At 72.9% G+C, this 55,864-nt stretch carries 58 protein-coding genes and 1 tRNA gene (1 of these 59 cut by a window edge); 45 read left to right on the top strand and 14 right to left on the bottom strand.

The genetic code is table 11. The features are described 5' to 3' along the window. The 3 genes from GCU60_RS08045 to GCU60_RS08055 all read left to right on the top strand — a co-directional run. Positions 1–982: methyl-accepting chemotaxis protein (locus GCU60_RS08045; protein ID WP_163204018.1), on the top strand; the 982-nt coding region annotated here is incomplete at its 5' end. 493 nt (positions 983–1,475) lie between these two features. Beyond that, entirely contained in the window at positions 1,476–2,378 is a 903-nt protein-coding gene (locus GCU60_RS08050) for an NAD(P)-dependent oxidoreductase (RefSeq protein ID WP_345770475.1), read from the top strand. A 509-nt stretch (positions 2,379–2,887) separates the two neighbouring features. Continuing rightward, positions 2,888–4,084, top strand: a complete 1,197-nt coding sequence (locus tag GCU60_RS08055) for a tyrosine-type recombinase/integrase (RefSeq protein WP_163204023.1) — start codon at positions 2,888–2,890, stop codon at positions 4,082–4,084. A gap of 114 nt (positions 4,085–4,198) precedes the next feature. Here the strand turns inward: GCU60_RS08055 and GCU60_RS08060 are convergent. After that, positions 4,199–4,283 (bottom strand) — tRNA-Leu (locus tag GCU60_RS08060). Between the two features lie 87 nt (positions 4,284–4,370). On the opposite strand from GCU60_RS08060, the gene GCU60_RS08065 reads away from it, so the two are divergent. From GCU60_RS08065 to GCU60_RS08075, 3 genes are all read left to right on the top strand, one after another. Further along, positions 4,371–5,699 (top strand): M20/M25/M40 family metallo-hydrolase, encoded by a 1,329-nt coding sequence (locus GCU60_RS08065; RefSeq protein ID WP_163204025.1) that lies wholly within the window; start codon positions 4,371–4,373, stop codon positions 5,697–5,699. Between the two features lie 12 nt (positions 5,700–5,711). Further along, positions 5,712–6,521: an SDR family NAD(P)-dependent oxidoreductase gene (locus tag GCU60_RS08070; protein WP_163204027.1), complete on the top strand. Its 810-nt coding sequence runs from the start codon at positions 5,712–5,714 to the stop codon at positions 6,519–6,521. Positions 6,522–6,634: 113 nt separating this feature from the next. After that, complete coding sequence (locus GCU60_RS08075; protein ID WP_163204029.1) at positions 6,635–6,865, top strand: hypothetical protein; 231 nt, start codon at positions 6,635–6,637, stop codon at positions 6,863–6,865. Between the two features lie 13 nt (positions 6,866–6,878). Here GCU60_RS08075 and GCU60_RS08080 read toward each other — a convergent pair whose 3' ends face one another. Continuing rightward, entirely contained in the window at positions 6,879–7,451 is a 573-nt protein-coding gene (locus GCU60_RS08080; RefSeq protein ID WP_163204031.1) for a class I SAM-dependent methyltransferase, read from the bottom strand. A 135-nt stretch (positions 7,452–7,586) separates the two neighbouring features. Here GCU60_RS08080 and GCU60_RS08085 point away from each other — a divergent pair, with 135 nt between their 5' ends. Next, positions 7,587–8,543, top strand: coding sequence for an NADPH:quinone oxidoreductase family protein (locus GCU60_RS08085; RefSeq protein WP_163204033.1), 957 nt, complete (start codon positions 7,587–7,589; stop codon positions 8,541–8,543). A gap of 39 nt (positions 8,544–8,582) precedes the next feature. Next, complete coding sequence (locus GCU60_RS08090; protein ID WP_163204035.1) at positions 8,583–9,404, top strand: pentapeptide repeat-containing protein; 822 nt, start codon at positions 8,583–8,585, stop codon at positions 9,402–9,404. 18 nt (positions 9,405–9,422) lie between these two features. Here the strand turns inward: GCU60_RS08090 and GCU60_RS08095 are convergent, their stop codons facing one another. Continuing rightward, positions 9,423–9,626, bottom strand: a complete 204-nt coding sequence (locus GCU60_RS08095) for a DUF5703 family protein (protein WP_163204037.1) — start codon at positions 9,624–9,626, stop codon at positions 9,423–9,425. Between the two features lie 132 nt (positions 9,627–9,758). Here GCU60_RS08095 and GCU60_RS08100 point away from each other — a divergent pair, with 132 nt between their 5' ends. From GCU60_RS08100 to GCU60_RS08110, 3 genes are all read left to right on the top strand, one after another. Continuing rightward, complete coding sequence (locus GCU60_RS08100) at positions 9,759–10,031, top strand: hypothetical protein (RefSeq protein ID WP_163204039.1); 273 nt, start codon at positions 9,759–9,761, stop codon at positions 10,029–10,031. An 85-nt stretch (positions 10,032–10,116) separates the two neighbouring features. After that, positions 10,117–10,416 (top strand): hypothetical protein, encoded by a 300-nt coding sequence (locus tag GCU60_RS08105; protein ID WP_163204041.1) that lies wholly within the window; start codon positions 10,117–10,119, stop codon positions 10,414–10,416. 70 nt (positions 10,417–10,486) lie between these two features. Continuing rightward, positions 10,487–11,284: a DUF2470 domain-containing protein gene (locus GCU60_RS08110; protein WP_163204043.1), complete on the top strand. Its 798-nt coding sequence runs from the start codon at positions 10,487–10,489 to the stop codon at positions 11,282–11,284. Between the two features lie 7 nt (positions 11,285–11,291). On the opposite strand, the gene GCU60_RS08115 is transcribed toward GCU60_RS08110, so the two are convergent. After that, positions 11,292–13,250 carry an AAA family ATPase gene (locus tag GCU60_RS08115; protein ID WP_163204045.1) on the bottom strand — a complete coding sequence of 653 codons (1,959 nt, stop codon included), beginning with the start codon at positions 13,248–13,250 and terminating at the stop codon, positions 11,292–11,294. Next, positions 13,247–14,227, bottom strand: coding sequence for an aldo/keto reductase (locus GCU60_RS08120; RefSeq protein ID WP_163204047.1), 981 nt, complete (start codon positions 14,225–14,227; stop codon positions 13,247–13,249). The genes GCU60_RS08115 and GCU60_RS08120 overlap by 4 nt, the downstream gene beginning before the upstream one ends. A 160-nt stretch (positions 14,228–14,387) precedes the next feature. Here GCU60_RS08120 and GCU60_RS08125 point away from each other — a divergent pair, with 160 nt between their 5' ends. The 6 genes from GCU60_RS08125 (at position 14,388) to GCU60_RS08150 (ending at position 18,235) form a co-directional block, all read left to right on the top strand. Continuing rightward, the gene (locus GCU60_RS08125; protein WP_163204049.1) at positions 14,388–15,230 is read left to right on the top strand and encodes an undecaprenyl-diphosphate phosphatase; all 843 of its coding nucleotides are present in this window, start codon (positions 14,388–14,390) and stop codon (positions 15,228–15,230) included. A 123-nt stretch (positions 15,231–15,353) separates the two neighbouring features. Continuing rightward, positions 15,354–16,052 (top strand): histidine phosphatase family protein, encoded by a 699-nt coding sequence (locus tag GCU60_RS08130; protein WP_163204051.1) that lies wholly within the window; start codon positions 15,354–15,356, stop codon positions 16,050–16,052. A 63-nt stretch (positions 16,053–16,115) separates the two neighbouring features. Then, positions 16,116–16,667, top strand: coding sequence for a DUF3090 family protein (locus GCU60_RS08135; RefSeq protein WP_163204053.1), 552 nt, complete (start codon positions 16,116–16,118; stop codon positions 16,665–16,667). A 13-nt stretch (positions 16,668–16,680) separates the two neighbouring features. Continuing rightward, positions 16,681–17,433, top strand: coding sequence for an SCO1664 family protein (locus GCU60_RS08140; RefSeq protein WP_163204055.1), 753 nt, complete (start codon positions 16,681–16,683; stop codon positions 17,431–17,433). Positions 17,434–17,607: 174 nt separating this feature from the next. Continuing rightward, complete coding sequence (locus GCU60_RS08145) at positions 17,608–17,994, top strand: VOC family protein (RefSeq protein ID WP_163204057.1); 387 nt, start codon at positions 17,608–17,610, stop codon at positions 17,992–17,994. A 43-nt stretch (positions 17,995–18,037) separates the two neighbouring features. Further along, the gene (locus GCU60_RS08150) at positions 18,038–18,235 is read left to right on the top strand and encodes a hypothetical protein (RefSeq protein ID WP_163204059.1); all 198 of its coding nucleotides are present in this window, start codon (positions 18,038–18,040) and stop codon (positions 18,233–18,235) included. On the opposite strand, the gene GCU60_RS08155 is transcribed toward GCU60_RS08150, so the two are convergent. Further along, positions 18,236–18,952, bottom strand: coding sequence for a maleylpyruvate isomerase family mycothiol-dependent enzyme (locus tag GCU60_RS08155; protein WP_163204061.1), 717 nt, complete (start codon positions 18,950–18,952; stop codon positions 18,236–18,238). It lies immediately after the preceding gene. A 61-nt stretch (positions 18,953–19,013) separates the two neighbouring features. Here GCU60_RS08155 and mshC point away from each other — a divergent pair, with 61 nt between their 5' ends. The 3 genes from mshC to GCU60_RS08170 are packed head-to-tail and all read left to right on the top strand — an operon-like array spanning position 19,014 to position 21,651. After that, entirely contained in the window at positions 19,014–20,270 is a 1,257-nt protein-coding gene (gene mshC / locus GCU60_RS08160) for a cysteine--1-D-myo-inosityl 2-amino-2-deoxy-alpha-D-glucopyranoside ligase (RefSeq protein WP_163204064.1), read from the top strand. Continuing rightward, on the top strand, positions 20,267–21,319 hold the full coding sequence (locus GCU60_RS08165) for an HD domain-containing protein (protein WP_163204066.1): 1,053 nt from the start codon (positions 20,267–20,269) through the stop codon (positions 21,317–21,319). Before mshC ends, GCU60_RS08165 begins: the two co-directional genes overlap by 4 nt. A 2-nt stretch (positions 21,320–21,321) precedes the next feature. Next, on the top strand, positions 21,322–21,651 hold the full coding sequence (locus tag GCU60_RS08170; protein ID WP_204261675.1) for an SRPBCC family protein: 330 nt from the start codon (positions 21,322–21,324) through the stop codon (positions 21,649–21,651). On the opposite strand, the gene GCU60_RS08175 is transcribed toward GCU60_RS08170, so the two are convergent. Both GCU60_RS08175 and GCU60_RS08180 read right to left on the bottom strand, forming a co-directional pair. Then, entirely contained in the window at positions 21,635–21,949 is a 315-nt protein-coding gene (locus GCU60_RS08175; RefSeq protein WP_163204068.1) for an SHOCT domain-containing protein, read from the bottom strand. The genes GCU60_RS08170 and GCU60_RS08175 overlap by 17 nt on opposite strands. A 58-nt stretch (positions 21,950–22,007) precedes the next feature. Next, positions 22,008–22,880, bottom strand: a complete 873-nt coding sequence (locus GCU60_RS08180; protein ID WP_345770476.1) for a PAC2 family protein — start codon at positions 22,878–22,880, stop codon at positions 22,008–22,010. Between the two features lie 190 nt (positions 22,881–23,070). Here GCU60_RS08180 and metH point away from each other — a divergent pair, with 190 nt between their 5' ends. Next, the gene (gene metH, locus GCU60_RS08185) at positions 23,071–26,871 is read left to right on the top strand and encodes a methionine synthase (protein WP_163204070.1); all 3,801 of its coding nucleotides are present in this window, start codon (positions 23,071–23,073) and stop codon (positions 26,869–26,871) included. Positions 26,872–26,940: 69 nt separating this feature from the next. Here the strand turns inward: metH and GCU60_RS21545 are convergent, their stop codons facing one another. Further along, a complete protein-coding gene (locus tag GCU60_RS21545; RefSeq protein ID WP_163204072.1) occupies positions 26,941–28,338 on the bottom strand; it encodes a CopD family protein in 1,398 nt (465 codons plus the stop codon). Continuing rightward, entirely contained in the window at positions 28,335–28,955 is a 621-nt protein-coding gene (locus GCU60_RS20985; RefSeq protein ID WP_163204074.1) for a copper resistance CopC family protein, read from the bottom strand. The genes GCU60_RS21545 and GCU60_RS20985 overlap by 4 nt, the downstream gene beginning before the upstream one ends. A 186-nt stretch (positions 28,956–29,141) precedes the next feature. On the opposite strand from GCU60_RS20985, the gene GCU60_RS08200 reads away from it, so the two are divergent. Both GCU60_RS08200 and GCU60_RS08205 read left to right on the top strand, forming a co-directional pair. After that, positions 29,142–29,918: a hypothetical protein gene (locus GCU60_RS08200; RefSeq protein ID WP_163204077.1), complete on the top strand. Its 777-nt coding sequence runs from the start codon at positions 29,142–29,144 to the stop codon at positions 29,916–29,918. A 78-nt stretch (positions 29,919–29,996) separates the two neighbouring features. Next, entirely contained in the window at positions 29,997–30,686 is a 690-nt protein-coding gene (locus GCU60_RS08205; protein ID WP_345770477.1) for a class F sortase, read from the top strand. Positions 30,687–30,713: 27 nt separating this feature from the next. On the opposite strand, the gene GCU60_RS08210 is transcribed toward GCU60_RS08205, so the two are convergent. Then, a complete protein-coding gene (locus GCU60_RS08210; RefSeq protein ID WP_163204079.1) occupies positions 30,714–31,703 on the bottom strand; it encodes a diguanylate cyclase domain-containing protein in 990 nt (329 codons plus the stop codon). A gap of 185 nt (positions 31,704–31,888) precedes the next feature. On the opposite strand from GCU60_RS08210, the gene GCU60_RS08215 reads away from it, so the two are divergent. From GCU60_RS08215 to GCU60_RS08225, 3 genes are all read left to right on the top strand, one after another. Beyond that, positions 31,889–32,593 (top strand): HAD family hydrolase, encoded by a 705-nt coding sequence (locus GCU60_RS08215; RefSeq protein ID WP_163204081.1) that lies wholly within the window; start codon positions 31,889–31,891, stop codon positions 32,591–32,593. Between the two features lie 80 nt (positions 32,594–32,673). Then, entirely contained in the window at positions 32,674–32,898 is a 225-nt protein-coding gene (locus GCU60_RS08220) for a DUF4287 domain-containing protein (RefSeq protein ID WP_163204083.1), read from the top strand. Between the two features lie 45 nt (positions 32,899–32,943). Further along, the gene (locus tag GCU60_RS08225) at positions 32,944–33,420 is read left to right on the top strand and encodes a DUF664 domain-containing protein (protein WP_163204085.1); all 477 of its coding nucleotides are present in this window, start codon (positions 32,944–32,946) and stop codon (positions 33,418–33,420) included. Here GCU60_RS08225 and GCU60_RS08230 read toward each other — a convergent pair. Continuing rightward, the gene (locus tag GCU60_RS08230; protein ID WP_163204087.1) at positions 33,417–33,953 is read right to left on the bottom strand and encodes a hypothetical protein; all 537 of its coding nucleotides are present in this window, start codon (positions 33,951–33,953) and stop codon (positions 33,417–33,419) included. The genes GCU60_RS08225 and GCU60_RS08230 overlap by 4 nt on opposite strands. 55 nt (positions 33,954–34,008) lie before the next feature. Then, positions 34,009–34,959, bottom strand: a complete 951-nt coding sequence (locus tag GCU60_RS08235; RefSeq protein ID WP_163204089.1) for a RecB family exonuclease — start codon at positions 34,957–34,959, stop codon at positions 34,009–34,011. A 95-nt stretch (positions 34,960–35,054) separates the two neighbouring features. On the opposite strand from GCU60_RS08235, the gene GCU60_RS08240 reads away from it, so the two are divergent. From GCU60_RS08240 to pafA, 9 genes are all read left to right on the top strand, one after another. Beyond that, positions 35,055–36,002 (top strand): tRNA (adenine-N1)-methyltransferase, encoded by a 948-nt coding sequence (locus GCU60_RS08240; protein WP_430537411.1) that lies wholly within the window; start codon positions 35,055–35,057, stop codon positions 36,000–36,002. Between the two features lie 107 nt (positions 36,003–36,109). Further along, complete coding sequence (arc, locus tag GCU60_RS08245; RefSeq protein ID WP_163204091.1) at positions 36,110–37,879, top strand: proteasome ATPase; 1,770 nt, start codon at positions 36,110–36,112, stop codon at positions 37,877–37,879. A gap of 125 nt (positions 37,880–38,004) precedes the next feature. Further along, positions 38,005–39,510 (top strand): depupylase/deamidase Dop, encoded by a 1,506-nt coding sequence (gene dop / locus GCU60_RS08250; RefSeq protein WP_163204094.1) that lies wholly within the window; start codon positions 38,005–38,007, stop codon positions 39,508–39,510. Between the two features lie 117 nt (positions 39,511–39,627). Further along, a complete protein-coding gene (locus tag GCU60_RS08255) occupies positions 39,628–39,837 on the top strand; it encodes a ubiquitin-like protein Pup (protein WP_163204096.1) in 210 nt (69 codons plus the stop codon). 20 nt (positions 39,838–39,857) lie between these two features. Next, positions 39,858–40,487 (top strand): endonuclease domain-containing protein, encoded by a 630-nt coding sequence (locus GCU60_RS22060; protein WP_430537412.1) that lies wholly within the window; start codon positions 39,858–39,860, stop codon positions 40,485–40,487. A gap of 97 nt (positions 40,488–40,584) precedes the next feature. After that, positions 40,585–41,442, top strand: coding sequence for a proteasome subunit beta (gene prcB, locus GCU60_RS08265; protein ID WP_345770478.1), 858 nt, complete (start codon positions 40,585–40,587; stop codon positions 41,440–41,442). 5 nt (positions 41,443–41,447) lie between these two features. Then, entirely contained in the window at positions 41,448–42,311 is an 864-nt protein-coding gene (prcA, locus tag GCU60_RS08270) for a proteasome subunit alpha (protein WP_163204100.1), read from the top strand. 41 nt (positions 42,312–42,352) lie between these two features. Further along, positions 42,353–42,700, top strand: a complete 348-nt coding sequence (locus GCU60_RS08275; RefSeq protein ID WP_163204102.1) for a hypothetical protein — start codon at positions 42,353–42,355, stop codon at positions 42,698–42,700. A 55-nt stretch (positions 42,701–42,755) separates the two neighbouring features. Continuing rightward, a complete protein-coding gene (gene pafA / locus GCU60_RS08280) occupies positions 42,756–44,114 on the top strand; it encodes a Pup--protein ligase (protein WP_163204104.1) in 1,359 nt (452 codons plus the stop codon). A 49-nt stretch (positions 44,115–44,163) separates the two neighbouring features. Here pafA and GCU60_RS08285 read toward each other — a convergent pair whose 3' ends face one another. Next, on the bottom strand, positions 44,164–45,327 hold the full coding sequence (locus GCU60_RS08285; protein ID WP_163204106.1) for a DUF3866 family protein: 1,164 nt from the start codon (positions 45,325–45,327) through the stop codon (positions 44,164–44,166). A 76-nt stretch (positions 45,328–45,403) separates the two neighbouring features. Here GCU60_RS08285 and GCU60_RS08290 point away from each other — a divergent pair, with 76 nt between their 5' ends. The 10 genes from GCU60_RS08290 to GCU60_RS08335 all read left to right on the top strand — a co-directional run. After that, positions 45,404–46,384: a helix-turn-helix transcriptional regulator gene (locus GCU60_RS08290; RefSeq protein ID WP_163204109.1), complete on the top strand. Its 981-nt coding sequence runs from the start codon at positions 45,404–45,406 to the stop codon at positions 46,382–46,384. Further along, positions 46,381–47,364, top strand: coding sequence for a helix-turn-helix transcriptional regulator (locus GCU60_RS08295; RefSeq protein ID WP_345770479.1), 984 nt, complete (start codon positions 46,381–46,383; stop codon positions 47,362–47,364). Before GCU60_RS08290 ends, GCU60_RS08295 begins: the two co-directional genes overlap by 4 nt. A gap of 9 nt (positions 47,365–47,373) precedes the next feature. After that, positions 47,374–47,577: a hypothetical protein gene (locus tag GCU60_RS08300; protein WP_163204111.1), complete on the top strand. Its 204-nt coding sequence runs from the start codon at positions 47,374–47,376 to the stop codon at positions 47,575–47,577. An 88-nt stretch (positions 47,578–47,665) separates the two neighbouring features. Then, positions 47,666–47,998: a Sec-independent protein translocase subunit TatA gene (tatA, locus tag GCU60_RS08305; RefSeq protein ID WP_163204113.1), complete on the top strand. Its 333-nt coding sequence runs from the start codon at positions 47,666–47,668 to the stop codon at positions 47,996–47,998. Between the two features lie 25 nt (positions 47,999–48,023). Next, positions 48,024–48,941 (top strand): twin-arginine translocase subunit TatC, encoded by a 918-nt coding sequence (gene tatC, locus GCU60_RS08310; protein ID WP_345770480.1) that lies wholly within the window; start codon positions 48,024–48,026, stop codon positions 48,939–48,941. Positions 48,942–48,945: 4 nt separating this feature from the next. Continuing rightward, positions 48,946–49,833: a diacylglycerol kinase family protein gene (locus GCU60_RS08315; RefSeq protein WP_163204115.1), complete on the top strand. Its 888-nt coding sequence runs from the start codon at positions 48,946–48,948 to the stop codon at positions 49,831–49,833. A 54-nt stretch (positions 49,834–49,887) separates the two neighbouring features. Further along, on the top strand, positions 49,888–52,722 hold the full coding sequence (locus GCU60_RS08320) for a DEAD/DEAH box helicase (RefSeq protein ID WP_163204117.1): 2,835 nt from the start codon (positions 49,888–49,890) through the stop codon (positions 52,720–52,722). A 94-nt stretch (positions 52,723–52,816) separates the two neighbouring features. Continuing rightward, positions 52,817–53,473: a DUF4333 domain-containing protein gene (locus GCU60_RS08325; protein ID WP_163204119.1), complete on the top strand. Its 657-nt coding sequence runs from the start codon at positions 52,817–52,819 to the stop codon at positions 53,471–53,473. An 89-nt stretch (positions 53,474–53,562) separates the two neighbouring features. Then, positions 53,563–55,029 (top strand): type I restriction-modification system subunit M, encoded by a 1,467-nt coding sequence (locus tag GCU60_RS08330; RefSeq protein ID WP_345770481.1) that lies wholly within the window; start codon positions 53,563–53,565, stop codon positions 55,027–55,029. A 2-nt stretch (positions 55,030–55,031) separates the two neighbouring features. After that, positions 55,032–55,864, top strand: partial view of a restriction endonuclease subunit S gene (locus GCU60_RS08335; protein WP_239520746.1) — the 5' portion only. 340 nt of this gene lie beyond the right edge of the window; only the first 833 of its 1,173 coding nucleotides appear in the window; the start codon lies at positions 55,032–55,034; the stop codon falls past the right edge of the window.

Raw genomic sequence — 55,864 nt, forward strand, 5'->3', positions numbered from 1 at the left:
CCCGCCCAGCCTCGACCACGCAGGCCCCGAGATTGGGAGACACGCCCTAGCCGTCGTCTCGGTGGCGGAAGCCATGGCCGACTGCGACTTGACGCAGTCCACCGGGATCACTAGAGGTGACGAGGTAGGGCGGGTGGCGGTGGCCATCGACGCCGCCCAGGCGAGTCTGCGGCGAGTGATGGCCTCAGTGATCTCGTCCGCCGATGCGGTGGCGGCATCGGCAGAGGAGCTGTCCGCCTCGTCCGCTCAGATTGCCGCCTCGGCTGAAGCGACGTCTGCACAGTCCGACGTGGCGGCAGACGCCACTCGCGAGATCAGCCAGAGCGTCGCGACCGTGGCATCCGGCGCGGAGGAGATGGGGGCGAGCATCCGCGAAATCGCCAGCAATGCAGCGGAAGCCAGTGCTGTGGCCGGACAGGCAGTGAACTCCGTCGAGTTGACCAGTTCGACGATCGGTCGGCTGGGGCAGAGCTCTGCCGAGATCGAGACCGTCGTGAAGGCCATCACCGCCATCGCCGAGCAGACGAACCTGCTGGCGCTGAACGCAACCATCGAGGCTGCACGTGCCGGAGAGGCAGGGAAGGGGTTCGGTGTGGTGGCCAGCGAGGTCAAGGAATTGGCAGAGGAGACCTCCAGGGCGACGGAAGACATCGTCCGGCAGGTCCAGGCCATCCAGAGCGACACTGGGGCGGCCGTCACGGCCATAACGGAGATCAGCGACATCGTCGGTCAGATATCGGACCGACAGACCACGATCGCCAGTGCGGTCGAGGAGCAGACCGCAACCACGAACGAGATGGCGAGATCGGCAGCCCAGGCGGCCAGCGGGACCGAGAGGATCACCGAGAACATCGCCAGCGTCTCTGCAGGGGCGTCCGCAACGACCGGGGCACTCATGCAAACCCGTACCGCGGTGGACGAGCTGGCGCATATGGCAGCCGAGCTGCGTTCCTCCGTCGCTCGGTTCACATTCGAACGGTGACCGTCGTCCTGTCCCGGCCGCCGATCGCGAGCGGCCGGGACGGGACGATTCTTCTCGGTCGGACCCGTCACGGATGCTGTGGTTCGGCCGTCACGTACGCGTCCTCGCTGGTGGGGTGAACCGGCTCTTCGCATCCCAGGGTGTACCCGCGGTCTGAAGCCGCCGGTCCCGAGCAGGCCCATGACCAGGTGGTTGATGAGGTTGCGAAACCGGAGACGCGAATGACCAGCGCGCCCACATCCTCCGCGATTATTCACACCGTCCTGACCGCGCCGGCGCACATCCGCCGATGCGCCCCCTTTCCGCACCGGCAGGGCCGATGTTCCGCCTGAACGCCGCGTGAGTACGTGTAGATCTTGTACACCTGTCGGCCAGCCTTTACGGATTTCGCAGAGGCCGGGCGAGAAGCGCTCATGGACGCTGACGTCCAACGGATGTCTCCCCGTCAACGGCTTGGAGCCATCCACCTCCACACCGACAAGGAGCAGCCGTCGTGACAACGCGAACGCACAGATCTCGGGTGACCGTGCTCGGCTTGGGTCAGATGGGGACAGCCGTGGCTCGCGTGCTCAGCGAGGCGGGGCACGACGTTACCGTTTGGAACCGCACCTCTTCCAAGAGTGAGGCGTTCCGGGGCTCCGCCACGGTTGCGGACTCCGCTGCATCGGCCTGCCAGGCTTCGGATGTCGTCCTCTCGGTGCTGAGCAGCTATGCGGTCACTGACGAGATCCTGCGGGCCCCCGACGCGACGGATGCCCTGCGTGGCAGGACGCTGATCCAGATGAGTACGGGCACTCCAGACGATGTCCGCGCTACCGCCTCATGGGCCGCGCGATCGGGCGTCCAGTACCTCGATGCCAAGATCATTGCGTACCCCAACTCCATCGGAACGGAGTTGTCAACGATCTTGTACTCCGGCGCTCCGGCAACGTTCGAACGGTGGCAGGACACGCTTGCGCCGCTCGCGGGCGAGAACGAATTCGTCGGCCAGGGCGTGACCGATGCGGCGACGTTCGACCTCGCGTGGCTTGGCTTCTGGTACGGCGCATCGGCCTCGTTCCTCCAATCGTTGGCACTGTGCCGCGCGGAGCAGCTGCCCGTCGAGAAATTGCTGTCGCGCCTGCGGTGGATGGTCGACTTCATCGAATACAGCGCGCGCGATGCGGCGGCCAGGGTGGAACGAGACGATTTCAGCGGCGCCGACTGCGCGCTCGAGGTGCACCGGCATGCGCTCGAGGACGTGACCCGAGCGAGCAAGAACAGGGGGCTCGACGACAGGCTGCCAGCTGCCGTGATCGAGCTGTTCGACCGGGCCATCTCGCTCGGATACGGCAACGACGAGTTGCCGGCGCTCTATCAAGCTGTGGTTGAAGCGCAGTCCCCTGCGCCGAATTGACTCACGTGCGCCGAATAAGCTGAGCTCGATATCACCGGTTGATCATGGCGGTGATCGCGTGATCGCGTGATCGCGCGATCCGGGTCGCGGAACAGTGAGCGGTCAACGGTGTGCTGGTGCCCGGACCTCGTTATCCAGGTCGTCCACATTGGTCCGTGCTCGCGCAGCGGTGGCTGCCGAGTGCTCTGCCCGCCACGGCCGCCACGGCCCTGTCCGGACCAACCGGGCATCGTTGCGCTGGCGTGGCAGCGAGATCAAGCAGGACGAGCTCTGGCACCGGGTTGTCCGCTGACCAACGGCTCGGCTGGGGATGGCTCCTGACCTTGTCCGGTAGATCTCCAGCTATGCGCTGCGCGGCTTCTTCGTTTTTCGATTGCTCGTCCACAGCGCGACTCACTGTCCACAGATGTGGCTGCCCCTGTCCCTCAGCCCCATCAGTCGGGGTCAATGGCCATGGGCCCGGGGTCACCGTCGCTGGGCTCCTGACGGTGCGAGCAGCGGAGGCAGGGATGACCAAGCGGCGTCACAAGGGCGAAGGCGGGATCAGTGAGTATCGAACGAGATCTGGGCCGCGGTTCCTGATCAAGTATCCGGTCTCGCTTGAGGACGGCACCACTCGCGTCGTTCTCAAGCGCGGCTTCCTAACGAAGAAGGACGCGGCCGCCGCTCTCCGATCGGAGATCCGAAAGGCCGAGATCGGGCAGTGGGTGCCTCCCTCGAATCAGCGGCTTGACGCCTATCTCGAGGACTGGATCCAGGGGCAGCGACTGAGTCCCTCGACGGTGGCCTCGTATCGTAAGAACATCCGGTTGCACATCGATCCACATCTGGGCAGTGGGCAGGTCGCACGGCTGACCGGACCGATGGTCGACATCTGGATGCGGAAGCTGGAGTCCTCCGGCAGAGCCGACGGCACGGGCGGTCTGTCCGCGCGGACGGTCCGCTACGTCTTCACCATCCTGCGCTCGGCTCTGAGCGACGCCGTCAAGCACGGACGCCTCCCGGCTAACCCCACTGACCGATCCACCCCGCCGAGCCCCTCGGAGGCCCGCCCGCCGGAGATGCAGGCCTGGACCGCGGTCGAGCTCGGCCGCTTCCTCCGCTGGGCCGCCGCCTACGACAGAGACGCGGCCATGGGCTGGCGCCTGCTCGCGGCCACCGGCATGCGCCGCGGTGAGGCATTGGCCCTGCGGTGGCGCGACATCGATCTGGACGCCGGCCGGCTCGCGGTGCGCCGCAGCCTCGGCGTGATCAAGACCAAGGGCGCCGGCCAGCAGCTGGTCGAGGGCCCCACCAAGACGGGCCAGTCCCGAGTCGTCGACTTGGACGCCGGCACCGTGGCGGCGCTGCGCGCCTACCGCACCGCCCGGAACGAGGTTGCTGGAGATCTCATCCGGGACGGCGCGCTGCTCTTCAGCAACCTGGACGGCTCGCCGCGTCATCCGGAGCGGTTCTCCCGTCAGTTCGTCGCGCACCTTTCCCGAGCGCGCCAAGCGCTGGGCTGTGAACAGCTCCCGGCGATCCGTCTGCACGACCTCCGCCACACCCACGCCAGCCTGCTCCTCGCCGACGGTGTCCCGGTGAAGGTGGTCTCCGAGCGCCTGGGGCATGCCAACGCCACCATCACGCTCACCGTGTACCAGCACGTCCACCCCGGCATGGGCCGCGAGGCCGCGGACCGCTTCGCCGCCCTCCTGGAAGGCTGACGAGGCAAGGCTGACGAGGCGCCATAAGTATCAAATAGGTATCGCGAGGCCCTATTGACCTTGAGGCGAAACCGCCCCGGCTCTCTGACCTGCTGAGACGCCGGGGCGATGCTGTGTCCGAGGGGGGACTTGAACCCCCACGCCCGATAAAGGGCACTAGCACCTCAAGCTAGCGCGTCTGCCATTCCGCCACCCGGACAAGGTGCGGCGCCCCGGAGGGCGTCGGGGAGAAGCATAACGGAGCCGTCCCCGGCGTTCACGCACCCCCGGTGGCACGATCACCGGCATGTCAGAGCCGACCGCACAGCCCCTCGTTCGAGCCCAGGCCGAGGTCGCCGAGCTGCTCTCCGACCTCATCCGCATCGACACCACGAACACCGGCGACACCGCCACCGGCGCGGGCGAGCGCAAGGCCGCCGAGTGGGTCGCGGGCAAGCTCGACGAGGTCGGGATCGGCTCGCAGATCGTCGAGTCGGAGCGGGGGAGGGCCAGCCTGGTCGCCCGCATCCCCGGCGCCGACCGCAGCCGGCCGGCGCTGCTGGTGCACGGCCACCTCGACGTCGTCCCCGCGGACCCGGCCGAGTGGAGCGTGCACCCGTTCTCCGGCGAGGAGCGCGACGGCTACATCTGGGGCCGGGGCGCGGTCGACATGAAGGACATGGATTCGATGGTCCTGGCGCTCGTCCGCGACTGGGCCCGCACCGGCGTGCAGCCCGAGCGCGACATCGTGCTGGCCTTCCTCGCCGACGAGGAGGCCGGCGGCGCGCTAGGTGCGCACTTCATGGTCGACGAGCACCCCGACCTGTTCGAGGGCTGCACCGAGGCGATCAGCGAGGTCGGCGGCTTCAGCATCACCGTCCGCGACGACCTGCGCCTCTACCTCGTGCAGACCGCGGAGAAGGGCATGGGCTGGATGCGGCTCACCGTCGGCGGCAAGCCCGGCCACGGCTCGTTCGTGCACGACGACAACGCCGTCACCCGGCTGGCCGAGGCCGTGGCCCGCCTCGGCAACCACCGCTTCCCGCTCACCCTCACCCCGCCGATGCGCGAGTTCATCGCCGCCGTCGAGGACGCCTACGGCATCGAGATCGACGCCGCCGAGCCCGAGGTGGCCCTGGCCCGCCTGGGCAGCCTCAGCCGGATGATCGGCGCGGCCCTGCGCAACACCGCCAACCCCACGATGCTCCAGGCCGGCTACAAGGCCAACGTCGTGCCCGGCACCGCGAGCGCCACCGTCGACGGCCGCTTCCTCTACGGGCAGGAGGAGGAGTTCGAGCGGCAGCTCGACGCCCTCCTCGGCGAGGGCGTGACGCGCGAGTGGCTGGTGCACAACCCGGCGGTCGAGACGACGTTCGACGGCCCGCTGGTCGACCAGATGGTCGCCGCCCTCAGGGCCGAGGACGACGGCGCGCGACCGGTTCCCTTCACCATGAGCGGCGGCACCGACGCCAAGAGCTTCCAGCGCTTGGGCATGCGCTGCTTCGGGTTCTCCCCGCTGCGGCTGCCGCCGGACCTCGACTTCGCGGCGCTGTTCCACGGCATCGACGAGCGGGTGCCGGTGGAGTCCCTGAAGTTCGGCGTCCGGGTGCTGGACCGGTTCCTGCGCGGCGCGTGATGTGATGCCGGGGTGACCTCCACCACTCCCGCACCCCGCCCCGGATCCGTCGCCCTCATCACCGGAGGGACCGGTGGCTTCGGCCGCGCCCTCGCCCGCACGCTGCGCGCCCGCGAGGTCACCGTCGTCCTCGCCGACCTCGACAGCGACCGCAACCGCGCCGTCGCCGACGAGCTGGGCTGCGAGTTCGCCGTCCTCGACGTGACCGACCGGCGGGCGAACGAGGAGCTCGTCTCCCGCATCGAGGGCCGGCACGGCCGGCTGGACGCCGCCTACCTCAACGCCGGCATCTCCGCGGCCAAGAGCGAGGACGTCCTCGACCTCGACGAGTTCATGCGTGTGGTCGACATCGACCTGTTCGGCGTCGTGTACGGCGTGGCCGCAGCCCGCCCGGCGATCAAGCGCGCCGGGGGAGGGGCGATCGTGGTGACGGCGTCCCTGGCCGGCCTGTCGCCCATGGCCACGGACCCGGGCTACAGCGTCGCCAAGGGCGGCGCGATCGCCTTCGTGCGGTCGATGGCGCCCCGCCTCGCCGCCGAGGGGACGACGATCTCCGCGATCTGCCCGGGCTTCGCCGACACCGCGATCATCGACCGCATCCGCGACCAGTTCACCGCCGCGGGCTTCCCGGTGCTCACCGCCCAGGAGGTCGCCGACGCCATGGTGATGGCCTGGGAGTCCGCGGAGCCGGGTGCGGCCTACGTCATCCAGCCCGGCGTCGGCACGGTGCCCTACAAGTTCAAGGGCGTGCCCGCCGCCCGGACGGAGACCGGCGAGACCGCCGTCGTCCCGGAGGCGCTGCGCCCGCCGTCGATGCGCTGACCGTCCTCCGGCGTGCGCCGGAGCGCCGGACCGGCCAAGATCACCACCGGTGGGAGGGGGAGAGCGGAACCCGCCTGGACAGTTCGTGCCCAGGAACGGAAGGAACCCCCTCGATGCGCACGATGCGGTACAAGCCGAGCAAGCCGGCCGCCGTCCTCGGGATCGTCTTCGGCATCGGCATGCTGGTCTTCGGGATCAGCATGTTCGGCGACGCGGGGGAAGGCCGCGGGTTCCTCGTGTTCTGGTGCCTGGCCGTCGTGGCCATCACGGGCCTGAACACCTGGGCGGCGTTCTCGAAGAAGGGCTCGCTGGCCACCTTCGTCGCCTCGGACGAGGAGAAGTAGGGCGTCCGCGGTCTCAGTCCACGATGGGAGCGCGGCAGGCGAAGAGGAACGCCGGCGGCACGTTCCAGGGGGTGACCCGCCAGGTCACGCTCGAGAACCGCTTGCGGAACTCCGCCAGCATCAGCGGCGAGTACTGGATGACCACCGCGGTGCCGCCGGGGGCCAGGGCGCCGGGCAGCACGTCGAGGATGCGCTGCCGGATCCCCTGCTCCAGCGAGGTGTAGGGCAACGCGGAGACCATGACGTCGGCCTTCGCGCCGCCCAGGTGCGCGGCCACGTTCTCCGCGGAGTCGCAGACCACGTGCACGCGCGGGTCGTCGAACCGCTCGTCGAGCAGCTTGGCCAGCCGGGCGTCGATCTCCAGCGTCACCAGCCGGGCGCCGGGCTTCATCCGGGCGAGGATCTCCTGGGTCTGCGCGCCGGTGCCGGCGCCCAGCTCGACCACCAGGTCGGCCGCCGGGACATCGGTCAGGTCGAGCATGTCCCGCACCGCCGTCCGGGACGTCGGGAGCACGGCGCCGACCTGCCGTGGGTTGGTCAGGAAGGCGCCCAGGAAGCGCAACCGGTCGGTGAGGTGCTGGAGCATCGAGTCCCTTCCCGGGCCGCTCCGGGCTGGACGGCCGTCGTGGGGCACCCTGACACGCCCCGGCGGGGCTTGCGACACCGAGGGCTCGGCGGACCCGGTGACGGCGGTCACGGACGGTCTGGCAAGGTCGGGGGCATGCGCGCATGGCGGGTCCACGAGCTCGGCGACCCCTCCCAGGTCATGTCCTTCGACGAGGTCGACCGTCCCACCCCCGGCGAGGGGCAGGTACTGGTCAAGGTGCGGGCGGCCGCACTGAACTTCCCCGACGTGCTCATGGCCATGGGCATGTACCAGGAGAAGCCGCCGCTGCCCTACACGCCCGGCGTCGAGCTGTGCGGCGAGATCGTCGAGACCGGCCAGCGGGTCATCGGCGCGCCGTCCGGCGGTCCCGGCGCCTTCGCCGAGTACGCGCTCATGGACGCCGCGTCGGTCTTCCCGGTGCCCGACAGCATGTCCGACGAGAAGGCCGCGTCCCTCTACCTGACCTACCAGACCGGCTACGTCGGCCTGCACCGCCGGGCGCACCTGCAGGCGGGGGAGACCCTCCTGGTGCACGCCGGCGCCGGGGGCGTCGGCACGGCGGCCATCCAGCTGGGCAAGGCCGCGGGCGCCACCGTCATCGCCACCGCCGGCGGGTCCCGCAAGACCGAGGTGTGCACCCAGCTCGGGGCCGACCACGTCATCGACTACACGTCGGAGGACTTCGTCCCGATCGTCAAGGAGCTCACCGGCGGTCGCGGCGCCGACGTCATCTACGACCCGGTGGGCGGCGACGTCTTCGACAAGTCGCGCAAGTGCATCGCGTTCGAAGGGCGCATCGTCGTCGTCGGCTTCACCAGCGGGCGGATCGCCGACGCGCCGACCAACCACCTCCTGGTGAAGAACTACAGCGTGGTCGGGCTGCACTGGGGCCTGTACCGAAAGCACGACACGTCGGTGTTCACCGAGACCCACGAGCAGCTGGTCCGGCTGGTCGAGGAGGGCACGGTCGACCCCCTGGTCGGCGAGGTGCTGCCGCTGGACCAGGCGCCGCAGGCCCTGCTGAAGCTCGCCTCCCGCGACACCGTCGGCAAGGTCGTGCTCGTCCCCTGAGCCGGCCGGGCGGGGGCCGCACCTACCGTGGTCCCCGCCATGCCTGAACAGCTGCCGCTCGCCGACGACCGCTCAGCCCTCCGCGCCGACTGCTCCCGGTGCGCGGGGCTGTGCTGCGTGGCGCCCGCCTTCGCCGCGTCCGCCGACTTCGCGATCGACAAGCCGGCCGGCACGCCGTGCGTGTACCTGGCCGGGGACTTCCGCTGCGGGATCCACGCCTCCCTGCGCGAGCGCGGCTTCCCCGGCTGCACGGTGTTCGACTGCTTCGGCGCCGGGCAGCGCATCACCCAGGAGACGTTCGGCGGGCACAGCTGGCGGGAGACGCCGGAGCTCGCCCGTGCCCAGTTCGCCGTCCTGCCGGTGATGCGGCAGCTGCACGAGATGCTCTGGTACCTGGCCGAGGCGCTCGCGCTGCCGGCCGCGGCCCCGCTGCACGGCGAGCTGCGGACCCGCCAGGGCGAGCTCCGGGAGGTCGCCCGCCGCTCCGCCGACGAGCTCGCCACCCTGGACATCGGCCCCCACCGGGGCCCGGTGGGCGAGCTGCTGGGCCGGGTCAGCGACCTGGTCCGGGGCAGTGGGCGCGGTCCCGACCGCCGCGGGGCGGACCTGATGGGCCGGGACCTGCGGCGGGTGGACCTGCGCGGCGCCGGGCTGCGCGGGGCCTACCTGATCGGAGCGGACCTCCGGGGCGCCGACCTGGGGACGGCGGACCTGCTCGGGGCCGACCTGCGGGCCGCCGACGTCCGCGGTGCCGACCTGAGCCGCTGCCTGTTCCTCACCCAGCCGCAGGTGACCGCGGCCCGGGGGGACGAGGCCACCCGGCTGCCGGCGATCCTCGACCGGCCCCCGGCCTGGGCGTGAGCCGCCGCCGGGCCGCGGTCAGATGACCGGCTTGGGCAGGTAGGAGAGGCGGGCACGCCGGCGCAGGATCACCTTCCGCGTGCCGTCCGCGTGCAGCTGCAACCGGGCGAGCTCCCAGCCGCCGACGTCGGCCTGGAGGCTCAGCATCGTCGCCGCCGCGGACCGGGACGTGCCCGGCGGGATCCGCAGCGGCGCGAACTCGTAGTCCGCGCGCGTGTCCATCGCTGCGATTGTGCCTGGATCTCGCGGTCCGGTCACGACTTCGTCGTCACCCTCACACCCGCTCGTCCTGCCAGGTCCCCGTTCCGGCGGCACGATGAGGAGGACCCGCACCGCAGGACGAGGGAGGACGACGTGACCGAGCCCGGTCTCTCGAGCGACGCGACCGACGCCGACCGCGCGGAGCAGGAGGCGCTCCTCGACCCGCCCGCCGTGGCCCGCGCCGCGGAGGCGCAGAACCCGGCCGGCGACGTGCCCGAGGCCGACGCCGTGGAGCAGCAGCTGGCCGCCCGGCCGGGCGAGGCCGGCACCCCGCGCGGCCCGATCCGGGACCGCGAGGCGAACGAGGCCGACGTCCTGGAGCAGGACGCGGACGTCCCCGTGGACGAGGACGACCTCCGCGGCTGATCCCGGGCGCACGGGCGGGTGAAAGTCCCGCTCCGCGCTGCCGCCGCGGCCGGCACCCGCCATGGTGGACGGCAGGAGGTGGGCCATGACGACGACGGGGACCCGCGGAGCCGACGCCGGCACCGCCGAGTCGGCCGCCGTGGCGCGCTGGGCGGCCGCCGCCGGTGTGCCGGAGTCGGTGGCGCAGGGGTACGAGTCGCGCACCTCGACCACCACGCGCTTCCTGCGCGGCGTGCTCCTGGGTGGGGTGGTCGCCGTGCCGGTGCTCCTGCTCGGTGCCATCGACGGTCCCGGCGGAGGTCTGTGGCCGGTCGTCGTCCTGGTGCTGGCCGTGATCGGGCTGCGGATCGCGCAGCAGCGGCGGCATCGGCGCCGCCGCCGCTGACCCGCGTCGCCCGGTCTGGCCCTGCACCGAGCGATTTGGTTAGGCTGCCCTAACTCATCGAGGAGGGGTCATGCAGAGCCGACCGATCCACCCGGCGCCCGAGCGCCGTCCCGACTCCGACGGCCTGCGCCCCGGGGCCGCCGAGCGGGCCCGCACCGTCGCCACCCGCACCGCCGCCACGGTCTGCGCCCGCGGCGTGGAAGGCAGCCGGGTGCTCGCGCACACCGTCACCGCCGCTGGGCAGGTGCTGCTGGTCGTCCGGTGGGAGGGCGAGCTCGCCGCCGCCGTGCGGGCGGCCCCGGATGAGGACCTGCCCGCCCTGGTCATGGTGAGCGACCACGCCCCGGTGCCGCTGCGCCGCCCCGTGCGGGCACAGCTCTGGCTCTCGGGGTGGGCGACGCCGGTGCCGCCCGCGGACCAGCGGGCGGCGCTGCTCGCCTTCGCCGAGGCCCGCCCCCACGGCGCGCTGCTCGACGTCGGGCGCAGCGCGCAGCTGCTCCGGCTCGACCTGGCCGAGGTGGTGCTGGGGGAGGGGGGCGACGGCGTCGACATCGGCCCGCAGGAGTTCCTGGCCGCGCGGCCCGACCCGCTGGCCGGGATCGAGGGCGACCACCTGCGGCACCTGGCCACCGACCACCCCGACGTGGTGCGGCTGCTGGCCGGCCGGCTCCCGGTGGGCATGGTGGGTCCGGACGACGTCGTCCTGCCGCTGGGCCTGGACCGGTTCGGCTTCCGGCTGCGCATCGAGCGGCCGACGGGGCACACCGACGTCCGGGTGCCGTTCCCCCGGCCGCTGACCTGCCCCGGTCAGCTCGGTGCCGCCGTCGGCCAGGTGCTCTGCGCCGCGCGCGCCGCCCGGCGCGCCTAGCAGGCCGTCAGCCCTGCCCGACGATCTCCTGCAGCAGCTGGGCCAGCCGGGTGCGCCGCGGCCGGACGTCGACGTCCCGGACGGCCCGGGCCAGCGCCGCACCGCTGGCGTGCACGATGGACAGGTGCCGCTGGGCCCGCGTCAGGGCGGTGTAGACCAGCGGCCGCGACAGCATCCCGCCGGCCTCCGGGGGCAGCACGACCACCACACCCGGCCACTCCGACCCCTGCGCGCGGTGCACGGTGATCGCCCAGCCGTGCCGCAGGTCGAACAGCGCCTGCCCGTTGCAGGTGACCGGCCCCGAGCTGAAGTCGACGGTGATCGAGCCGTCGCCGGTGCCGGTCACCACGCCGACCTCGCCGTTGGCGAACCCGGTGGGCTCCAGGTCCATGTGGTTGGCGGTCGCCACCACGCGGTCGCCCGGATCGAAGCCGAACACCGCGCCCTCGCCGGGGTTGAGCTTGGCCTTCAGCGCCTTGTTCAGCTCGATCGTGCCGGCCGGACCGCGGTGCACCGGGGTGACGACCTGGACCACGCCGGGATCGATGCCCAGCGCCCGGGGGATGGAGTCGGTGACCAGCTGGACCACCCGCCGGGCCGCCTCCGTGCTGCCCTGCGCCGGGACGACGACCACCTCGCGATCGGGTGAGTCCACCGGCGGCAGCTCGCCGCCGCGCACCGCCGAGGCCAGCCGGGCGATCGCGCCGCCCTCGGCCTGGCGGTACAGCGTGGTGAGCTCGGTGACCGGGACGACGCCGGAGTCGATCAGGTCGCCCAGCACGTGCCCGGGACCGATCGAGGGCAGCTGCGCCGGGTCGCCGACCAGCAGCAGGTGCGTTCCGTCGGGGCAGGCCTCCAGCAGCGCGGCGGTGAGCTCCACGTCGAGCATCGAGGCCTCGTCGACGACGACCACGTCGGCGTCCAGCGGCCACTCCTCGTTGCGGGCGAACCCGCCCGAGGCGCCCTGCGCGCCGAGCAGCCGGTGCACGGTCACGGCCGGGTGGTCGGTCAGCTCCTCCAGTCGCTTGGCCGCCCGCCCGGTGGGCGCGGCCAGGGCGATGTCGGTGCCCTTGGCCCGCAGCAGCTTCACGATCGAGGCCACGGTGCGGCTCTTGCCGGTGCCCGGACCGCCGGTGAGCAGGCTGACGCCGGCGCCCAGCACCTGGGCCACGGCCTGCTTCTGCGCCTCGTCGAGGCCCTTGGCCACCGTGCGCACCGACGCGGGGTCGGCGATCCGCTCCGCCGCGGCGGCCAGCCGGGCGATGTTCTCCGCCACCGCCTCCTCGGCCATCCCGAACCGGGCCAGCGACAGGGTGCGTAGCGCCGGGTCCGGCTCGGCCGGCTCGTCCGCGTCCTCGTCGAACTCCGGTTCCGGCGGCTCGTGCTCGAGCACCTCGCCAGAATCGACGGCAGCCACCACAGCGGCCACCGGGTCGGCGATGCCCTCCGCCTGCAGCGCGGAGACGACCAGGTCCAGGGGCAGCACCGTGTGCCCGTCGCGGGTCGCCGTGCGCAGCGTCAGGCCGACGATCGCCCGGCCGCGGCGGGTGTCCTGCCGGTCGGCGCCGTTGAGCACGGTGATCGCCAGCCGGTCGGCGTCGCCGAGCGACACCCCCGGCAGGGCCAGCAGCGCCCACGGGTCGTCGCGCAGCCGCCGCGCCGCGTCCTGGCCCAGCCCGTCGGCGACGCCGGCGGCGAGCTTCGCGGGCAGGCCGGCGACCACCAGCAGCTCCACGACCTCGTAGGTCGGTGCAGCCGACAGGAAGCTGGAGAACAGCCGCTCGGCCCGCTGGCGGCCCACCCGTGGCAGCTTGACCAGCCGGTCTGCGGTCACGTCGTCGGGGACGGTGATGCCCGCCGCCGGCAGCTCGGCGGCCGTGCGCTTGCCCAGCCCCGGCCACAGCCCGGCGGTGCAGAAGGCGGCGGAGACCAGGTCCGGTCCGGGGGTCGGCGAGGCGGCCGTCACCGGTCGGTCCGGCGTTCGGGGTAGCTGAACGGCGGGGCGGAGACGTCCTCCAGGGCCGTGCGGATGGCCGCGGGCAGCCGGACGCCGTCGGCGTCCAGCGAGGCCTGCAACTGCTGCGCGGTTCGGGCACCGACCACCGGGGCGACGACGCCGGGCCGGTCGCGCACCCAGGCCAGCGCGACGGCCAGCGGCGTGGTGCCCAGGCCGTCGGCGGCGGTGATGACGGCCTCGACGATCCGGTCGGACTTCGCCGAGCGCAGGCCGTCGATGAAGCCCTGCCACTGCGGGGAGGCCCCCCGGGACTCCGACGGCGTGCTGTGCCGGTACTTGCCGGTGAGGATGCCGCGGCCCAGCGGGGACCAGGCCAGGACGCCCAGCCCCAGGGCCTCGGCGGCCGGGACCGCCTCGCGCTCCACCCCCCGCTGCAGCAGCGAGTACTCGACCTGGGTGCTGACCAGCGGGGTGCGACCGGGCCACGCCTTCTGCCAGGTGGCGGCCTGCGCGGTCTGCCAGCCGGTGAAGTTGCTGATCCCGATGTAGCGCGCGCGGCCGGAGGAGACGGCGAGGTCGCAGGCGGCCAGCGTCTCCTCCAGCGGCGTCGCCTCGTCCCAGGCGTGCAGCTGCCACAGGTCGACGTGGTCCAGCCCCAGCCGCTCCAGGGAGGCGTCCAGCGCCGAGATCAGGTGGCCCCGCGACGAGCCGCGGCCCATCGGCCCGGGTGCGGTGCGCCCCGCGGCCTTGGTCGCCACGAGCACGTCGGAGCGCGGGACGACGTCGGTGAGCAGGTGGCCCAGCACCCGCTCGCTCTCGCCGTCGCAGTAGACGTCCGCGGTGTCGACCAGCGTGCCCCCGGCATCGACGAAGGCCGTGAGCTGCATGGCGGCCTCGTCCTCGTCGGTGTCGCCGCCCCACGTCATCGTGCCCAGCGCGAGCCGGGAGACGACCAGTCCGCTGCGACCCAGCGCCCGTTGCTCCACGACCGGCCAACCTACCGGCGTCGCCGGATCCGCACCGGGGACCACCGGTCGCTCGGGGCGCCGCGGCGCGGTCGGCCGACGGGCCGCCTAAGGTTCCCGGTCGTGCCTGAACGCTCCCCGTCCCGCCCGGTCGCCGTCCCTCGCCGCGGAGCGCGCTGACATGGGGTGGATCGAGGCGATCGTCCTGGGGCTCGTGCAGGGGCTCACCGAGTTCCTGCCGATCTCCTCCAGCGCCCACCTGCGGGTGGTCGGGGAGGCCATCGGCTGGGACGACCCGGGCGCGGCGTTCACCGCGATCATCCAGATCGGCACCGAGGCCGCCGTCCTGCTCTACTTCCGGCACGACATCTGGCGGATCATCACCGCCTGGCTGGCGTCGCTCGGCGGCCGCCGGAAGGGTGACCCGGACGCCCGCATGGGGTGGCTGATCATCATCGGCAGCGTGCCGATCGTCGTCCTCGGCCTGCTGTTCCAGGACGACATCGAGACGACGTTCCGCGACCTGCGGATCGTGGCCACCGCGCTGATCCTCTTCTCGCTGATCCTCTTCTGGGCCGACCGAGTGGGCGCCAAGCGGCGACAGCTCGACCAGCTCACCGTCCCGCACGGCATCGGCTACGGGTTCGCCCAGGCCATGGCGCTCATCCCGGGCGTCTCCCGCTCGGGCGGCACGATCACCGCCGGGCTGTTCCTCGGCTACTCGCGGGCGGCCGCGGCGCGCTACTCGTTCCTGCTGGCCATCCCCGCCGTCCTGGGCTCGGGGCTCTTCCAGGCCTACGAGGCGCTCACCGGCGACGTCGCGGGCCAGGGCGTGTCCTGGGGGCCGACCATCCTGGCCACGGTCATCGGCTTCGGTGTCGGGCTGACCGTCATCGCCTGGCTGCTGCGCTACCTGGACCGGGGCAGCTTCACGCCGTTCGTCGTCTACCGCATCGTGCTCGGCCTGCTGATCCTCGGTCTGGTGTTCGCCGGCGTCCTGGACCCGGCGTCCGGCGCGAGCTGACGCGACCGGCGGCCGGACCCGGGCGCATAGGCTCCGGAGCGTGCACAAGGACCCCCGAGCCCCCCACCGCTCGCACGCTCGCGTCGGGCCCCTGCTCGCCGGCCGGTCGAGGAGGCGAGCCCGTTGACGACGGTCATCCTCCTGCGGCACGGCCGCACCACCGCCAACGCCGGCGGCGTGCTCGCCGGCTGGATGCCGGGGGTGCACCTGGACGAGACCGGCTCGGCGCAGGTGCGGGCGGTGGGGGAGCGGCTGGCCAAGGTGCCGCTCGCCGCTGTCGTCAGCAGCCCCCTGGAGCGCTGCCGGCAGACCGCCGGCGCGGTGCTCGCCGGGCGGGAGCTGGAGCTCCAGGCCGACGACCGGCTGGGTGAGGCGCGCTACGGCGACTGGACCGGCCGCACCATCAAGGAGCTGGCCAAGGAGCCGCTCTGGAAGGTCGTCCAGCAGCACCCCTCCGCCGCGGTGTTCCCCGGGCCGGAGGGGGAGGGGCTGGCCCAGACCCAGGCGCGGGCGGTGGCCGCGGTCCGCGACTGGAACGCCCGGCTCGGGCCCGACGCCGTCTGGCTGGCCTGCAGCCACGGCGACGTCATCAAGGCGATCCTCGCCGACGCGCTCGGTCTGCACCTGGACTCCTTCCAGCGGATCGTCGTCGACCCGGCGTCGATCTCCGTCGTCACCTACACCGACACCCGGCCGTTCGTGTCCCGGATCAACGACAACGGCGGCGACGTCTCGGCGCTGATCCGCACCCCGCGGAAGGGCCGCCGGCGCAAGGCCTCCTCCGACGCCGTCGTGGGCGGCGGCGCGGGCGCGCCTGCCTGACGTCGGCTTTTCCCACCGGCTCGTCCCCGGCGGGTGGTCGCCGCGCCCGCGTAACCTGGGCGCGTGCCCCGTCAGGTCCATCTCTTCGACCGCCCCAGCCGCTTCGTCGCCGGAACGGTGGGTCAGCCAGGGGACCGGACGTTCTACCTCCAGGCCAGCGACGACAGCGGCCGCACGGTGAGCGTCGCGCTGGAGAAGACCCAGGTCCAGGTGCTCGCCGACCGGATGAACGACCTCCTCGACGAGGTGAGCAACCGGGCCAGCGGCGTCATCCCGCCCGAGGCCGACGTCGACGACCTGGAGCCGCTGACCGCCCCGGTCGACGAGGAGTTCCGCGTCGCCGCCATGGGCCTGGCCTGGGACGGCACCGCCGAGGCCGTCGTCGTCGAGGCCGTGGCCGCCGGTGAGGAGCCGATCGAGGAGGACGCGATCCTCTCCGACAGCGACGAGGGCCCCGATGCGCTGCGGGTGACCATCACCCCGCAGGCGGCCAGGGCCTTCATCGCGCGGGCCCGCCGCGTGGTCGCCGCCGGCCGCCCGTCCTGCCCGCTGTGCTCGCTCCCGCTGGACCCGGTCGGCCACGTGTGCCCCCGGCAGAACGGCTACCGCCGCTGAACGGCGGCCGGCGATGAGCGAGCTGCCCGCCGAGGCCTCCGACCTGCGCCCGCCCACCGACGACGCCGAAGCCCACGAGCTGCTCACCCACGGCGTCATCGACCTCGAGGGGCGGATGCTCGACGCGTCCAACGTGACGCTGGTCGGCGCCATCCGGCACGGGGAGCTCGCCGCCGAGTGCGTCTACAAGCCGGTGGCGGGGGAGCGACCACTCTGGGACTTCCCGGACGGCACGCTCGCCGGCCGGGAGATCTCCGCTTTCCTGGTCTCGGACGCCACCGGCTGGCGGGTGGTTCCGCCCACCGTGCTCCGGGAGGGCCCGTTCGGCCCGGGCATGGTGCAGCTGTGGATGGACTGCGATCCCGAGATCGACCTGGCCGCCTTCGTCCGCCGGGACGACCCGGCCCTGCGCCGCATGGCCGTGTTCGACGCGGTGGTGAACAACGCCGACCGCAAGGGCGGCCACATCATCCCGATGCCCGACGGCCACGTGTACGGCGTCGACCACGGCATCTGCTTCTCCGTCGACCCGAAGCTGCGCACCCTGCTGTGGCGCTGGGCGGGCAGCCGGCTGCCCGCCGAGGCGCTGGAGGTGCTGGAGCGGCTGGGTGACGACCTGCGGGGCGATCTCGGGGAGCAGCTGCACGAGCACCTCACCCGCGCCGAGGTGCGCTGCACCCAGCGGCGGGTGGCCGAGCTGCTGCGCTCCGGGCGGCACCCCGAGCCCAGCGGCGACTGGCCCGCCCTGCCCTGGCCGCCGTTCTAGCGCTCCGCCGAGCGGGGGCCGGAGGCTCCCCGAGGCGGGGCGCGGAGCCGCCCTGCGGGGTCGTCGCGTCGAGTGGGGGCCGGAGGCTCCCCGAGGCGCGGCGAGGAAGGGCTCCACGCAGGTGGGGACGGGCGTTGATCGCGGTCGGAGCCCGGAGGGCGACAAGAGGAACGCATGCCGCATCGGAGCCGTCTGTCGATCCTGCTGCTCGACCTGCCGCCGGAGCACCATGCCGCCGGCCGGGACTTCTGGGCAGGTGCCACCGGCCGCTCCGCCACGCCCGATCCCGACGACGACACGTGGGCGTCCCTCGGCTCCTTCGCCGACGGCTGGCACGTGGAGGTCCAGCGGACCGGCGAGGGGACGGCGCCACGCTGGCACGTGGACGTCGAGACCGACGACATCCCCGCCGAGGTCGCCCGCCTGGAGGCACTCGGAGCACGACGGCACCGGGACATGGGCTCGTTCTGGCAGCTGCTCGACCCGGCCGGGCTGGTGTTCTGCGTCGTCGGCATCCAGACGGGTGAGGAGTTCGAGCGCCACGCCGTCACCTGGCCCTGAACCCGTAACGTGCCGCCCCGCAACGAGCACCAGAGGAGGTGGCATGCCCCGCGTCAGGACGTGGAAGGTGCCGGTCGGCCTGTGGCTGGCCGGGCTCGTCGCAAAAGTCCTGCTGAGCCTGCTCGTCGGGGAGACCGCCGGGGACTGGGTCGGCGGGACGCTGGGGTTCCTGGCCATGGTCAGCGCGTTGCTGCTGGCCCGCGAGGTGTCGCGCGAGAACTCCAGGCGCAGGGAGCAGTAGCTACTCGAGGTCCACCAGGGCGATCATCGCGGCGGCCTGGAGGCCGTCGCCGTCCACGGTGAGCACCTCCAGCGGCACCCGGCGCCAGGCGGCGAGCAGCAGGTCACCGGCGGTGCCGGTCAGGCTTGCGATGGGGAACGGCCGCGAGCCGGCGAAGAGCGTGCGCTCGACGTCGGCGTCCACGGCGTGGAAGACCACCGGGTGTGCGCCCTCCGGCGGCCCCTGCGGCAGCGCACCGGGCACCATCAGCTCCAGCCACTCGTCCAGGCCGTCCAGGCCCACGTCGGGCGGGATCGGCCGGACGTCGCCCAGCACCTGCTCGACGTCGACCGTGTGCACCGTCGCCTCCTGCAGCTGACGGCGCAGCACGAAGGCCACGTCCTTCCGCGGCGCCCAGGTCCACACCCGCTCGGCGGGGTCGGCGCCGGCCAGCGCCGTCTCCAGCTCGGCGCCCTGCGCGCCGATGTAGCCGAGCAGCTCGTCGTCCGGCCTCCGGGAGGGCTGGACGTAGGTCGAGAGGTCCACGGCGCGCGTGCGCACCACCCAGGCCCAGAAGTGCTGCACCTCGGCGAGGTGCCAGACCAGGTCGGCCAGCGTCCAGCCGGGGCAGCCGGGCACCGGGGCGGCCCAGCCACGGGCCAGGACCGCCTCGGCCGCGGCGTCGGCGAACCGCGCGTTCCTCCGCCGCAGGGCCGGCAGGTACTCGTCGAGCTCCATCGCTCCTCCTCCTGCGCCCGCCGGGCCCGAGCCCGTCGGACCAGCGCTCTAGGCTCCTACCGTGCTCTCCTGGCCCGCTCCGCTGCTGCCGACCCTGCCCGGAACCGGCCCCGTGCTCAAGGTCTACGACACCGCCCGGGGCGAGATCGTCGCGACGACGCCCGACCGCACGGCGCGCATGTACGTCTGCGGCATCACCCCGTACGACGCGACGCACCTCGGGCACGCGGCCACCTACCTGGCCTTCGACCTGATCAACCGCATGTGGCGCGACGCCGGCCACGCCGTCCACTACGTCCAGAACGTCACCGACATCGACGACCCCCTCCTCGAGCGGGCCGACCGCGACAACGAGGACTGGGTCGTGCTCGGCATGCGGGAGACGGCGCTGTTCCGCGAGGACATGACGGCGCTGCGGGTGCTGCCGCCGGAGGACTACGTGGGCGCCGTGGAGGCGATCCCGATGATCGTGGCGCAGATCGAGCAGCTGCTCGACGCGGGCCTGGCCTACGTGCTCGACGACGGCACCGGCGACGTCTACCACGACGTCGCCCAGGCGCCCGGCTTCGGCAGCGAGTCCCGCTACGACGAGGAGACGATGCTGCGGTTCTTCGCCGAGCGCGGGGGAGACCCCGACCGCGCCGGCAAGCGCAACCGGCTCGACCCGCTGCTGTGGCGCGGCCGGCGCGAGGGCGAGCCGACGTGGCCCGGGCCGCGCGGCGCCGAGGGACGACCCGGCTGGCACATCGAGTGCGCCACCATCGCGCTGGACACCATCGGCATGGGCTTCGACGTCCAGGGCGGCGGCAGCGACCTGGTGTTCCCGCACCACGAGTTCTCCGCCGTCCACGCCGAGGCGCTCACCGCCACCAAGCCGTTCGCCAAGGCGTACGTGCACGCGGCGATGATCGGTCTCGACGGCGAGAAGATGAGCAAGAGCCGGGGCAACCTGGTGTTCGTCTCCAAGCTGCGCGGCGAGGGCGTGGACCCGATGGCGATCCGGCTGGCACTGCTGTCCGGGCACTACCGCACCGACCGGGCCTGGACCGCCGACCTGCTGCGCGCCGCCGAGCGGCGGCTGGGCACCTGGCGGCGTGCCGTCGCCCGCGACGCGGGCGCTCCGGCCGGCGCGGTGCTGCACGGTCTGCGGGAGCGGTTGTCCGACGACCTCGACAGCCCCGGTGCGATCGCGCTGGTCGACGACTGGGCGGCGCGGACGCTGGCCGGGGGGAGCGACGACCTCGAGGAGCAGGCCCCGCGGATCATCTGCGACGCCGTCGACGCGCTCCTCGGCGTCGACCTCGGCGACTGCGGATGAGCGGGACGCCGGCAGGCCCGTTCCGGCTGACCGACCGCGCCGCACGCGAGGGGGCCGAGGAGCAGCTGGCCCCGTCCGCTGCGCGCGCGGCCGCCTCCCGCGGCCGGGCCCGCCCCGAGCCGGAGGACGCGCTGCGCACGGCGTTCGAGCGGGACCGGGACCGGATCCTGCACGCCAAGGCCTTCCGCCGGCTCAAGCACAAGACGCAGGTCTTCCTCAACCCCGACGGTGACCACTTCGTCACCCGGCTCACCCACACGCTGCAGGTCACCCAGGTGGCCCGCTCGCTGGCCCGCGCGCTGGGGCTCAACGAGTCACTGGCCGAGGCGATCGCTCTCGGCCACGACGTCGGCCACTCGCCGTTCGGGCACATCGGCGAGGAGGCGTTCGACCCCTACGTGCCCGGCGGCTGGCACCACGCCGCGCAGGGGGTGCGGATCGTCGAGGTGCTCGAGGACCTCAACCTCACCTGGGAGGTGCGCGACGGCATCCGGGCGCACAGCTGGAAGATCGACCCGCCGCCGGCCACCCGCGAGGCCGAGTGCGTGCGCTACGCCGACCGGATCGGCTACCTCTCCCACGATGCGCTGGACGCCGCGCGCGCCGGGGTCATCCGCGCCACCGACCTGCCCGCCCGCGCCGTCGCCGTCTTCGGGCAGCCGGGCAGCCAGATGGTGGGCGCGATGATCGACGCCGTCGTCGACGGGTCGACGTCGGCGGGGAACACCGCGGGCGCGGTGGTGATGTCCACCGAGGCGCTGGAGGCGATGCACGAGCTGCGCGACTTCATGTTCGCCCGCGTCTACGCCTCCGACGTCGCCGCGGGGCAGAAGCACGTGGCGGTCGACGTGATTCGCCGGCTGGTCGACCACCACCTCGCCCACCCCGAGCTCATCCCGGCGTCCTACCGCGACACCGAGGCCGAGCCGCTCACCCAGGTCGTGGACTACGTGTCGGGCATGACCGACCGGTTCGCCCTCGCCACCCACGACCGGCTCTTCGACGCCGACGCCGCGTCGCGAATGCGGCCCCTGCTGCCGACCGGCTGACCGTGCTGGTCGAGGTGGTCACGGTGGTGCGTGCCGCCCCCGAGGTGCCCTGGCGGCTCACCAGCCGGATCACCGCTTTCGAGCGCCCGTACCGGTTCGTCGACGAGCAGGTGCGCGGGCCCTTCCGCCGGATGCGGCACGAGCACCTCGTCCAGCCGCTCCCCGGCGGCGGGACCCCGATGACCGACCGCATGGACTTCGAGGCGCCGCCCGGCCCGGCCGGTGCCCTGATCGGTCGGGCCTTCCTCGCGCCCTACCTCCGGCGGCTGCTGGAGCAGCGCGCCGCCCCTGTCCGGCGGCTGGCGGAGGAGCAGGTCAGCGGGGGTCGCTGAGCGCCGTCCGGCGGGCGGACGCGTGCTCCTCGGGGGTGATCAGGCCGCGACGGCGCAGGTCGTCGAGCTCGGCCAGCCGGGTCTCCAGGGTCGTCGCCGGGCGGCCCAGCGGCCCCTGGGCCAGTCGGGCCGCGAGCTGGGCGGGTGCCGCCACCGGGTCGAGCCCGGCGTCGCGGAGCACCCGTCGGCTGCGCACCGCCGTCGTCACGATGACGGCGACCACGCCGAGGAAGACGACCCCGAAGACGCCCATCGCGATGACCATGACGAGGGGGAGCTCAGGGAAGCCGGGATCCATGGCGGCAACCTAGGGCTCTGCCACCGCGTGCGGGGCACGCCACGCGTGGGACCAGGGCTCAGGCTCCGCCGGCGGGGCCCGAGCCGCGGCGGCGCAGGTAGCGCTCGAACTCCCGCGCGATCGTGTCGCCGTTGGCCTGCGACAGGTCGACCTCGGTGGCCCGCTCCTCGAGCGAGCGGACGTACTCGACGACCTCGGCGTCCTCGTTGGCCATCTCGTCGACGGTCTTGACCCACTCGTCGGCCTGCTGGGGGAGGGCGCCCAGCGGAACCGTGGTCTCCAGGACCTCCTCGACACGCTGGAGCAGGGCGACGGTGGCGCGCGGCGACGGCGGCTGCGACACGTAGTGCGGCACCGCCGCCCAGAAGCTGATCGCCGGCAGGCCGGCCTGCACGCAGGCGTCCTGGAAGACGCCGAGGATGCCGGTCGGCCCCTCGTAGCGGGAGGTCTCCAGCGCATAGGCGCGGGCGGAGTCGGTGTCGTAGGCCGAGCCGGTCACCGGGGTGGGGCGGGTGTGCGGCGTGTCGGCGAGCAGCGCGCCCAGCGCGACGACCATCCCGGCGTCGAGCTCGTGCAGGATCTCGATCAGCTCCTCGCAGAAGCTGCGCCAGCGCATGTTCGGCTCGATGCCGCGGATCAGGACGACGTCTCGCTCCAGCCCCTCGGGGCGGGCGACGGAGATGCGGGTGGTGGGCCACTCGATGCGCCGGCTCACGCCGCCGACCAGCGAGACCGTGGGCCGGTTGACCTGGAAGTCGTAGTAGTCCTCGGGGTCCAGCGCGGCCAGGGGCTTGGCGTCCCAGATCAGTTCGAGGTGCTCCACGGCCCCCGTCGCGGCGTCCCCGGCGTCGTTCCAGCCCTCGAACGCGACCACGACCACCGGGTCGGTGAGCTGCGGGAGGTCATCGGTGCTGGACATCGGATCGGTCACCCCTGCCAGCCTACGTCGATCCGTCCGCCGCGGACGCGCGCACGGCCCGGCTGACCGGCCCTGCTGTGCGCGCCGTCGCCGAGGTGAGACGATGGCCGCTGACATCGGGAACGCCCAGGCCTGGGCCAGCCCGCCGGGGTGACGGAGCGCGAGGCCCGCACGCCCATCGAGAGACCCACTGGGGAATCCTGTGTCCGAGTCACCCACTGTTCGTCCGGATGTCACCGCCGAGCTCACCGAGCTGCTGAACCAGCGCATCCTCGTCCTCGACGGCGCCATGGGGACGGCGATCCAGCGCGACCGGCCCGACGAGGCCGGCTACCGCGGAGAGAGCTTCGCCGACTGGCCGAGCGACGTGCAGGGCAACAACGACCTGTTGAGCATCACCCAGCCGCAGATCATCGCCGCGATCCACCGCGAGTACCTCGAGGCCGGTGCCGACCTCGTGGAGACCAACACCTTCAACGCCACGACGATCTCGCTGTCGGACTACGGCATGCAGGAGCTGGCCTACGAGCTCAACGTCGCCTCCGCGCAGCTCGCCCGCGCCGAGGCCGACGCCATGACGGCGCGCACGCCGGAGAAGCCGCGCTACGTCGTCGGCGCCATCGGGCCGACCAGCCGGACGGCGTCGATCTCGCCCGACGTCAACGACCCCGGCGCCCGCAACGTCAGCTTCGACCAGCTGGTGGAGGCCTACCTCGAGCAGGCGGGCGGCCTGGTCGACGGCGGCTCCGACGCGCTGCTGATCGAGACCATCTTCGACACGCTGAACGCCAAGGCGGCGATCTTCGCCCTGGAGACGCTGTTCGAGGAGCGCGGACGCCGCTGGCCGGTGTTCATCTCCGGCACGATCACCGACGCCTCCGGCCGCACGCTGTCCGGCCAGGTGACCGAGGCGTTCTGGCACTCCGTGCGGCACGTCAAGCCGCTGCTGGTGGGCCTCAACTGCGCGCTCGGCGCCAAGGAGATGCGGCCCTACATCGCCGAGATCGCGCGGGTGGCCGACACGTTCGTGTCCTGCTACCCCAACGCCGGGCTGCCCAACGCGTTCGGGGAGTACGACGAGGCGCCGGAGGAGACCGCCGCGATCGTCGGCGAGTTCGCCGAGAGCGGCTTCGTGAACCTGGTGGGCGGTTGCTGCGGCACCACGCCGGCGCACATCGCCGCCATCGCGCGGGCCGTCGAGGGGCGGGCGCCGCGCGTGCCGGTCGAGGCGCGGCCCGCGCTGCGGCTGTCGGGCCTGGAGCCGCTGACCGTCGACGAGGACTCGCTGTTCGTCAACGTCGGCGAGCGCACCAACATCACCGGCTCGGCCCGCTTCCGGAACCTGATCAAGGCCGGTGACTACCCGACGGCGCTCACCGTGGCCCGGCAGCAGGTGGAGGCCGGCGCGCAGGTCATCGACATCAACATGGACGAGGGGATGATCGACGGCGTCGAGGCGATGGACCGCTTCACGAAGCTGATCGCCGCCGAGCCCGACATCTCCCGGGTGCCCGTGATGGTCGACTCCTCCAAGTGGGAGGTGATGGAGGCCGGCCTCAAGAACATCCAGGGCAAGGCGATCGTCAACTCGATCTCCCTCAAGGAGGGCGAGGAGAAGTTCGTCCACCACGCGCGCCTGTGCCGCAAGTACGGCGCCGCCGTCGTCGTCATGGCCTTCGACGAGGACGGCCAGGGCGACAACCTGGCGCGTCGCACGCAGATCTGCCGGCGCGCCTACGACATCCTGGTGGAGCAGGTCGGGTTCCCGATCGAGGACATCATCTTCGACCCGAACATCTTCGCCGTCGCCACGGGCATCGAGGAGCACGCGAACTACGGCCTGGACTTCATCGAGTCCACCCGCTGGATCAAGCGGAACCTGCCCGGCGCCCTGGTCTCCGGTGGCGTCTCGAACGTCTCCTTCTCCTTCCGCGGCAACAACCCGGTGCGCGAGGCGATCCACTCGGTCTTCCTGTACCACGCGATCGCGGCCGGGCTGGACATGGCGATCGTCAACGCCGGCCAGCTCGAGGTCTACAGCGAGGTGCCCGAGCTGCTGCGCGAGCGCATCGAGGACGTGATCCTCAACCGCCGCCCCGACAGCACCGAGCGCCTGCTGGAGATCGCCGGTGACTTCGCCGGTGACGGGTCGGTCAAGGAGGTCGCCACCGAGGAGTGGCGGTCGCTGCCGGTGGGGGAGCGGATCACCCATGCGCTGGTCAAGGGCATCGACGAGTTCGCCGAGAGCGACACCGAGGAGCTGCGCGCCGAGATCGCCGCCCGCGGCGGCCGGCCGATCGAGGTGATCGAGGGCCCGCTGATGGACGGCATGAACGTCGTCGGCGACCTGTTCGGCGCGGGCAAGATGTTCCTGCCGCAGGTGGTCAAGTCCGCCCGGGTGATGAAGAAGGCCGTCGCCCACCTCATCCCCTACATCGAGGCCGAGAAGCAGCCCGGCGACGCCGAGCGCACCAACGGCAAGGTCGTCATGGCCACGGCCAAGGGCGACGTCCACGACATCGGCAAGAACATCGTCGGCGTCGTCCTGCAGTGCAACAACTACGACGTCGTCGACCTCGGCGTCATGGTGCCGCCGCAGAAGATCCTGGACGCCGCCAAGCTCGAGGGCGCCGACGTCATCGGCCTGTCCGGGCTGATCACGCCGTCGCTGGACGAGATGGTCACCCTCGCCACGGAGATGGAGCGGCAGGGCTTCGACATCCCGCTGCTGATCGGCGGGGCGACGACCTCCCGCGCGCACACCGCGGTGAAGATCGCGCAGAAGTACCACGGGCCGGTCATCTGGGTGAAGGATGCCTCGCGGTCGGTGCCGGTGGTCGCCGCCCTGCTGTCGGACGAGCAGCGCCCGAAGCTGCTGGCCGAGACCGACGCCGACTACGCGGCGCTGCGCGAGCGGCACGCCGCGCGGCAGGACAGCCGGAAGCTGCTGCCCATCGCCGCCGCGCGGGCCGCGGCCACGCCGATCGACTGGGACGACTACTCCCCGCCGCGGCCGCGGATGCTCCTGCAGCAGGCGCTCGACACGTGCTCGGGCGAGGGCTGCGACCACCGGCAGCACGCCGCGACGCAGTTCGTGAAGACGTTCTCCGACTACCCGCTGGAGGAGCTGCGCGGCTACATCGACTGGCAGCCGTTCTTCAACGCCTGGGAGATGCGCGGCCGGTTCCCCGACATCCTGCACAACCCGACCACCGGCGAGGCCGCCCGTCGGCTCTACGACGACGCCCAGCAGATGCTGGACCAGATCGTCGCCGAGAAGTGGCTGCGGGCCAGCGGCGTCTTCGGGCTCTTCCCGGCCAACCAGGTCGAGGGCGACGACATCGAGGTCTACACCGACGAGTCACGCGGCGAGATCCGGACGGTCCTGCACCAGCTGCGGCAGCAGACCGAGGGCCGCGACGGCTCGCCCCGGAAGTCCCTGGCGGACTTCGTCGCGCCGAAGCGGACGGGGCTGCGCGACTACGTCGGTGCCTTCGCCGTCACCGCCGGCCTCGGCTCCGCCGACCGGGTCATGGCGTTCAAGAAGGACAACGACGACTACAGCGCGATCATGCTGGAGGCCCTGGCCGACCGGTTGGCGGAGGCCTTCGCCGAGCGGCTGCACGAGCGGGTGCGCAGGGAGTTCTGGGGTTACGCTCCCGACGAGCACTTGGACAGCGAGTCGCTGATCGCCGAGAAGTACAGCGGGATCCGGCCGGCTCCGGGCTACCCGGCCTGCCCGGAGCACACCGAGAAGCAGACGATCTGGGAGCTGCTGGACGTCGAGGCGAACACCGGCATCGAGCTCACCGAGAGCATGGCCATGTGGCCCGGCGCGGCGGTCAGCGGGCTGTACTTCTCGCACCCGCAGTCGCGCTACTTCGTGCTCGGCCGCGTCGGCCGGGACCAGGTGGAGGACTACGCCACCCGCAAGGGCTGGACCGTGGACGAGGCCGAGCGCTGGCTGTCGCCGAACCTCGGTTACCGCACCGAGGACGAGTAGAAGGACCCGGGTCCCCCTCACCCTTCGCAAGCTCAGGGCGAGCCTCGGGACCCGGGCCGTTCCATCACGTCACCCGCGGACGACGAGGACGTCGGTGAAGCCGGCGTCGTGACGGCTGGCGAACCGGTACTCGCCCGGCTGCTCCGGGGCCTGGAAGGTCAGCAGGCTGCCCCCGGGGACGGCGACGTCGAACGCGCCGTCCTCCGCGGTCAGGGTCACGTCCTGGTCGGTCCCGTTGAACACGCTCACCCGGGAACCGCCGGTGACCGGGGCGGCGACGTGGAAGCGCTCCTCGTCGACGAGCACGCCGACCGAGAGCTCGCCGTGGTCGTGACCGGCCATCGGGTCGGCCGCCGCGCCTGCCGGGGCGGCCGGCTCCTGGGCCGCGGTGCCGGGGACGGGTGCGGCGCCCGCCGGGGGCGGCGAGCCGGCCAGGCCGACCGCGAGGGCCACGGTGGCCAGCATGACCAGGACCTCTCCGGCGGCGAACCGGCGGAAGCTGCCGGGGAGGCCGGCGCGGAGGCGGGGGAGGGTGCGCCGGCGGTGCTGCCGGCCGAGGACGCCGAGGGCGACCAGGCCGGCGGTCTTGCCCACCAGCAGCCAGCCGTAGCCCGTGCCGAACGCCGCGAGCAGCTCCTCCGTGCCGCCCAGCACGAACCAGGCGGCCAGGACGCCGGTGACGGCGGTGAGCAGGAAGCAGACGAGGGCCACACCGCTGAACCGGGCGGCCGCGGTCGCCGTCGACGCAGTGCCGCGGCCGTGCACGAGCAGCGCCAGCAGCCCGCCGACCCAGACGGCCGCCGCCAGGACGTGGGCGCCGATCGTGGTGACGGCGGCCAGGTGGTCCTCCGCGGCCGAGGAGTGCCCGCTGAGGACGACGGGGACGAGCAGCGCCGCTCCCGCGACGCCCAGCAGCAGCCACGCTCCTCCGGTGCTGCGGCTGCGCCGCGCGGCCAGGACGAGGACCGCGCCGAGCGCCAGCACGATCAGCGTGGCGCGGCCGGCTCCGGTGTCGAGCAGGTAGACCTGCAGCGAGGACCAGGGCAGGGAGGCCGGTGAGCGGCCCACCAGGAGGCTGACGGTGAGGAGGGCGCCGAGCGCGGTGGCCCCCGTCCAGACCAGGGCCCACGTCGAGGCGGCCGCGAGCGCCCGTCGGGCCTCGGGGGTGCCGGGCAGCAGCACGGCGGCGAGGACGATGGTGCCGACGGTGCCCACCGCGGCGATCCGCGCGGCCAGGGTGACGATCGGCGCGAGCCCCTCGACCAGGGCACCGGGACCGCCCAGGCCGCGCCCGCCGTCCGGGCCGCCACCGCCGATGGAGAGCGCCACCAGGACGACGGCGACCAGTGCGACCCCGGTGGCGGCGAGCGCGGGCGCCGTCCAGGGCAGGCGGCCGCCCGGCTGCACGTCGGGCGCCGCGGGGCGCGGCTCCGCCGCGACGAGGGCCGCAGGTCCGCCGCGGGTCACGGCCGCCTGCGCAGCCGGCGCGCGGTCAGGACGCCGAGTGCACCGAGCAGTCCGATGCCGGCCAGCGGGTAGACGGCCGGCAGGGAGGTGTCGTCCGCCTCGGCGGACGCGGCGGCCTCGGCCACCCCGTCGGCGGGCTCGGCCATCCCGTCGGCGGGCTCGGCCTTCCCGTCGGCGGGCTCGGCCTTCCCGTCGGCGGGCTCGGCCGCAGTGGCCGGTCCGGCGACGGTGAAGGCGTAGGTGCCCGACAGCGGATGACCGTCGGAGGAGGTGCTGCGCCACTCGACGCGGTAGGCGCCGGCCGGCAGCGGATCGGCCAGCGGCTGCACCACGGCGGTGTCGCGGATCTCGGCGGGCCCCTCGGACACCGACGCGCCGTCCGGCCCGGTCACCAGCACCTGCGTGCCCAACGGCAGCGGCTCCCCGGTGAAGTCGAGCTCGACCGTGGCCGGCGCGGTGGCCACCACGCCGTCCGGCGCCGGACTGCTGCTCACCAGGCCGTCGTGGGCCAGGGCCACCGACGGTGCGGCGCCCACGACGAGTGCGGCCGTCGCCAGACCGAGCAGCCCCACCCGTCGCCGGGAGCGCTCTCGACCGGCGGATCGCGAAGCAGTCATGCCAGGTGTTCGCACCCGGAGGCCCAACCGGTTGGGTCCTGACCTCGGAGTTCTCCCGGGGAGTGAACCGATCCGGGAGCCGGCGCCGAATGCGGTGCGGGTCAGGACGGAGGTGGCAGCGAGAGCTGCTGCCGGGGGAGCCGTCCGCGGGGCCCGGTCAGTCCCCTCCGAGAACTGGAGCACACCATGCGCAAGGCACTCGCCCTTCCCACCGTCGCGCTCGCCGCCGCGGCGTTCCCCCTGCTCGGCATGAACGCGGCGTCCGCCCACGAGGGCCCGCACAGCTACCAGGCCGACCTCGGCGCCGTGAACTCCTCCGGCGTCGACGGCACCGGCATGGTGACGATCGACGGCAACACGGCCACCGTCATGATCAAGGCCTCCGGACTGCTGGCCGGCTCCCCGCACGCGCAGCACTTCCACATCGGCGCGCTGGGCCAGTGCCCGACCAACGACCTGGCCGACGACGCGGACAAGGACGGCTTCGTCAGCGTCACCGAGGCCGCCAAGTACTACGGCGCCATCGGCACGTCGCTGACCACCGAGGGCGACACCAGCCCGGACAGCGGCCTGGCCGTCGACCGCTTCCCGACCGCCGAGGGCGGCTCGATCAACTACGAGCGCACCTTCGAGATCACTCCTGACGTGCACGCCGCGTTCGAGGCCGGCACCGCCGTCCTCGTCCTGCACGGAATCGACAAGGACGGCTCGGGCGCCTACGACGGCGACATCAAGAGCGACCTCGACCCGTCGCTGCCCATGGAGGCCACCGCCCCCGCCGCCTGTGGCCCGCTGAAGGCCGCCCAGATGGGCGCCGCCCCCGCCGGTGGCGCCGAGACCGGCGCCGGTGGCACTGCCGGCACCGAGCAGCAGGCTGCCTTCGGCATCGGCGCGCTCGCGCTGACCGGTGCGGCCGCCGCCGGTGCGCTGGCCTACCGCCGTCGTCAGGCCGAGCAGGCCTGATCCGGCATCCGGGGCCGTGCGGGAGGATCGACTCCCGCACGGCCCCGGCCCCTTCTCCGTCGAACCGGAAGGACTCGCGTGACCGAGCAGAGCAGCCGCCGTCCGAGCACCCGCACGTGGATGGCACTGGCCGTCGCACTGGCGGTCGTGGCCGTCGTCGCCATCGTCGTGGCGGTGACCGGGCAGCAGCAGGCCCCCACCCCGGCGGCGAGCAGCGACCGGTCGCAGCCCGCGATCCCGGCGCCCGCCTCCCCGACGAGGCCGGCAGCCGGCGCCGCGGGGCCGTCCGCCCCTCCGGAGCAGGTGGCTGCCCCGGTCTCGGTCAGCGTCCCGGCCATCGACGTGACCAGCGATCTGCTGCGCCTGGACCTCAACGACGACGGCACCGTGGAGGTCCCGCCGCTCGGGCCGGACGACAAGGCCGGCTGGTACCAGCGAGGACCGGCACCCGGCGCCGTCGGACCCGCCGTCATCCTCGGGCACGTCGACTCCGCCGAGCACGGCCCGGGCATCTTCTTCGACCTCGGCGCGCTGGAGCCCGGCGCCGAGGTGACCGTGACCCGCGAGGACGGCACTGTCGCTGTCTTCGCCGTCGACCGGGTGGAGGTGCACCCGAAGGACGACTTCCCGACTCTCGAGGTGTACGGCAACACCGACGACGCGCAGCTGCGGCTGATCACCTGCGGCGGCGACTTCGACTCCGGCGCGCGCAGCTACGAGGACAACGTCATCGCCTTCGCGACGATGACCGGCACCCGCCCCGCCTGAGCCGGCTCGGCCCGGTCTCCTGCGCAGTCAGGTGACCGTGGCGTCGCAGACGTCCACCGGGTGCATCGCCGCTGCCCCGCGACCGTCCGCCTTGACCTGGTAGAGCGCCAGGTCGGCCCGGCGCATCAGCTGGGCGGCGGTGTCCCCGGCGCAGCGCTCGGCCACCCCGGCGGAGACGCCCACGTCCGGGACGAGGGCGCACAGCCGCCGGACGACGGCCAGCGCCTCGGGGCCGGGAAGGCCCGGCATCAGCACGGCGAACTCGTCGCCGCCGTGCCGGGCCAGCAGGACGCCGGGCGGCAACTCCCGTCGCCAGCCGTCGGCGACCCGGCGCAGCAGTCGGTCACCGGCCTCGTGGCCGGCGGTGTCGTTGGTCCGCTTGAAGTGGTCGAGGTCCAGCAGCCCCGCCGACAGGACGCCGGGCCGCCGCACCTGCTCGGCGAGCGCCTCGTCGAAACCGCGGCGGTTGGCCAGCCCGGTGAGCGCGTCGGACTCGGCGTCGGAGGCGCGCACGACCAGCGTCCGCGTGACGACCGCCAGGGTGGAGACGACGACCGCCAGCGCCGCAGCGGTGACGACCGGCGCGTCACCGCGGAGCAGGAGCGCCGCGGAGGTGCCGCCGACGGCGGTCGCCACGTGGGCCACCGCGACCCGGCGGTCGGCGAAGAAGCAGGCGATGACCCCGACGAATGCGCTGATGGACCCGCAGATCACGGCGGTCGTCGAGTCGGGGCTGACCAGCACGACGAGGCTGATCAGGCCGCATCCGACCGTCACCAGCCCGCCCAGGACGACGCGCGTCCGACGGGGACCCCAGCGGAAGAGCGCCGTGCCCACGGCGACGGCCAGCAGCCCGGCCCCGGCGACGACCCACCGGCGACCGGCATGGTCGGTGCCGCCCGAGGCGGCCAGGACGGCGGCACAGCCACCGGCGACGAAGAACAGCGCGAGGGTGTGGGCCATCGCCCGTGGAGAGGCGACGTCGCGCGCCACCGGCTCGTCCGAGGATCTCCGCACGCGCTGTCCATCGGCCGGCCGGGCGGCGTTCTGGAGTGCTGGGCCGGGTGTTCTCCCGCTCTCCCCCGGAGGAGGGGGCCCGCCGGCGCGATCCCGTGCCGCCGGCTGGGACACTGACGGGGACGGGACGACCCGGTGCGCGTGGCCCGGGCCCGCGCCTCTCGCGAAGGAACACCGCACTCCCCATGCCGCGCGCCCTCGAAGCAGTCCTGTTCGACATGGACGGCACGCTCGTGCAGACCGAGGAGTACTGGGGCGAGGCGATGTTCGAACTCGCCGCTGCCCTCGGTGGCCGCATGTCGCCCGAGGCGCGTGCGGCGACGGTCGGCACGAGCATGCGGCGGTCGATGGAGGTCCTGCACGCCGATCTCGGCGTCGTCCGCACCGAGGAGCAGCTCCAGGCCGACGCCCGCTGGGTCGAGGACCGCGCCGGGGAGCTCATGGGCGGCGGCATCGCGTGGCGCCCGGGGGCCCGCGAGCTGCTGGAGGCGGTCCGTGCCGCGGGGCTGGCCACCGCCCTGGTGACGACGACGCCCCGCCGGCTCGCCGACATCGTGCTGCGCAGCATCGCCGCCGACCTCGACGGGGACCCGTTCGACCTCACCGTGTGCGGCGACGAGGTGCCGGCCCGCAAGCCCGACCCGGCGCCCTACCTCCAGGCGGCCGCCCGGCTCGGGGCCGAGGTCGCCGCCTGCGTCGTCGTCGAGGACTCCCTGGTGGGCGTCACCTCCGGCCTGGCGGCCGGGATGGCGGTGCTCGGCGTCCCGGCGCTGCAGCCGGTGCCGCCCGCGCCGGGGCTGACGCTGCGCGGGACCCTCGCCGGGTCCGGGGTCGACGACCTGGCCGCCGTGCTCGCCGCGCGGACGGGGCTGGAAGCCGCGTCCTTCTGACCTGGGATGACTTTTCCGCGCCCGGCCGGTCCAAGCTGGGGACGGCGCCGCAACGGCGCGGCACCAGGCGAGGAGCGGTCATGGGCACGACAGGGTCAGGCGGCGGCACGGTCAAGGGGCCGTCGTCCTACTTCCCGTCCATCGAGAAGAAGTACGGCCGGCCGATCGGGGAGTGGCTGGACCTGGTCCGGAGCAGCCCTCTGGAGACCCACATGCAGCTGGTCGGCTGGCTCAAGAGCGAGCACGGCCTGGGGCACGGGCACGCCAACGCCCTCGTCGCCCACGTGCGCGCCGAACAGGGCTGACCGGGGACGGCGGTCGGCGTCGGAGGGCGTCGCTAGCCTGCGCGCGTGCCCGAGCTGCCGGAACTCAGCCCCCCCGCGCCGAACGCCGACGAGGCCGAGCTCCTGCTCGCCTGGCTCGACCACCTGCGCGAGTCGATCCTGCGCAAGGTGGCGGACCTGGACGAGGAGCAGGCGCGCTGGCGTCCCGACGGGGCGCTGATCCCACTGCTCGGCATCGTCCACCACCTCACGCAGGTGGAGTGGCGGTGGATCGACGGCGCCATGCGCGGCGAGCAGGTCCACCGGAGCGAGGCGGAGTTCGCGCCAGGACCCGAGCTGACGGTGGCCGAAGCGGTGTTGCGCTACCGGGAGCGGGCGCTGGCCACGGGGGCGGCGGTGCGGGCGATGACGCTGACGCAGCCGTGCGCCGACGGCAGCGGCCGGGACCTCCGCTGGGTCCTGCTGCACCTGGTGGAGGAGACGGCGCGGCACGCCGGCCACGCCGACGCGACGCGGGAGCTGCTGGACGGCGTCACCGGCTAGCCGGGACGGTTCCCCTCGTCGGTCCGGTCGCCGTACTCGAAGCCCGCACCGCCCGTCGGGTCGACGAGCACCCGCACCGGCCCGTCCGTGGCGCCGGTGGCGGTGACCAGGACCCTGCGCCGGGCGGGCTCGGCCACCTCCTCGTGCACCAGCTGTCCCAGGCGGGACAGCGCGTCGTTCCTCGACGTGCCGCGCACCTCGTGTCCGACGCCGTCGACGAGGAGGGTGATCCGCCGCGCGGAGTGCACCGTGGCCGCCAGCTCCAGGGGTGGGTCCCAGCGCCCCGCGACGGCGTCGCGGAGGGCCTCGATCTCGGCCGCGATCCGTGTCCGGCGGTGCCTCGTCATCGTGGCGAACCGGCAGTCGAGCACCGCCTGCGCCTGATCGGTCGTGAACCCGTACTCCTGCTGCAGCCGCTGCAGCGCCGCGGGCTCGTCGTCGGAGCCGGCCAGGACGGCGCCGAGCCGGGGGAGGTCTGCCACGGCCTCGGCCATCGCGGTCAGGATGGCCAGCCGTTCCTGCTCCCGCGTCATGTCCGCGAATCCTGCCCGCTCCCACCGGCCGGAGGGGCCGCTCCGGCGCCGGCGATCAGACGGGGGTGACCGGGAGGGTGGTGCGCCAGCCGGCCGCGGCGGCGGCCTCGGCCGGGAACGGCGGGGGAGTGCCGCCCCAGGCGGGGCAGAGGGCCTGGTGGTCGCACCAGCCGCACAGCCGGGTCTTGTTCGCCTTGAACTCCCCGGTCTCCACGGCCCGCTCGATCGCCGACCAGATGGCCAGCAGCGTGCGCTCGAAGCGGATCAGCTCCTGCTCGTCCGGCGCGTAGGTCAGCGCGTCGCCGTCGCCCAGGTACAGCAGCTTCAGCTGCGCGGCCACGACGCCACGGGTGCGCCACAGGACCAGCGCGTAGAACTTCATCTGGAACAGCGCCTTGCCCTCGAACGCCTCACGGGGCATCGAACCGGTCTTGTAGTCGACCACCCGCAGCGCGCCGTTCGGGGCGACGTCGAGCCGGTCGACGTACCCGCGCAGCAGCAGCCCGTCGGGCAGCGTGACCTCGACGAGCTCCTCGCGGGCCTCGGGCTGGAGGCGGCGCGGGTCCTCCAGCGTGAAGTACTTCTCGACGAGCTTCCCGGCCGAGGCGAGCCACGCCTCCACGGACTCGGGGGCGTTCACGTCGGTCTCGGCGCCGGCGTCGTCGGCCGTCTCGAACAGCTCGGCGATCCCGGGCTCCTCACGAAGGTCCGTCCACGCGGGCTCCAGCAGCTCCAGGGCACCCTCGGGGGTCCGCTGGGCGGGTGGCAGGTCGTAGAGCCGCTCCAGGACCGAGTGCACCAGCGTGCCGCGGACGGCCGCCAGGCTCTTGCGCTCGGGCAGCCGGTCGATCGTGCGGAACCGGTAGAGCAGCGGGCACGTCTTGAAGTCCGCCGCACGGCTGGGGGAGAGGGACGGGCGACGGGGGGCCGGCGCGTCCTCCACCGGCGGGACGACCGCCGGAGCGGGGACGTCGGCCTGCGGATCGGTCTGCACCATCGCCGTCATGGGTCCGAGGCTAGGTCGCGCCTGTGACAGTTCCGAGTGTCCGCGCCGCATCGGCGTCCGGGGTCACATCGGCGTCGTCCGTACGCTGGTCGCCCGTGGACAGTTCGCAGGAGCCCGTGACCGACGTCGACGAGGAGGCGCAGCCCGCGCCGGAGGAGACGCCGGCGCCCGCGCCGGAGGATGCGGACGAGGAGCTGCCCGCCCAGCGGGCCGAGCCGGTGGAGGGCGCGTTCGTCGCGGGTGACCGGGTGCAGCTCACCGACCCCAAGGGCCGGCTGCACACCGTCGTCCTGACACCGGGCAAGCAGTTCCACACCCACCGCGGCGCCATCGAGCACGACGACCTGATCGGCGCGCCGGAGGGATCGGTCGTGCACTCCACGGCGAACACCGGTTACCTGGCCCTGCGCCCGCTGCTGGCCGACTACGTGCTGTCGATGCCGCGCGGCGCCCAGGTCATCTACCCCAAGGACGCCGCCCAGATCGTCGGGTTCGGCGACGTCGGCCCCGGCATGCGGGTGCTCGAGGCCGGCGCCGGCTCGGGGGCGCTGAGCTGCTCGCTGCTGCGCGCCGTCGGCTCGGAGGGGTCGCTGACCAGCTACGAGCGGCGCGAGGACTTCCTCGACGTCGCCCGGGGCAACGTGGGCGCGTTCTTCGGCGAGGTGCCCGCCAACTGGAACCTGCGGCTGGGCGACCTCGCCGACCACCCGGCCGACGAGGTCGTCGACCGGGTCGTGCTCGACATGCTGGAGCCCTGGGCGGTGCTGCCGACCGTGGCCGCCGCGCTGCGCCCCGGCGGTGTCCTCGTCGGGTACGTCGCGACGGTGACCCAGCTGTCCACCTACGTGGAGGCGCTGCGCGGGCAGGGCGTCTGGACCGAGCCCTACGCCTGGGAGTCGCTGCTGCGCCCGTGGCACGCGGTCGGGTTGGCCGTGCGGCCGGAGCACCGGATGGTCGCCCACACGGCGTTCCTGGTCACCGCGCGGCGGCTTGCCGAGGGGACGGTCGCCCCGATCCGCCAGCGCCGCGCGCAGAAGCACTGAACGAGGCGCACTAGCACCCCCCGGCGACCACCGCGAGGCGACGGCGAACTGTCGTCACGCGTGTATAGATTTGCGTCCTGGCTCCCCCCGAATTGCGGAGGTGCGCGATGGGCCTGGGTCCCGACGAGTTGAACGCGCGACGTGACCGTGACGTCGCCGCCCTGCTCACTCAGATCTCCTACCTCGAGGAGGAGATCGGTCTGCTGCGCCGCAAGGTGTCCGACAGCCCCCGCCAGGTGCGGGCGCTGGAGGAGCGGATCGCCGAGGCGGAGGGCCGCGCGGCCTTCCTCTCCGAGCGCAACGACAAGCTCGCCAGCACGCTGCGCGAGGCCCGCGACCAGCTGGTCACGCTCAAGGAGGAGGTCGACCGGCTCGGCCAGCCGCCGTCCGGCTACGGCGTCTACCTCAACGGGTACGAGGACGGCACCGTCGACGTCTTCACCGGTGGTCGCAAGCTGCGGGTCTCGGTGTCGCCGAACGTGCCGGCCGAGGAGCTCCGCCCCGGCCAGGAGGTCATGCTCAACGAGGCGATGAACGTCGTCGAGGCGCGGCAGTTCGAGCGCGCCGGCGACGTCGTCATGCTCAAGGAGCTGCTGGAGCCGATCGACGGCGTCACCCCCCGTGCGCTGGTCATCGGGCACACCGACGAGGAGCGGGTCGTCTACCTCGCCGACTCGCTGTCCGGCCAGCCGTTGCGGGCGGGGGACTCGCTGCTTCTGGAGAGCCGTTCGGGCTACGTCTACGAGCGGATCCCCAAGAGCGAGGTCGAGGAGCTCGTCCTCGAAGAGGTCCCCGACATCGACTACTCCGACATCGGCGGGCTGTCCCGGCAGATCGAGCAGATCCGCGACGCCGTGGAGCTGCCGTTCCTGCACGCCGACCTGTTCCGCACCTACGAGCTGCGGCCCCCGAAGGGGATCCTGCTGTACGGCCCGCCCGGCTGCGGCAAGACGCTGATCGCCAAGGCGGTGGCGAACTCCCTGGCCAAGAAGGTGTCGGCGCTGAAGGGGGAGGGGCAGGGCAAGTCCTACTTCCTCAACATCAAGGGCCCCGAGCTGCTCAACAAGTACGTGGGCGAGACCGAGCGGCACATCCGGCTGGTGTTCCAGCGGGCGCGGGAGAAGGCCAGCGAGGGCACCCCGGTCATCGTGTTCTTCGACGAGATGGACTCGATCTTCCGGACCCGCGGGTCCGGCGTGTCCTCCGACGTGGAGTCGACGATCGTCCCGCAGCTGCTCAGCGAGATCGACGGCGTGGAGGGGCTGGAGAACGTCATCGTCATCGGCGCCTCCAACCGCGAGGACATGATCGACCCGGCGATCCTCCGCCCCGGCCGGCTCGACGTGAAGATCAAGATCGAGCGGCCGGACGCCGAGGCGGCGCGCGACATCTTCAGCAAGTACCTGACGACGACGCTGCCGATCCACCCCGACGACCTGGCCGAGAACGGCGGCAGCCCCGAGGCCACGATCGCCGGGATGATCCAGCGCACCGTGGAGCGGATGTACACCGAGAGCGAGGAGAACCGCTTCCTCGAGGTCACCTACGCCAACGGTGACAAGGAGGTCCTGTACTTCAAGGACTTCAACTCCGGGGCGATGCTGCAGAACATCGTCGACCGCGCTAAGAAGATGGCCATCAAGGACCACCTGGAGACCGGCGCCTCGGGTCTGCGGGTCGGTCACCTGATGCAGGCGTGCGTGGACGAGTTCAAGGAGAACGAGGACCTGCCCAACACGACCAACCCCGACGACTGGGCGCGGATCTCGGGCAAGAAGGGCGAGCGGATCGTCTACATCCGCACGCTCATCAGCGGCAAGGGCAACGAGGCCGGCCGGGCCATCGACACCGCGACTAACACCGGCCAGTACCTGTAACGCAGCGCGCCGGCGGCGGCCCGGTCCCTCCTGGGGCCGGGTCGCCGTCGTCCGCGGCACTTCCGTCGTTCCGGCTGTCCGGGCGGTCGCGGCACCCGGTGCGAGGGGCCGCCTAGGGTTGGGTCATGAGCGTGCGGCGGGTCATGGGCACCGAGGTCGAGTACGGCATCTCGGTGCCGGGGCAGCCGGGGGCGAACCCGACGACGCTGTCGAGCCTGGTGGTCAACGCCTGGGCCGTGGCGGACGCGCCGACGCCGCGTCGTCCGCGGTGGGACTTCGAGGAGGAGTCGCCGCTGCGGGACGCGCGGGGCTTCGACCTCACGCCGGCGCAGGCGCTGGACCACAACGACCTCGACGAGGACCACGGGATGGCCAACGTCATCCTGACCAACGGCGCCCGCCTGTACGTCGACCACGCGCACCCGGAGTACTCGACGCCGGAGGTCACCACCCCGCGCGACATCGTGCTGTGGGACAAGGCGGGGGAGCGGGTCATGGCCGAGGCCACCCGCCGCGCGGCGCAGATCCCGGGCACCCAGCCCATCCAGCTGTACAAGAACAACACCGACGGCAAGGGCGCGTCCTACGGCTCGCACGAGAACTACCTGATGGACCGCCGGACGCCGTTCATCGACATCATCCGCGGGCTGATCCCGTTCTTCGTCACCCGCCAGGTGTTCGCCGGCTCGGGCAAGGTCGGGATCGGCACCGAGAGCCGCACCGACGGCTTCCAGCTCTCCCAGCGGGCCGACTTCTTCGAGGTCGAGGTCGGGCTGGAGACGACGCTCAAGCGGCCGATCATCAACACCCGCGACGAGCCGCACGCCGACGCCGACAAGTACCGCCGGCTGCACGTGATCATCGGCGACGCCAACCTCGCCGAGCTGGCCACGTACCTCAAGGTCGGGACGACGTCGCTCGTGCTCGCGATGATCGAGGCGCGGGCCCTGCCCGGCGACCTCGCCGTCGAGGAGCCGGTGCACGAACTGCAGGCGGTGAGCCACGACCCGTCCCTGGCCCACCAGATACGGCTGCGCGACGGGCGCCGGATGACCGCCATCGAGCTGCAGCGGATCTACCTGGAGTCGGCCGTGCGGTTCGTCGAGCAGCGCGAGGAGGGCGACGAGCAGACCGCTGACGTGCTGCGCCGGTGGGCGTCGGTCCTCGACGACCTGGAGGCCGACCCGATGCGGCTGGCCGACCAGCTCGACTGGCCGGCGAAGCTCCGGCTGCTCGAGGGCTACCGGACGCGCGACGGCCTGGGCTGGGGGGACTCCCGGCTGAAGCTGGTGGACCTGCAGTACTCCGACGTGCGGCCGGACAAGGGGCTGTACAACCGGCTGGTCGCCCGCGGGGCCATGCAGCGGCTGCTCACCGACGAGGAGGTCACCCGGGCGATGGCCAGCCCCCCGGCCGACACCCGGGCCTTCTTCCGCGGTGAGTGCCTGCGGCGCTTCCCGTCCCAGGTGGCGGCGGCGTCTTGGGACTCCGTGGTGTTCGACCTGGGGCGGGAGAACCTGGTCCGCATCCCGACCCTGGAGCCGCTCCGAGGCACGCGCGAGCACGTGGGGGCGCTGTTCGAGGCGTCGGCGACGGCGCAGGAGCTCGTCGACACGATCACCGGCCCCTGACACCGCCGTCCACAGGGCGACCGCCCGTCCACGGCACCCGGTCGGCGGACGCCGATCGTCGCTCCCGGCGGGTACTTTCCAGACAGCACCAGCCACTCAGAGGGACCGGAGGGCAGCATGGCCACCAGGGACACCGGCGGGCAGCAGAAGGCGACGCGCTCGCGCGAGGAGACCGACGAGGTCGAGGCCTCGGTCGACAGCGAGGTCGCCGAGCGCCACGAGAAGATGACCGAGGACGTCGACTCGTTGCTCGACGAGATCGACGGGGTGCTCGAGGAGAACAGCGAAGAGTTCGTGAGGGCCTACGTGCAGAAGGGCGGAGAGTAACCGTCTGATTACTCCGTGTTATGGCCTCGAAGGTGTGCCCCGCTTGCGGTGAGGTGAAGCCGGACAGCGACTTCGGGAAGAATCGCACACGGGACGACGGGCTCTCCTTCTACTGCCTCGCGTGCAATCGTCGGCGCAACAGGGCCTGGTACCGAGAACATCGACGGGCCCGTGGGCACGAGGTGCGGGATCTCTCGTGGGTACCAGACGGGTACCGGTGGTGTCCGGCTTGCCGGACAGCCGTACCTGTCGAGGAGTTCACCAAGAACTCCGCCCTCCCGTCGGGCTTCGGCACTCGTTGCAAGTCCTGCCACAACGCAGAGAGCAAAGAGGCGTACTGGCGTCGGCGCTACGGGATCACCAGGTCCGCGGTCGACGCGATTCGTGCTTCCCAGCGCGACCGATGTGGGATCTGCGGCGACGCATCACCGCAGCACCTCGACCACGACCATGACAGCGGAAGAATTCGGGCCCTGCTGTGCCAGCGGTGCAACCACGGCCTCGGCCTCTTCCGTGACGAGCCGGCCCTGCTGCACACCGCCGCTCTCTACGTCACCGGTCACCGGCAGCAGCACGCGTTGGAATCCCTCCTCGCCGCCGCGTGCAACGAGGGCCAGGACGGGCCAGCCGACGTCAGCAGCCGCCGGTAGGGTCGCAGCGACGTCCGGGACCGTGCCTGCGCAGCACGCACGGCACCCGGCAGGACAGCGATCCACGCCGGCGCATGCGGGCGGGAGAGGCGGATGGGTGAACGAGTCGTCAGCTGGCCGGAGCGGGTTCCCGCCCGCGTACCTGGACCGGGTGGGTTCCTCGTTCACCGACTTCCTGTCGACGGCGGCACCGGAACTGCTGCCGGGCCGTCGCCCCGTCCCGACGCTGCCCGTGGGTGACATCGCCCCGCACGGCACCACGATCGTCGCCGTCACCTTCGACGGCGGCGTCCTCATGGGCGGCGACCGTCGCGCGACCATGGGCAACCTGATCTCCAGCCGCGACATCGAGAAGGTCTACCCGGCCGACTCCTACAGCGTCATCGGCATCGCCGGCGCCGCGGGCATCGCGATCGAGATGGTGAAGCTCTACCAGGTGGAGCTCGAGCACTACGAGAAGATCGAGGGGCTCACGATGAGCCTCGACGGCAAGGCCAACCGGCTCGCCCAGATGATCCGCGGCAACCTCGGTGCCGCCCTGCAGGGCCTGGCCGTCGTCCCGCTGTTCGCCGGCTTCGACCTCGACGCCGCCGCGGGCACCGGCCCCGGGCGCATCTTCAGCTACGACGTCACCGGCGGGAACTACGAGGAGCGCGGCTACGCGGCCGTCGGCTCCGGCTCGCTGTTCGCCAAGAACTCGCTGAAGAAGACCTGGCGCTCCGGCCTGCCCGCCGACGCGGCCACCCGCACCGTCGTCGAGGCCCTCTACGACGCCGCCGACGACGACTCCGCGACCGGCGGCCCCGACCCGGTGCGCCGGCTGTACCCGATCGTCTACCGGGTGGACGCCGAGGGCGCCGTCCGCCTCACCGACGCCGAGGTGGCCGCGGTCGCCGACCAGATCGTGACCGAGCGCGCGGCCGCCGACCGCCAGAACATGCCGCGGGAGGCCTGAGCGCCATGACCATGCCCTACTACGCCTCCGCCGAGCAGGTCATGCGCGACCGCTCGGAGTACGCCCGCAAGGGCATCTCCCGCGGTCGCAGCGTCGCCGTCCTCACCTACGCCGACGGCGTGCTGCTCATCGCCGAGAACCCCAGCTCCACGCTGCACAAGATCGGCGAGATCTACGACCGGATCGGGTTCGCCGCCGTCGGCCGGTACAGCGAGTTCGAGAGCCTCCGCGTCGCCGGGGTCCGCCTCGCCGACGTCCGCGGCTACTCCTACAACCGCCGCGACGTCACCGGTCGGATCGTGGCCAATGCCTACGCGCAGACGCTCGGCGCGATCTTCACCGAGCAGATGAAGCCCTACGAGGTCGAGCTCTGCGTCGCCGAGGTGGGGGAGACCCCCGACCGCGACCAGCTCTACCGCCTCACCTTCGACGGCTCCGTCGTCGACGAGCCCGACTTCGTCGTCATGGGCGGCCAGGCCGACGCCGTCACCGGCCACCTCCGCGAGAACTTCCACGCCGGCATGGGGCTCGCCGACGCCCTCAAGGTCGGGGTGGACGCGCTCTCCGCGGTCAGCCCCGCCACGGCCGGCTCCCAGCACGGCGGTCACGCCCGGCTCAGCGCCGAGCAGCTGGAGGTCGCCGTGCTCGACCGGCGCCGGCCCAAGCGGGCGTTCCGGCGGGTCGTGGGCGCCGCGCTGCACACGCTGCTCGGCGACGGCGCCTCCACGGCGCAGACGCCCGAGGGCCCCGGCCACACGCCGAGCCACCCCGCCCCCGGCACCCCGGCCGGCCTCGGCGACCCTGCAGCCCCCGACACCGCGGGCGGCGCCGGGTACGACGAACACGCCGAGGACGGCGGCGAGGGCTGACCCGCGCGACTGAAGCCGCGGTACGGGGTAGGGGAGCGGTCATGCCGAACTACCAGGTCAACGACGACGCGGTCGCGCAGGCCCGGAAGCTGATCGACGCGGGCACCGTCGACGACCGCACGGAGTGGTCCGACGCCGCCCCCTCCGCCGACGACGGGAACGCCCGGATCGAGGAGCACGGCTGGGACGGGTACGCCGCGTGGCACCTCGCGGTCGACCCGGAGGCCAACGAGGAGACGAAGAAGCGCTACGCCTTCCCGTACGGGGACTTCTCCAAGGTCAATCGGGCCGCACTGATCCACGGCAAGCAGCGCGCGTCCCAGAACGGCCACGACGAGGTCGAGCAGGCGTTCGACGACCTGCTGCAACGGCTCGACGCGAAGCGGTAGCGGCCCGCCGGTCCGGCGGTGGGCCGCTGTCGCCCCCGGCGCCTAGTCTCGAAGCGTGGACCGACGGATCTTCGGGATCGAGACCGAGTACGGCGTCACGTGCACCTTCAAGGGCCAGCGCCGGTTGTCGCCGGACGAGGTGGCCCGCTACCTGTTCCGGCGCGTGGTGTCGTGGGGGCGCAGCTCCAACGTGTTCCTGCGCAACGGCTCCCGGCTCTACCTCGACGTCGGCAGCCACCCCGAGTACGCCACCGCCGAGTGCGACGACCTCACCGAGCTCGTCGCCCACGACAAGGCCGGCGAGCGCATCCTCGAGGGCCTCGTCGTCGACGCAGAGCAGCGGCTGGCCGAGGAGGGCGTCACCGGCGACATCTACCTGTTCAAGAACAACACCGACTCCGCCGGCAACAGCTACGGCTGCCACGAGAACTACCTCGTCGGCCGGCACGGCGAGTTCGCCCGCCTCGCCGATGTCCTCATCCCGTTCCTCGTCAGCCGGCAGATCGTCGTCGGCGCCGGCAAGGTGCTGCAGACGCCGCGCGGCGCGCTCTACTGCGTCAGCCAACGGGCCGAGCACATCTGGGAGGGCGTCTCCAGCGCCACCACCCGCAGCCGCCCGATCATCAACACCCGCGACGAGCCGCACGCCGACGCCGAGCGCTACCGCCGGCTGCACGTGATCGTCGGCGACTCCAACATGAGCGAGACCACGACGCTGCTCAAGGTCACGATGACCGACCTGGTGCTGCGCATGATCGAGGCCGGCGTGCCGATCCGGGACATGACGCTGGAGAACCCCATCCGGGCCATCCGCGAGATCAGCCACGACATCACCGGCCGGCGCAAGGTCCGCCTCTCCAACGGCCGCGAGATGTCGGCCCTGGAGATCCAGGCGGAGTACCACAGCCGGGCCACCGAGTTCGTCGACCGCGAGGGCTGCTCGCCGGTGCACCGGCAGATGCTCGAGCTGTGGGGCCGGGTGCTCAAGGCCGTCGACAGCGAGGACCTCAGCCTGATCGACCGCGAGATCGACTGGGCGATCAAGTACAGCCTGCTGGAGCGCTACCGGGCCAAGCGCGGCCTGGAGCTGAGTTCCCCGCGGATCGCCCAGATGGACCTCGCCTACCACGACATCAGCCGCACCCGCGGCCTCTACTACCTGCTCGAGCGGGCCGGCCAGGTCGACCGCGTGGCGCACGAGCCGCGGATCTTCGAGGCCAAGAACGTGCCCCCGCAGACCACCCGCGCCAAGCTGCGCGGCGAGTTCATCCGCAAGGCGCAGGAGAAGCGCCGCGACTTCACCGTCGACTGGGTGCACCTCAAGCTCAACGACCAGGCGCAGCGCACAGTGCTGTGCAAGGACCCGTTCAAGGCCGTCGACGAGCGCGTCGAGAAGCTCATCGCCAGCATGTGATCTGCTTTTCCGCGGAAAGTCACCGGTGACTTTCCGCGGAAGACCCAGGTCAGTCGGCGGTGTCGACCGGTTCGGCGCTCCCGGTGTCGGTGGCGGCTTCCGCCTCTGCCTCCACCGGCACCTGCAGGGCCGCGTACCGGCCCGCCGCCGCGGCGGCCAGGAAGTAGGCCCGCTCCTCGTCCAGGCCTCGGCCCATCGTGCGCAGCGGCACGGGGGAGAGACCGAGCGCCAGGTCCAGCCCGTCGGTGTCCACCCAGACGACGACGTTGCGCTCCGGCTGGCTCGCCAGGTCCTCGTCCACCTGACCACCCAGCTCCGAGGAGAGCCCGCGCGGCGCGATCAGCGTGACCCCGCCGAGCGCCACCCGGCCGAACGCGGTCAGCGAGTGGTGCGAGACGCCGCGGTGCCGCGGCCGCGGGTCGGCGTCGGAGATCCGCAGCGCCCCGATCGGCAGCCCGCCGAGGACGCTGACGGCGTTGCAGGCCTCGCCAGCCGCCACCCCGGAGAAGCCCCACGGCGTCCCGGTGCCCAGGTTGCCCGGGCCCTGGGTCACGATCGCCAGGTCGGCGCCCAGCACGTGCTTGGCCGCCAGCAGGCCGGTGTGCAGCGTGACGGCCTCCAGGTCGCCGCCGTACGCCTGCCCGACGGTGACCACCCCGGCCAGCGAGTTCTTGAGCGCGCCCACCGTCCGGGAGAACGCCGCCGGCAGCGCGCCGCCGTCGGTCATCACGTAGGCGACCTTCAGGTCCGGGTCGGTGGCCAGCATCCCGATGAGCACCGCCGGCAGCGCCGAGTGCAGGTCCGCCACGACGACGGGCATGCCGGCCAGGTCGTCGGCGTCGGCGATGGCCGCGTGGTGCTCGGTGTCCTGCTCGTCGACGCCCTGCACGGTCACCTGCAGCGGCGTGTACCGCGCCTTGACCAGGTGCCCGGGGGTCTCCGGGTCCGGCGGCAGCCGGTCGGGGACGGCGACGACGAGCGCGTACCCGCCGGTGCCGAGGTTCTGCGCCAGCGCCGTCGTGTTCAGCAGCACGTCGTCGCCGACCTCCGGCACGCCGACCAGCGACGGGTAGGCGAGTGCCTGGACCTCGCCGTCGTCGGGCACCTCCACGGTCAGCTCCAGCGCGTCGCGCCACGCGCGGCCGACGGCGGTGACCTTCCCGCGCCGCCAGCGGATCCGGGACGCGGGCGCCGAGGCGGCAGGGCTGCTCATACCCGCAGGCTATCGAGGGTCCCGGCTCGCGGCCGGATGGCAACGGCCTCACCGGGGGCTGACTAGCCTGTGGGGCATGGCGGCCAAGCGGGCGGAACGACTGGTCAACCTGGTCATCGCCCTGCTCAGCACGAGGCAGTACGTGACCGCGGCCCGCATCCGCGCCACCGTCCCCGGGTACGAGGCCGACGACGGCTCCGACCGCGCCGACGAGGCGTTCAAGCGGATGTTCGAGCGGGACAAGGCCGAGCTCCGCGAGATGGGCGTCCCGCTGGAGACCGGCCGCACCAGCGTCTTCGACACCGAGGACGGCTACCGCATCGCCCGCGCCGACTACGAGCTGCCCGAGATCCACCTGACGGGCGAGGAGGCCGCCGCGGTCGGTCTCGCGGTGCGGCTGTGGGAGTCCGCGCAGCTGGCCGGCGCCGCGCAGAGCGCCCTGGTGAAGCTCAAGGCCGCCGGGGTCGACGTCGACACGTCGCGCTCGCTGCCCATCCACCCTCGGCTGGACCGCGGGGAGGCCGCCTTCGAGCCCTGCTACGCCGCGGCCCGCGACCGCCGGCAGCTGGAGTTCGACTACCGCCGTCCCGACGAGGACTCCGCCGTCCGGCGGCAGGTGCAGCCATGGGGCGTCGTCGCCTGGCACGGCCGCTGGTACCTCGTGGGGTTCGACCTGGACCGGCAGGCCGACCGGGTGTTCCGGCTGTCCCGCGTCGCCGGGACGCCGAAGGCGGTGGGCCCGGCGGGGGCGTTCGAGCCGCCGGCCGACCTGGACCTCACCGCCGTGGTCGCCGGCCAGGCCGCGGGGGAGGAGCACCTGGTCCTGGTCCACGCCCGCCCCGGTACGGCGGTCGGGCTGCGCCGCCGGGCCACCTCGCTCGGCCCCACCCCCGACGGCGCCGAGGACCGGCTGCAGCTCCGCACCACCGAGCCGTGGGCGCTGGCCGACGAGCTCGCCGCCTACGGGTCCGACGTCGTCGTCGAGGCGCCCACCGAGATGCGCGACGCCGTGATCGCCCGCCTGACCCGGCTGGCCGCCCTGGGGGAGAAGTCGTGACCGCGTCCGGCACCACCGACCGCATGACCCGGCTGCTGGCCCTCGTGCCCTACCTGTCGGCCCGGCCCGACGGGGTGGCCCTGGCCGAGGCCGCCCGCGACTTCGGCGTCCCCGAGCGGCAGGTCCGCAGCGACCTCGAGCTGCTGTGGATGTGCGGGCTGCCCGGCTACGGCCCCGGCGACCTCATCGACGTCTCCTTCGAGGGCGACCGGGTCCGCGTCACCTTCAGCGCCGGGATGGTGCGGCCGCTGCGGCTGACCACCGACGAGGCGGTCGCCCTCGTGGTCGCGCTGCGCACCCTCCTGGAGCTGCCGGGGCTCGCCGAGCGGGAGGCCGTCAGCCGAGCGCTCGCGAAGGTCTCGGCGGCGACCGGTGACGCCGCCGAGCGCGTCACCCCCGTCGCGGTGAGCGTCGACGCCCGCGAGGAGACCCTCGCCGTCGTCCGCACCGCGCTGGAGGACCGGCGGGCGCTGCACCTGCACTACTACGTGCCCACCCGCGACGAGCGGACCGAGCGCACCGTCGACCCGATGCAGCTGCTGCTGGTCGAGGGCCGCTGGTACCTCGAGGCCTGGTGCCGGCGTGCGGAGGGCGTGCGGCTGTTCCGTCTCGACCGGGTGGACGACGTCGTCGTGCTCGACGAGCCGGCCGCGCCACCGCCGCAGGCGACCAGCCGGAACGTCGACGACGGCGTCTACCAGCCCGGGCCCGACGCGCCTGCAGTGCGGCTACGGCTGGCCCGCGCCGCCCGGTGGGTGGCCGACTACTACCCGGTGGAGGACGTGACCCCGGTCGACGACCCGCCCGGCGGGCTGGCCGTGACCGTGCGCACCGCCGACCTGGCCTGGGCCCGCCGGCTGGTGGCCACCCTCGGGGGGAACGCGATCGTCGACGAGCCGGTCGAGATCGGCACCCAGGTCGCCGCCGAGGCGCGGGCCGCGCTCGCCCGCTACGGCGTGACGCCGGGCAGCGGCGGCTAGGGTCGGCCCGTGCTGCTCTGGATCTCCCTCGCCGTGGCCGTCGCCGCCCTCATCGTGCTCGCCGTGCTGCTGCACGGGGTGCTCGGCGGCCTCGGCCGGCTCCGCACCGAGCTGGAGGCCGGCGCCCGCGAGCTGCGGCCGGTGCTCGAGCAGGTGCAGGCCACGACCGCCGCGGCCGAGCAGCGCACGCGCGCCCGCGCGAACGAGGGGTGAACAGCAGCCGACCGAACCGCCCGGCACCGGGGGGCCGAACACCGCCCGGCGTAGCATTCGGGTGCCATCGATTCTTGGAGGACGTGCCATGGGCGGACTGGGCCCGCTGGAGATCGGCCTGATCATCCTGGCCATCCTGCTGCTGTTCGGTTACAAGAAGCTGCCGGACGCCTCGCGCTCGCTGGGGCGCTCGCTGCGCATCTTCAAGGGCGAGATGAAGGGGATGAAGGAGGACGACGTCCGCACCAAGGACGCCGCCCGCACCACCCCGGTCCGGGGGGAGATCGTGACGCCCGCCGCCGCGCCCACGTCCGGGGACCTGAGCGCGGAGCTGCACGAGGAGGCCCGCCAGGCCGAGCTGCGTGCCGCGGAGCTGCGGGCCCGCGCCGAGCAGGCGCGCGCGGCCGACGGCCCCCGCTGACCCCCACACACCAGGCAGCACGGCGGTGAGCGAGGCGACCCCGGGCGCGCGGCGTCGTCGGCGGCCGCCGCGCGACGCCCAGGCGACGATGAGCCTCGTCGCCCACCTGACCGAGCTGCGCAACCGCATCGCCAAGGCCCTCCTCGCGCTGGCCGTCGCGACCGCCGTCTGCTTCTGGTGGTACGGCGAGGGCCTGGGCGAGTTCATCCGCGCCCCGTACTGCGGCCTGCCCGAGAACCTCCGCTACGGCGGGGACGATGCCGGCGGCTGCGGCCTGCTCATCACCGATGTTTTCGGGGGTGTGTTCATCCGGTTGAAGGTGGCGTTCATGGCCGGCGCGGTGCTGTCCGCGCCCTTCTGGCTCTACCAGCTCTGGGCCTTCGTCACCCCGGGGCTCAAGGCCAACGAGAAGCGCTACGGCATCGCCTTCGTCTTCGTCTCCAGCACGCTGTTCGCGCTCGGCGCCGTGCTCGCCTACGTCTCGCTCTCCGCCGGTCTCGAGCTGCTGCTCTCCCTGGCCGGTGACGGCGTGGTGATCGCGCTGACGGCGCAGGACTACATCGGCTTCGTGCTGTCGCTGCTGGTCGCGTTCGGCGTCAGTTTCGAGGTGCCGCTGATCGCCGTCGCGCTCAACCTGGTCGGCGTCCTCAGCCACGAGGTGCTCAGCCGCAGCCGGCGCTGGATCTTCTTCCTCACCATCGTCTTCGCCGCGTTCGTCACGCCGACCCAGGACCCGTTCACCATGCTGCTCATGGCCGGGCCGATGATCGTGCTCTTCGAGCTGGCCATCCAGGTGGCCCGGTTCGTCGACCGCCGGCGGGCCCGCCGGGACGCGGCCGAGCACTTCCACGGCCTCGACGACGACGACGCCTCCCCGCTGGACGTGCGGCCGTCGCAGCTCGACGAGCCGGTCGACACCACGCCGACGTCCCCCCGCGGCTGACCGGGTGGACGTTTCCGTCCTGATCAGCCCGGCAGCCGGGCGCGGCCGGGCCCGTGCGCGCGCCGGCGCCGTCGTCGACGCGCTCCGCTCGGCCGGCCTCGACCCGCACGTGCTGCCCGCCACCACCGGCGCCGAGGCCGAACGCCAGGCGGCGACCGCGGTCGCCGAGGGCACCGGCGCGGTCGTCGCCGTCGGCGGGGACGGGACGGCGCACGCCGCGCTGCAGGCGGTGGCCGGCACGCCGACGCCGCTCGTCGTCGTCCCGGCCGGCACCGGCAACGACCTGGCCATGGCGCTCCGCGTGCCTCCCGACCCGGTGGCGGCCGCCCGCAGCGCCGCGGCCGACCTCCTCGCCGGACGGTCGCGGCCGATGGACGCCGGCCGGACGGGGGACCGGTGGTGGGCCACGGTGCTGTGCTGCGGCTTCGACTCCGCGGTCACCGACCGCGCCAACCGGCTGCGCTGGCCGCCCGGCCGCCGCCGGTACGACCTCGCCGTGCTGCTGGAGCTGGCCCGGCTGCGGCCCTACGAGATGACGCTGTCGCTGGACGGCGAGGAGCGCACCCTGGCAGCGACGATGGTCGCCGTGGGCAACACCCCCTGGTACGGCGGCGGGCTCAGGATCTGCCCGGGGGCCGAGCTCGACGACGGGCTGTTCGACGTGACGGTCGTGGCGGCGGGCTCGCGGCTGGACCTGATCCGGACCAAACCGCGGCTCGCCGACGGCACCCACGTGCAGCACCCCGCGGTGAGCGTGCACCGCGCTTCCCGCGTGGAGCTGAGCTGCGCCGGCGTCACCACCTACGCCGACGGCGAGCCCATCGCGCCGCTGCCCGTGACGAGCGAGTGCGTACCCGGCGCGGTACGCATCGCCGGCGCCGGCGGGCCCTGACACCCTCGCCTCCCCGCCCGGTCGGCGGCGCTCGCAGCGCCTAACGTGGAGGCCATGTCCAGCCCCGCTGAGCGGTACGCAGCTGCCCGGCGGCGGACCTCCCACCCCACGCTGGCCGACTTCACCGCCGAGCTCGGCTTCTCCCTGGACCCGTTCCAGGTGGAGGCCTGCGAGGCGCTGGAGGAGGGCTCCGGCGTGCTGGTCTGCGCGCCGACCGGCGCCGGCAAGACCGTGGTGGGCGAGTTCGCCGTGCACAAGGCTCTCGCCGAGGGGCGCAAGGCGTTCTACACGACGCCGATCAAGGCGCTGTCGAACCAGAAGTACAACGATCTCGTCGAGCGCCACGGCGCCGACCGGGTCGGGCTGCTCACCGGCGACAACGCCATCAACGGCGACGCCCCCGTGGTCGTGATGACCACCGAGGTGCTGCGCAACATGCTCTACGCCGAGTCGCCGGCCATCAACGGCCTCGGCTACGTGGTCATGGACGAGGTGCACTACCTCGCCGACCGCTTCCGGGGTGCGGTCTGGGAAGAGGTGATCATCCACCTGCCGGAGTCGGTCACGCTGGTCTCGCTGTCGGCCACGGTCAGCAACGCCGAGGAGTTCGGCGACTGGCTGGTCACCGTCCGCGGCCACACGAAGGTCGTGGTCAGCGAGGTCCGGCCGATCCCGCTGTGGCAGCACATGCTCGTCGGCAACCGCGTCTTCGACATGTTCTCCCTCCGCCCGGCCGCGCACGCCGCCGAGCGCGGCGAGAGCCCCCGCCCGCTCTCCACCCGGGAACGCGGCGCCTCCGTCGTCGACCCGGAACTGGTGCGCTACGTCCGCGAGCACGAGCGGCGGATCGAGGGCTGGGGTGGCGACCGACGCCGGGACTCCGGCCACCGGCCGCGCCACCGGCCGCCGGCGCGCTCGGACGTCATCGAGCGGCTGGACGGTGCCGGGCTGCTGCCGGCGATCACCTTCGTGTTCAGCCGCAACGGCTGCGACGCCGCGGTGCACCAGTGCCTGCTGTCGGGGCTGCGGCTCACCGACGAGGCCGAGCGCGCCGAGATCGCCGCCATCATCGACGAGCGGACCGGCTCGTTGCCGGAGGAGGACCTGCACGTCCTCGGCTTCTGGGAGTGGCGCGAGGGGCTGCTGGCCGGGCTGGCCGCCCATCACGCCGGCCTGGTGCCGGCGTTCAAGGAGACCGTCGAGGAGTGCTTCGTCCGCGGCCTGGTCAAGGCCGTGTTCGCCACCGAGACCCTCGCCCTGGGCATCAACATGCCGGCGCGGACCGTCGTCCTCGAGCGGCTGGTCAAGTGGAACGGCGAGGCGCACGTCGACGTGACGCCGGGGGAGTACACCCAGCTCACCGGCCGGGCGGGGCGGCGCGGGATCGACGTCGAGGGGCACGCCGTCGTCGTCTGGGCCCCGGGGATGGACCCGTCGGTGGTGGCAGGGCTGGCCAGCACCCGCACCTACCCGCTCAGGTCCTCCTTCCGGCCGAGCTACAACATGGCGGTCAACCTGGTGGGCTCCTTCGGCCGGGCCCGGGCCCGGGAGCTGCTGGCCAGCTCGTTCGCCCAGTTCCAGGCCGACCGTTCCGTCGTCGGCCTGGCCCGGGCGGCGGCGCGGCACGAGCAGGACGCCGAGCGGTTCGCGGCCGAGATGCGGTCCGACCGGGGCGACGTCGGCGCGTACGCGCAGCTGCGCCGCGAGATCTCCGAGCGGGAGAAGGAGCTCTCCCGTGACTCGCAGGCCAAGCGCCGGCTGGAGGCCGCCGACGCGCTGGCCGCGCTGCGGCCGGGCGACGTGATCCGGGTGCCGACCGGCCGACGGCAGGGGCTCGCCGTCGTCCTCGACCCGGGCATCACCGACCTCGCCGACCCGCGCCCGCTCGTGCTGACGGAGGACAAGTGGGCCGGCCGGCTGGGCTCGGTGGACTTCCCGGGACCGGTGTCGGCGCTGGCACGGGTGAAGGTGCCCAAGAACTTCAACCACCGCAGCCCGCACGCCCGCCGGGACCTGGCCTCCACGCTGCGCAACGCCCGCGTCGAGAACGACCTGGGGGCCCGCCGGGTCAAGAACCGCTCGGCGGCCGCCGACGACCCGGTGCTCGCCGACCTCCGCGCGGCGATGCGCAACCACCCGGTGCACCAGCTGCCCGACCGCGAGGAGCGGGTCCGGGTGGCCGAGCGCTGGCTGCGCGCGGTGCACGAGGCGGACGCCCTGCAGCGGAAGATGGCCGACCGCACCGGCTCCCTGACCCGCCAGTTCGACCGCACCTGCGACGTCCTGGAGGAGCTCGGCTACCTGGTTCCGGAGGTGGTCCCGCTGGTGCCGGCGGACACGGAGGTGGTCGGCGCCGCGGACGACGCCCCGGTGGTGACCGACGACGGCCGGCGGCTGTCCCGCATCTGGTCGGAGTCCGACCTGCTGGTGGCCGAGTGCCTGCGGGCGGGCGCCTGGCGCGGGCTGGACCCCGCCGAGCTGGCGGCCGCCGTCTCCACGCTGGTGTTCGAGGCGCGGCGGGACACGCCGAGCCTGCCCGCCGTCCCCGCCGGCAAGGTGGCGGCGGCCATCGGTGTCATGCGGGGGATCCGCTCCCGGCTGCAGGACGTCGAGCTCGACCACGGGGTCCCCGCCAGCCGGGACCTGGACCTGGGGTTCGCCTGGGCCGCCTACCGGTGGGCCGACGGCCAGAGCCTGGACCGGGTGCTCGCGGGCGCCGAGCAGGCCGGCACGGAGCTCTCCGGCGGCGACTTCGTGCGCTGGACCCGCCAGCTGATCGATCTGCTGGACCAGCTGGCCAAGGTCGCCGACGACACGGTGGCCCGCACGGCACGCGCGGCGGTCGACCGGGTCCGCCGGGGCGTGGTGGCGGTGGCGGTCGGCGGCTGACCAGCGCGTCGCCGACCCCGGCCGGGTGGTCCGGTGCGGCAGAATTCGTCGCGCCCGGCCGGTGGCCGGGTTCGGCACGGCTCGGGGAGCGACCATGACCAACCCGCCGCAGGACGACGCACGCGAGGGCGACCCTCGGGGCGAGCGTCCCGAGGGCGTCGGCCGACCCCCGCAGCCGTGGAACGCACCCCCCGGCGGGACCCAGCCCTACGGGCAGCCACCGTTCGCCGGCTGGCCGCCGCCCTCGGCACCTCCCCAGTACGGCCAGGGCCAGTACGGCCAGCCCCAGCAGGGCCAGCCGCAGTACGGGCAGCCCCCGTACGGCCAGCCGCCGTACGGGCAGCCGCAGCCCGGTCCGTGGCAACAAGCGCCCCCGCCGCACGGCGTGCCCGGGTACGGCGTCCCCGGGCACGGCATGCCCGGTTACGGCGTCCCGCAGCCGGCCCGGAAGTCCCGCCGCGGCCTCGTCCTCGGGCTGGCGCTCCTCGCCGCCGTCCTGGTCGCGGTCCTCCTGCTGGCCACGACCGGCGGTCCGACCGTGCTCGACCGCACGGCCGTCGAGCAGGACGTCGCCGAGCAGTTCGAGCAACGCGAGGGCGTCGCGGTCGACCTCGAGTGCGCCGAGGAGATGACCGTCGAGGAGGGCGCGTCCTACGAGTGCACCGGCGTCACGGCCGACGAGGAGGAGGTTGCCCTCCTCATCGAGATCACCGATGCCGAGGGTGCGCGCTACACCTGGTCCGAGCCCTGACCGAGAGGTGACGTAGCGCTCGACGAGCGTGGCGGGCATCGCTCCGCCAGTTCCCGGGAGCCCAAGGATGGCCGGGATACGGTCGGGGCGTGACGGTTCTCCGGGGGCAGATCAAGTCGACGATCGACCGGGTGTGGGACGCGTTCTGGTCCGGTGGCATCTCCAACCCGCTGGAGGTCATCGAGCAGATCACCTACCTGCTCTTCATCCGCCGCCTCGATGACCTGCACAAGCGTGCCGAGAACAAGGCACGGCTGACGGGGAAGCCGGTCGAGAACCCGGTTTTCGGGCCGGACGAGCAGAACCTGCGGTGGGGCCACCTGAAGAACGAGGAGGCCGGCGTCATGCACGCGCTGGTCGCCCAGGGCGTCTTCCCGTTCCTGCAGCGGCTCGGCGGCGACGACTCCACCTACGCCCACCACATGCGCGACGCCCGGTTCACCATCCCGACGCCGACGCTGCTGGCCCGGGTGGTCGACATGATCGACGAGCTGCCGATGGACGACCGCGATACCAACGGCGACCTGTACGAGTACATGCTCGGGAAGATCGCCGCCTCCGGGCACAACGGTCAGTTCCGCACGCCTCGGCACATCATCGAGCTGATGGTCGCGATGACCGCGCCCACGCCGACCGACACCATCTGCGACCCTGCCTGCGGCACCGCCGGCTTTCTGGTGGCGGCGGGGGAGTACCTGCGCAACCAGCACACGGACCTGCTGCACGACGCGTCCCGGTCGCGGCACTTCCACCACGGCATGTTCCACGGCTATGACTTCGACTCGACCATGCTGCGCATCGGCAGCATGAACATGCTGCTGCACGGCGTGGAGCAGCCCGACATCCGCTACCGCGACTCCCTCTCCGAGGGTGCCTCGGGTGACGAGGGCCGGTACTCGCTGGTGCTGGCCAACCCGCCGTTCGCGGGCAGCCTGGATGCCGAATCGGTGTCAAAGGACCTGCAGCGGGTGGTCAAGACCCGCAAGACGGAGCTGCTGTTCCTGGCTCTGTCCCTCCGGCTGCTGCAGCCGGGCGGCCGGGCTGCGGTGATCGTTCCGGACGGCGTGCTGTTCGGCTCCTCCATCGCGCACAAGCGGCTGCGCACCATGCTGGTCGAGGAGCAGAAGCTGGATGCGGTGGTGAAGCTGCCGAGCGGGGTGTTCCGGCCCTACGCCGGGGTGTCGACGGCGATCCTGTTCTTCACCCGCACCGACTCCGGCGGTACGGACGACGTGTGGTTCTACGACGTGCGGGCCGACGGCTTCACGCTCGACGACAAGCGGACGCCGACCGAGGCCAACGACCTGCCCCACGTGCTCGCCCGTTGGACGCAGCGGAGCGGCGATGAGCTCCAGCGGGCGCGGACGGAGCAGAGCTTCTGCGTGCCGAAGGCCGACATCGTGGCCCAGGCCTACGACCTCTCGCTAAACCGTTACCGGGAGGTCGTGCACGAGGACGTCGAGCACCGCGACCCGCTGGAGATCATCGCGGAGCTGGGGCGGATGGAGAAGGAGATCCAGCAGGGCCTCGCCGAGCTCAGGGACATGCTCGCGTGAGCATGGTTGCCCTGGGGGAGATCGCCGAAATAAATCCTCGGCTTCCTAGACGGCTCGGTTCGGAGGAACCGGTTTCGTTCCTGCCGATGGCGGGTCTGCGGACTGACGGCACAACCGACGTCGGTGAGGAGCGCCCCTTCGGCGAGGTGTCCAAGGGCTACACGCCGTTCCTCGATGGTGACGTGCTCGTTGCCAAGATCACGCCGTGCTTTCAGAACAACAAGATCGGTCAGGCTCGGATCAATCACCGTGTTGGCGTCGGCTCCACCGAGTTTCACGTCATCCGCGCTCGCCCAGAGGTCGTCGACGCTCGGTACCTCCTCCACTTCCTTCGCCGAGAGCAAGTCCGCATTGAGGGAGAGCGGAGGATGACGGGGAGCGGTGGCCAGCGGCGGGTACCAGCACCATTTCTCCAAGGACTCCAGGTTCCGCTCCCGCCGATCGATGAACAACGGCGGATCGCGAAGGTTCTGGACCGGGTCGAAGCTGTGCATCGGCGATGTGCGGACGCCGTTGCTCTTGTGGATAGAACGATCGAATCGCTCTTCCGCTCACAGTTTGGCGCTGCGTCGGTTTCGGTGACCGTCGAAGCGGTCGCGACACCAGAGAAGGGATCGATCAGGACGGGCCCATTTGGAAGCCAACTCTTGCATTCCGAGTTCGCGTCTGAGGGCGTAGCCGTCCTCGGGATCGACAACGTGGTGAGCAACGAGTTCGGCTGGCGGGAACGGCGGTACGTCTCAACGGACAAGTACGCGCAGCTGAAGCGCTACACGGTGGCACCGGGCGATGTACTGATCACCATCATGGGCACGTGCGGGCGCTGCGTCGTCGT

It is taken from the genome of Blastococcus saxobsidens (assembly GCF_010682065.1).
Classification (GTDB): Bacteria; Actinomycetota; Actinomycetes; order Mycobacteriales; family Geodermatophilaceae; genus Blastococcus; species Blastococcus saxobsidens_B.

What these genes read in the sequence shown, in the direction of transcription:
- GCU60_RS08055 (WP_163204023.1), top strand. Translation starts at nt 2,888, where the DNA reads ATGACCAAGCGGCGTCACAAGGGCGAAGGCGGGATCAGTGAGTATCGA.
- GCU60_RS08065 (WP_163204025.1), top strand. Translation starts at nt 4,371, where the DNA reads ATGTCAGAGCCGACCGCACAGCCCCTCGTTCGAGCCCAGGCCGAGGTC.
- GCU60_RS08075 (WP_163204029.1), top strand. Translation starts at nt 6,635, where the DNA reads ATGCGCACGATGCGGTACAAGCCGAGCAAGCCGGCCGCCGTCCTCGGG.
- GCU60_RS08080 (WP_163204031.1), bottom strand. Translation starts at nt 7,451, where the DNA reads ATGCTCCAGCACCTCACCGACCGGTTGCGCTTCCTGGGCGCCTTCCTG.
- GCU60_RS08085 (WP_163204033.1), top strand. Translation starts at nt 7,587, where the DNA reads ATGCGCGCATGGCGGGTCCACGAGCTCGGCGACCCCTCCCAGGTCATG.
- GCU60_RS08090 (WP_163204035.1), top strand. Translation starts at nt 8,583, where the DNA reads ATGCCTGAACAGCTGCCGCTCGCCGACGACCGCTCAGCCCTCCGCGCC.
- GCU60_RS08095 (WP_163204037.1), bottom strand. Translation starts at nt 9,626, where the DNA reads ATGGACACGCGCGCGGACTACGAGTTCGCGCCGCTGCGGATCCCGCCG.
- GCU60_RS08105 (WP_163204041.1), top strand. Translation starts at nt 10,117, where the DNA reads ATGACGACGACGGGGACCCGCGGAGCCGACGCCGGCACCGCCGAGTCG.
- GCU60_RS08110 (WP_163204043.1), top strand. Translation starts at nt 10,487, where the DNA reads ATGCAGAGCCGACCGATCCACCCGGCGCCCGAGCGCCGTCCCGACTCC.
- GCU60_RS08125 (WP_163204049.1), top strand. Translation starts at nt 14,388, where the DNA reads ATGGGGTGGATCGAGGCGATCGTCCTGGGGCTCGTGCAGGGGCTCACC.
- GCU60_RS08140 (WP_163204055.1), top strand. Translation starts at nt 16,681, where the DNA reads ATGAGCGAGCTGCCCGCCGAGGCCTCCGACCTGCGCCCGCCCACCGAC.
- GCU60_RS08145 (WP_163204057.1), top strand. Translation starts at nt 17,608, where the DNA reads ATGCCGCATCGGAGCCGTCTGTCGATCCTGCTGCTCGACCTGCCGCCG.
- GCU60_RS08150 (WP_163204059.1), top strand. Translation starts at nt 18,038, where the DNA reads ATGCCCCGCGTCAGGACGTGGAAGGTGCCGGTCGGCCTGTGGCTGGCC.
- GCU60_RS08155 (WP_163204061.1), bottom strand. Translation starts at nt 18,952, where the DNA reads ATGGAGCTCGACGAGTACCTGCCGGCCCTGCGGCGGAGGAACGCGCGG.
- GCU60_RS08165 (WP_163204066.1), top strand. Translation starts at nt 20,267, where the DNA reads ATGAGCGGGACGCCGGCAGGCCCGTTCCGGCTGACCGACCGCGCCGCA.
- GCU60_RS08175 (WP_163204068.1), bottom strand. Translation starts at nt 21,949, where the DNA reads ATGGATCCCGGCTTCCCTGAGCTCCCCCTCGTCATGGTCATCGCGATG.
- GCU60_RS20985 (WP_163204074.1), bottom strand. Translation starts at nt 28,955, where the DNA reads ATGACTGCTTCGCGATCCGCCGGTCGAGAGCGCTCCCGGCGACGGGTG.
- GCU60_RS08200 (WP_163204077.1), top strand. Translation starts at nt 29,142, where the DNA reads ATGCGCAAGGCACTCGCCCTTCCCACCGTCGCGCTCGCCGCCGCGGCG.
- GCU60_RS08215 (WP_163204081.1), top strand. Translation starts at nt 31,889, where the DNA reads ATGCCGCGCGCCCTCGAAGCAGTCCTGTTCGACATGGACGGCACGCTC.
- GCU60_RS08220 (WP_163204083.1), top strand. Translation starts at nt 32,674, where the DNA reads ATGGGCACGACAGGGTCAGGCGGCGGCACGGTCAAGGGGCCGTCGTCC.
- GCU60_RS08230 (WP_163204087.1), bottom strand. Translation starts at nt 33,953, where the DNA reads ATGACGCGGGAGCAGGAACGGCTGGCCATCCTGACCGCGATGGCCGAG.
- GCU60_RS08235 (WP_163204089.1), bottom strand. Translation starts at nt 34,959, where the DNA reads ATGACGGCGATGGTGCAGACCGATCCGCAGGCCGACGTCCCCGCTCCG.
- arc (WP_163204091.1), top strand. Translation starts at nt 36,110, where the DNA reads ATGGGCCTGGGTCCCGACGAGTTGAACGCGCGACGTGACCGTGACGTC.
- dop (WP_163204094.1), top strand. Translation starts at nt 38,005, where the DNA reads ATGAGCGTGCGGCGGGTCATGGGCACCGAGGTCGAGTACGGCATCTCG.
- GCU60_RS08255 (WP_163204096.1), top strand. Translation starts at nt 39,628, where the DNA reads ATGGCCACCAGGGACACCGGCGGGCAGCAGAAGGCGACGCGCTCGCGC.
- GCU60_RS22060 (WP_430537412.1), top strand. Translation starts at nt 39,858, where the DNA reads ATGGCCTCGAAGGTGTGCCCCGCTTGCGGTGAGGTGAAGCCGGACAGC.
- prcA (WP_163204100.1), top strand. Translation starts at nt 41,448, where the DNA reads ATGACCATGCCCTACTACGCCTCCGCCGAGCAGGTCATGCGCGACCGC.
- GCU60_RS08275 (WP_163204102.1), top strand. Translation starts at nt 42,353, where the DNA reads ATGCCGAACTACCAGGTCAACGACGACGCGGTCGCGCAGGCCCGGAAG.
- GCU60_RS08285 (WP_163204106.1), bottom strand. Translation starts at nt 45,327, where the DNA reads ATGAGCAGCCCTGCCGCCTCGGCGCCCGCGTCCCGGATCCGCTGGCGG.
- GCU60_RS08290 (WP_163204109.1), top strand. Translation starts at nt 45,404, where the DNA reads ATGGCGGCCAAGCGGGCGGAACGACTGGTCAACCTGGTCATCGCCCTG.
- tatA (WP_163204113.1), top strand. Translation starts at nt 47,666, where the DNA reads ATGGGCGGACTGGGCCCGCTGGAGATCGGCCTGATCATCCTGGCCATC.
- GCU60_RS08320 (WP_163204117.1), top strand. Translation starts at nt 49,888, where the DNA reads ATGTCCAGCCCCGCTGAGCGGTACGCAGCTGCCCGGCGGCGGACCTCC.
- GCU60_RS08325 (WP_163204119.1), top strand. Translation starts at nt 52,817, where the DNA reads ATGACCAACCCGCCGCAGGACGACGCACGCGAGGGCGACCCTCGGGGC.